Genomic DNA, 57,671 nt, shown 5'->3' with positions numbered 1-57,671 from the left:
TCACCAGCATACTGCTTTAAAGCACGCCCTGCTGATAAGGCGTAATTTCCACCTGATCCGATTGCTAGTATGCCATCATCGGGTTCAATCACTTCGCCCGTACCGGATACAAGCAACAGCTTGCTTTCGTCCATCACGATAAGCATCGCCTCTAACCTTCTTAATACTTTGTCGCTACGCCATTGTTTTGCTAATTCCACGGCAGCACGAGATAAATTGCCGTTAAATTCTTCTAATTTCCCTTCAAACATTTCAAATAACGTAAACGCATCAGCAACCGAACCAGCGAATCCAGCTAACACTTTTCCATTAAATAATTTACGAACTTTTCTAGCTGTATGTTTCATCACAACAGCATTACCAAACGTCACTTGACCATCTCCAGCCATCGCACATTTTCCATTATGTTGAATCGCAAATATTGTTGTTGCGTGAAACCCTTCCAAATGAGACCCTCCTTCAATTGGTCTTATGCCCGTGGATGATGATTCATGTAAGCACGGCGTAAATGCTCTTTTGTGACATGTGTATACACTTGCGTGGATGATAAGTTCACATGTCCTAACAATTCTTGAACGGTTCGTAAGTCTGCTCCATTGTTTAACAAATGTGTAGCAAACGTATGTCGTAACATATGTGGATGTATTTTACTGTTCAGTGAAGCTTTCGTCATTAAGTCATTTAAAATATGACGAATCCCTCTTGGTGTTAAAGGATCTCCTCGAAAATTAACGAACAAAAACGAGTGTTCTTTTCCGTTTAAAAGAGCTTCTCTTGCATCTTGTATGTAACTTTGCAATGCTTCGTGAGCGAATGACCCGAACGGAACATACCGCTCTTTACTTCCTTTTCCTCGAACAAGTAACGTTGCTAAGTAAAAATCAATATCTCGAAGCTGGATTTGCGCACACTCACTTACACGAATACCGGTTGCGTATAATAATTCAAGGAGAGCCAAATTTCGCTTCCCAAGGGGAGTGGAAGTATCACATGAATCAAAAAGCTTTTCTAATTCTTCCTCATAAAAAAACTTCGGTAATCGCTTCTCCGCTCGAGGTTGTGAGACAAAGGCAAATGGATTTTCTGACACTTTTTTCTCTCTTACTAAAAAATGAAAAAAACTTCGTAAACTTGATATTTTACGCGATACAGAAGCTCGAGCATACTCCCGTTCATATAATTTCGTTAAATAAAGCCTTGCATTGAAATATTCGACTTGCTCAATGGTTAACGCTTCTTCAGCCATAAATTCAAAGAACGATTCAATATCCTTGCGATAATGCTCAATCGTATATTGTGAATAATTCTTTTCTATTTGTAAATATGTAATGAACGACTGTAACAAAACATTCAAATTTTCATTCACTGGGTTTCAACTCCTCGCAAGGGCTTTTAAATCTTATCATAAATTTTAAGCCCTTGCAATGGAATTTACAATATTTTCACAAAGTTCTGAATTGTTTCTAATGCGCGTTGAGCATATTTTTCGTTACGTTCTTTTTTCCCTTTTATTTTTTCAGGTAGTGGCGGGAATAAACCGAAGTTTGCATTCATTGGTTGAAAGTTTTCCGGATTGGCTTCTGTAATATATCGCGCCATACTACCCATAGCTGTTTCTTTCGGAAAGACAACGGGATCTAAGCCTTGAGCAAGGCGAGCAGCGTTAATACCTGCAATTAACCCACTTGCCGCTGATTCAACATAACCTTCTACTCCGGTCATTTGCCCAGCAAAGAACAATGTATCACGCTTATGAAATTGGTACGTTGGCTTTAATACTTTCGGTGAATTAATAAATGTGTTACGATGCATGACTCCATAACGAACAATTTCAGCATTTTCTAGACCTGGAATGAGGCGAATTACCTCTTTTTGAGGTCCCCATTTTAGATGAGTTTGGAAACCTACTATATTATACAGTGTACCAGCTGCATCATCTTGACGTAGTTGAACGACAGCATATGGTCTTTTCCCCGTTCGTGGGTCTTCTAATCCAACCGGTTTCATCGGTCCAAACAGCAATGTCTTTTTCCCACGTTGAGCCATTACTTCAATCGGCATACAACCTTCAAAATAAATTTCTTTTTCAAACTCTTTTAACGGAACGGTTTCCGCTGAAATTAATGCATCATAAAAGCGATTGAATTCTTCTTCGGTCATAGGGCAGTTTAAATATGCTGCTTCTCCTTTGTCATAACGAGATTTTAAATACACTTTCTCCATATCTATGCTATCTTTCTCAATAATAGGAGCAGCTGCGTCATAAAAGTATAAATAATCTTCTCCTGTTAAGTCACGAAGCTTTTTTGATAACACTTCACTTGTTAAAGGTCCTGTTGCTATTACCGTAATTCCTTCTGGGATATCCGTCACTTCTTCATGAAATACGGTTACATTCGGATGATTTTTCACCCGTTCGGTTACTTTACCGGCAAATTCGTGACGATCAACAGCTAACGCTCCACCGGCTGGAACGCTACAATCGTCAGCTGAAAGGATGATGACCGAGTCAAGGTGACGCATTTCTTCTTTCAAAACCCCTACAGCATTGGTTAATGAATTGGCACGCAATGAATTACTACAAACTAACTCGGCAAATTTATCTGTATGATGTGCTGGTGTTTGTTTCACTGGACGCATTTCATATAGATGAACACGAATTCCTCGCTTGGCAATTTGCCAAGCAGCTTCACTTCCTGCTAACCCAGCTCCAACAACGTTAACTACAACTTCCTTTGACATACAAAATCCTCCTCGTCTTTCCCTTGAAAGACTTCCATGTTATTATATTCGGCATCTATCTCTAATAGTTATAAGAGAAAGATCATTTATCTTAAAGGGATGGTCAATTTTCTGTAAAATTATAACCTTTTTATGCAACATTATTCAAACAGAAAGAGTGAGCACTGTGCTCACCCTCATTGCATTAGCTTTGGGGTTCTTCTTTGTAATCACATTGAATACACTGAACTTGGACCCCTTTTTTCAGCTTCTTCTCTACTAGCATTTGACCGCATTTTGGACAACTTCGTTCAAGTGGTTTGTCCCATGAAACGAAATCGCATTTTGGAAAACGGTCACAACCATAAAACGTTCTTCTTTTCTTACTTTTTCGTTCGATAATGTTTCCTTCTTTACATTTCGGACATTTAACCCCAATATCTTTTACAATCGGCTTTGTAAATCGGCAATCAGGAAAATTGCTACACGCCATGAATTTTCCATAGCGACCCATTTTATAAACAAGCGGGCTGCCACATACTTCACAATCTTCACCGACTTGTTCATCTTTTATTTCTACTTCTTTCATTTCTTCTTCAGCTTTTTTTAGATGAACTTGAAACTCTTTGTAGAAATCATCGATAATTTTAACCCATTGGACTTTTCCTTCTTCAATTTCATCCAAACTTCTTTCCATCTTTGCCGTAAATTCTACGTCAATGATTTCTGGGAAAAATTCTTTTATTAAATCAAGAACAATTTCTCCCAGTTCAGTTGGGACAAACCGTTTATTTTCTAATGTGACATAACCGCGCTTTTGAATCGTATCCAAAGTTGGAGCATAAGTGGAAGGTCGACCGATTCCAAGTTCTTCTAATGTTTTTACTAATCTCGCCTCAGTGTATCTAGGAGGCGGTTGTGTAAAATGTTGCTTCGGCTTTATCTCTTCCGATAGAACTTTATCACCTTTCGTTAAATCTGGCAACATTTTTTCATTCTCTTCTTTTTGATCATCGGTTCCTTCTACATATACTTTCATAAATCCTGGAAACTTTACTTTAGAACCGTTCGCTCGAAATACATGTCCGTTATTTTCTAAATCAACGCTCATCGTATCAAGTTCGGCTGGTGCCATTTGACTTGCTACGAAACGTTCCCAAATGAGCTTATACAAACGATATTGATCACGGCTTAGAAACTCCTTAATAGAATTAGGATCGCGAAGCGTACTTGTTGGACGAATCGCTTCGTGAGCATCTTGAGCATTAGCCGACTTTTTCTCTTTCGCTTGAGTTTGTTTTACATAAGTAGAACCAAACTGCTCGGCAATATATTCCGACGCTTCTTTTTGCGCTACTTCCGATACCCGTGTTGAATCTGTACGCATATACGTAATGAGACCGACTGTTCCTTCTTTACCGATGTCAATTCCTTCATATAGTTGCTGAGCTAACATCATCGTTTTTTTGGCACGAAAATTTAATTTTCGAGCTGCTTCTTGTTGCAAAGAGGAAGTCGTAAAAGGTGGCGCTGGGTTTCGTTTACGGGTTTTCTTCACCACGTTTGTAATTAGAAACTCATTTCCTTCAAGGGATGATAGTACACTTTTTACATCCGCTTCAGATTTTAAATCTATTTTTTCGCCGTTTTTTCCATAATAGTAACCTTGGAACACTTCTTTCTCTTTAGAAAAATGAGCTTCTATCGTCCAGTACTCTTCGGGTACAAAGTTTTTAATTTCGTTTTCTCGGTCAATGATTAAGCGAACGGCAACGGATTGTACACGGCCAGCGCTTAACCCTTTTTTTACCTTTTTCCAAAGGATAGGGCTAATTTTATAACCTACAAGCCGATCCAATACACGACGGGCTTGTTGAGCATCTACTAAGTCCATATTAATCGGACGTGGGTGTTTAAAAGATTCTTTTATAGCGTCTTTCGTAATTTCGTTAAATACAACTCGACAATTGGAAGTCGTATCTAATTCTAAACTGTGAGCTAAATGCCAAGCAATTGCTTCTCCTTCCCGGTCTGGGTCAGCTGCCAGAAACACTTTTTTCGCCTTTTTTGCTGCTGATTTTAATTCTTTTAATACAGGACCTTTGCCACGAATCGTAATATACTTAGGTTCGTATTGATTATTTATATCGACACCTATTTGACTTTTCGGTAAATCGCGAACATGTCCCATAGATGCCTTTACTTTATATTTTTTTCCAAGATATCGTTCAATAGTTTTCGCCTTAGCGGGCGATTCGACAATCACCAAGTAATCTGACATGAATAGTCCTCCTTAGAGGTGAAAATTTACAAGACAAATGTATATACTAATGAGAGTTTTTCTCTTTGTCAATGAAGAACACGCCTTTTTTTAAAGGTCAGACGTCCATCAAAAAGGTTTTTCTGTATTCGTTTTCAAATAACGTTCCTTCAGCTTTATTAAAACACCTGTTGCAAAATTTATAACAGATTTGAAAGAAATGCAACCACTTTCAACGTAAATAGTGTTTTTTTTCGCACTTTTTTTCCTATTTTCCTGCTTTAAAGAAAAATTTTCCCTTTTCCATAATGTATACCTCTTTTATTCACAAAATATTCAACTCCAAATTGAAAGTTCATATCTTTGTTTATAGGTTAATAGAACCATTCATCAAAAATATCCTGGGGCGAATGAACTAGCTTTGCTCCTTGTTGAATTAATAGATGGGTGCCTGCTGTAAGTGGAGAAGTGATTGGTCCGGGAATAGCAAATACATCTCGTCCTTGATCAAGCGCATAATCAGCTGTTATTAAAGAGCCGCTTCGTTCCCTTGCTTGAACGACTAAGACTCCTCTTGACAATCCTGAGATAATACGATTTCTTTTCGGAAAATGCCATTTTTTAGGAGAGACAATCGGGGGATATTCCGAAATGAGGAGATGCTCTTGTGCCATTTTGTCAGCTAATGCATAGTGTTCTTTCGGGTAAATATGATACAATCCACCTGCAATCACGCCAATCGTTTTTCCACCGTAATTGATAGTGATTTCATGGGCTAGTCGGTCAATTCCACGTGCTAGTCCACTCACGATGCAAACATTTTTTTCAACGAGTTCGGGTATTAATGTTTTTAATGCCTGAACTCCATAAGGATCGTGTACCCTTGCTCCAACAATCGCTAATTTGATAGGAGATTGTAAAAGTTGTAGATTTCCTTTAACATACAACATAGGTGGGGGTTCATAAATGTGCTTTAATGATGGTGGGTATAGAGGATGATTCATGGAGATGATGTGAATTCCACTTTGTTTATAACGTTCTATTAATTGCGTAGTTGAAAATTGAGACATTTGATCTCTAACTAGAGTGGCAGTGTCTTTATTTAAATGCAATTGCTTAATTAGCGTGTTGATTTCGGTTACATCTTCTATTGGTCCAATGGAACAAAGACGTTCTAAATGCCTCCACGTAATGCCTGAACAGTGATGCAATTGAACAAGTTGATAGGTTAGTTTGTCCATGTCATCACCTCTCAACGTTATTAAATGATCATAGAACGGAAGACAGTTCGTCATGTGAACTGTCTTCCTTCATTAAATTAGTGCGTTTTACACTTCTCATATAAGCCTTTTTCTTTTAATACGGAAATTAATGTTTCACCGATAACAGCTGGTGTTTCAGCTACTTTAATACCACAATCGTTCATGACGCGAATTTTTTCGTCAGCTGTTCCTTTACCACCAGAAATAATAGCTCCAGCATGTCCCATTCGTTTTCCTGGAGGAGCTGTACGACCGCCGATGAAACCAACTACTGGTTTTGTCATGTTTTCTTTCACCCAGCGAGCAGCTTCTTCCTCTGCTGTACCGCCAATTTCACCAATCATAATAACGGCGTATGTTTCAGGATCTTCATTAAATGCTTTTAAGACATCAATAAAGTTTGTTCCGTTTACTGGGTCGCCACCAATACCAACGGCTGTTGATTGTCCGATTCCGGCTTGTGATAATTGATGAACGGCTTCATATGTAAGTGTACCAGAACGAGAAACGACACCCACATGACCTTTTGTATGAATATAACCAGGCATGATACCAATTTTACATTCACCTGGAGTAATAACACCTGGGCAGTTTGGACCAATCAGACGTGTTTTCTTACCTTCCATAAAGCGCTTCACTTTTACCATGTCTAAGACTGGAATGTGTTCCGTAATACAGATAACTAGATCAAGTTCAGCATCGACTGCTTCCATAATTGCATCTGCCGCAAATGGAGCTGGTACGTAAATGACGGAAACATTTGCGCCTGTTGCTTTTTTTGCTTCTTCTACGGTATTGAATACAGGAACACCTTCTACTTCAATTCCACCTTTACCAGGTGTTACACCTGCAACAATTTTTGTCCCGTATTCGAGCATTTGCTTCGTATGGAACATCGCTGTAGAACCGGTAATTCCTTGAACAATTACTTTTGTGTCTTTATTAATAAATACGCTCATTTCGTCCCCCTGCCTTTCTTAACCTACTAGCTCCACGATTTTTTGTGCGCCGTCAGCCATTGATTCTGCTGCGATAATATTTAGTCCAGACTCTTCTAAAATTTTCTTGCCTAATTCGACGTTTGTACCTTCAAGACGTACAACGAGAGGTACTTTTAATTCAACTTGCTTCGCTGCTTCAACAACACCTGTAGCGATGACGTCACATTTCATAATACCGCCAAAGATGTTAACAAAGATTCCTTTTACATTCGGGTCAGACAGAATGATTTTGAATGCTTCTGTTACTTTTTCAGCCGTAGCACCGCCCCCAACATCTAGGAAGTTTGCAGGTTCACCGCCGTAATATTTAATAATATCCATCGTCGCCATCGCTAACCCGGCACCATTTACCATACATCCGATATTTCCATCTAAAGAAATGTAGCTTAAATCATGTTTAGAAGCTTCAATTTCTTTAGGATCTTCTTCGTCTAAATCACGGTATTCAAGAATGTCTTTATGACGATAAAGAGCGTTTGAGTCGAAGTTTAATTTTGCATCTAGAGCCATCACTTTGCCATCGCCTGTTACAACAAGCGGGTTAATTTCAGCAATAGAGCAGTCTTTTTCAATAAATACTTGGTACAAGCCCATCATAAATTTCACAGCTTGTCCCACTAATTCGTTTGGAATGTTAATGTTGAACGCAATACGACGCGCTTGGAATGGAGTAAGTCCTGTAACAGGATCAATATATTCTTTAAAGATTTTTTCAGGAGTTTTCGCTGCAACTTCCTCAATTTCAGTTCCGCCTTCTTCAGAGGCCATTAGCACGACACGGGAAGTTGCACGGTCTAAAACTAAACCAACATAATACTCTTTTTTAATGTCGCAGCCTTCTTCAATAAGTAAGCGCTTAACTTCTTTGCCTTCTGGACCTGTTTGGTGAGTCACAAGTGTTTTTCCTAAAAGTTCGCTTGCGTATGTACGGACTTCATCTAAGTTTTTGGCAACTTTAACACCGCCAGCTTTTCCACGACCACCGGCATGGATTTGGGCTTTAACAACTACTACATCTGTTCCTAATTCCTTGGCAGCTTCTACGGCTTCATCTACAGTAAAAGCCACTTTTCCGTTCGGTACTGTAACCCCATATTTTCTGAGGATTTCTTTACCTTGATATTCGTGGATATTCATGTCCCATCCTCCTATCAAACTCTTCAAAAAATAGACTGCGCTTTCATTGTATAAAATGACAGTATTATTGTCTACCTTTTGACCCGAAATATTATATTAGTTTAAATTTTCTGTATTCTCTATAAAAATTTCTATTTTTCCTAATCATTATTTTTATAAATCTTTTTTTCATTTGGTTTGTAAAGTATACGGAAGCCGATTTACTTTCGGCTTCCTACTTGTCGGTCTAAACGGTACACAAAAGCAAATACTTCAGCAACTGCTTCGAAGAGTTGCTCAGGAATCGTTTCGTTAATTTGAAGCTGACCCAATAAAGAAACCAGGGTACGGTCTTCTTGAATGGGTATATCATGTGCCTTCGCTTTTTCTAGAATTGCATCAGCGATTTTTCCTTTACCTTTCGCCACGACAATTGGTGCTTTGTCACGTTCGGGATGATAGGATAGAGCGACCGCTTCTTTACGTTTTTTTTTCATATCCGAATATCCACTCCCGTATACAACGTCGTCTCTTCAGTAGTATTCACGGAAGGTTGAAGATTTGACTTTTGTTGAAGGGGTTTAAATTGAACGGTCGATAAACGATATCCTTTCTCCAACAGACGTTCTTTTAAAGATGATAGATACGGCTGTGCAAGCTGTTCAATCGTTTCGTTTCTTTGAAAAATCGTGATGGAAACAATTTTATTTTGTACATGCATATCTACAATCGTTTCATGTAAATGAGCTAAATCCAAATAAAATAACACTCGACAAAAATGAGGATCTATTTCTCCGTTTTCTTTTTTTCGACCAGTCCACTGGAACGTAATATCGGTTTCATAATTGAACAAATTCAACGGAAGTTGAAAGACCACTTGAGTTAATGGACCCATTTGTTGCTGGGTCACGGCTGGAGCATTTAATTTCATTAACAGGTGTTCAGCTTGTTCTTTTAACTGTGTTGGTACTGGCTCTTGAAGCAATTGTACAAGCAATGGTTTGAGCTGTTCGGTCCATAAAGGTTGTTCCCCCTTTCCAATGGCTCCTTCATATCCAAGACCTAAATGTTTCATAATTTGCCCAAATAATTCTTTCCATACTCTTCCTTGCCAATGAACGGGATGTGAAGAAGACTCTATTATTTTTTGAATATATGTTTCCATTTCTTTTGGAATAATATTTTCTCCAAGTGAACCGTTTTGAATCATGGCTTGAATGTGTTGAATCAACTGTTCTATTTTCCCTGGAGAGATGTTGAACAGATGCTGAAACAATTGGCTCATTGGCTGTTTAGTAATCTCGAGTGGGGATTGTTGGATCACATTAACCATCGCGTTCACAAGAGTTTTCGCAAGTATGGACACATGAGCTGAAGACACGTCTCCTTTTTCTAATAAAATCAATTGTTTAAATAATTCATCCCCTATCGTTGGGTCGGTTGCTTTTGCTAAAGGGATGAACTTTTGAAGTAATTGCACGAAAGAAAGCTTTCCATCTTCTGTTTTCGTAACATTTATTCGAATATTTTTTTCGGCTAAGCCAAGCCATGTCTCGCCCTTCGGTACATCCCCCGATGTAAAGAACCATTCGGTTATTGAAGCATTTTTTCCATCCACTGCATCACGAAACATCAAAGCCCAAACTTGCTGAGCAAGTATTCGTGTCCATCCGTTTTGTATAAATTGGCCAGTCGTAAGAAGCGATTGCTTTAAGGTTGTATTTCCATTCCAATGGTGAAGTTCCTTTAAAAACTGATTTATTTCATGAGTAATTGAATCGCCTTTTGTTCCAGCTAAATAAGAAAAAAATACATCTTTTTCTAATGGAAGCCCACGCTGAAGCATTTGTTTCAACACGTTTAATGCTTGTGATTGATCTTCAACATCAGCCAACCATTGAGCAAGTTGCAGCAAATTCGCTTTTGATAATTGGATATGTTCTTTTTCCATCCAGGCTAGTAATGTTTCATATATTGGTAAATAAGGCAACGAGAGTGATGTTAATAGCTGGTGATGAGAAGTTATTGGTTGATTGGAGGACATTACTTTTAAAACGACTTGTCCGTCTTTCATTTGAACTTGAAACAAATATTTTCCTGCGACTTCTAATGGGGTTTCTAATTTTGCCACAAACCTTTCTTTTCCAACTACCACTTCGGCTGTTCCGTTAGAAAACAGTTTGTTCACCTTTCCAAAAAACATTTGTCCTTGTTGTAATGTGAAAGGTTGCCGGTCCAATCGATCAATAGGTTGATGGGAAAAAGGAGACGTTCGAATCATGACAATTTTCCTCCTAAATTAGCGAATATAATCCTTCACTGGAGAAAACGTTTTTCGATGAATTGAACATGGGCCAAGTTGTTTAAGAGCCTCGAGGTGTTCTTTCGTTCCGTACCCCATGTTCTTTTCAAAACCGTACGCCGGGTATTGTTTCCCCCATTCTCTCATTATGCGGTCACGGGTCACTTTTGCCACAACGGATGCAGCGGCAATCGAAAGGCTTTTTTCATCGCCTTTTATTAGCGATTGCTGTGGAATTGGTGCATCGACCTCCATGGCATCAATCAATAAAAATTCAGGAAACGGCGATAATTGTTGAACAGCATGAATCATCGCTTTTTTAGCCGCCTGGTAAATGTTAATTTGGTCAATTTCTTCAGCAGAAATGACGCCAATTCCAATAGATATTGCTTGCTGTTTGATCATTTCAAACAATTCGTTTCTCTTTTTTTCCGATAGTTTTTTGGAATCATTCAGTCCAGGTAAAAAACTACTTGGAGGTAATATGACAGCTGCAGCTACAACAGGTCCTGCTAACGGTCCTCTTCCTACTTCATCAACACCAGCAATTAACGTAAAACCTTCTTGACGTAATTGTCGTTCAAATTGTGTCATTTCCTCCAGTCGTTGCTTTTCTGCCTCTTGTTTTGCCCGTTCTTTCTTCCATTTGTCGATGAGTCGTTGAACCCCTTTACGTTCATCGTTTTGAAGTGAAATGAATCTTGGGTCATCTTCATGATCAATTTGAAGCAATAATTGTTCCACATCTTTGATCGTTAATGTTTTCGTCATATGTATCTCCTCATTTACTGTTTTTATCGGAATGACCAATCAAATATGTATAGGCCGAACGTAAGAAAACGAAACCGGGTACGTACCCGATTTCGTTTATGATTCCTCTTCATTGTATTCTTCAAGTATATCAAACGTTAAGCGGCCAAGACGTTCCATCCGTACATCTCTAATGATAATTTCTGACGTTTTATCATAATCGATTTCTCCGCCACTCATTAAACATCCGCGTTTTCGCCCAATTTCATCAAATGCTTCCACAATTGGTTCGTCGATCGTTTCTAACCCGTATCGTTCCTTTAATCGCTCTGGATAATAAGTGTTTAAAAACCTTAGGGCAAAGACAGCGATATCTTGTAAATTAAGAATCGAATCTTTAATCGCACCTGTTAATGCTAATTTGTACCCAATTTGTTCGTCTTCAAACTTCGGCCATAAAATTCCCGGAGTATCTAAAAGTTCTAATTCTTTTCCTACTTTAATCCATTGTTGCGCTTTTGTCACACCAGGCGTATTGCCAGTCTTCGCGATGTTTTTTTTCGCCAAGCGATTAATGAGCGTCGATTTTCCTACGTTTGGGATACCGACGATCATGGCTCGTATGGCACGTGGCTTAATTCCTTTTGCTTTCATTCGATCAAATTTTTCTTGTAATATTTCTTTGGCTGCCGTTACAATTTGTTTCATTCCCTCGCCAGCTTGGGAATTTACCGCCACCGCACGTATGCCGCGTTCATTAAAGTAGTTAATCCATTCACTTGTACGGGAAGGATCGGCCATATCTGCTTTATTTAAAATCATTAATCGCGGTTTTTGTTGAATAATTTGGTCGATCATCGGATTTCGTGATGAAAGTGGTAACCGTGCATCAACAAGTTCGAAAATAATATCAACAAGTTTTAGCTTTTCTGTTACTTCTCGACGTGCTTTCGCCATATGGCCTGGAAACCATTGGATCGTCATGATGTAATTCCCTCCTAGCTTAATTTACAACCCGAATTTCGCTAATTGGCCAATAAACGATACTAGCTTCGCCGATGATTTCTTCTATACGTACTGGTCCGATATGTCGGCTATCTTTACTAAAGCGACGGTTGTCACCCATTACAAATACGTGTCCTTCAGGTACCGTTTCTTGACCGATAATATCTTTTAACGTAAAATCCTCCGTTAATAAACCGCCTTGTAGTTGCTCTTTATATTCCTTTAAATAAGGTTCTTCATACGCTTTTCCATTTATGTATAACGTATCGTTTTTGTATTCAATACGATCTCCAGGTAAGCCAATAACTCTTTTGATATAGTCTTTATTTTCGGGTGCGTGGAACACAACAATATCAAATCGTTCCGGTTCTCCCAATTTGTAGCCTATTTTATTCACAAGCATTCTGTCCCCATTTTGTAGTGTTGGCATCATCGATAACCCATCCACAATAATGGGAGTAAATAAAAAATAACGAATGACAAAAGCAAGCCCAACCGCAATAAGGAGCGCTTTCGTCCATTCCCACCACTCATTTTTTTGTTTGGACATTTTCCTTACACCTACCGTTTTTTCCATTTATTTTTTCTATACATGTTATTTATTTTACATAAAAATCGGAAGGCAAAACACTTTTTCTGTGTTCTCAACTAAAATTTTTTCAATCGTCCGTAAAAGAAAACTCGGCAAATGCCGAGAATATGTAAATAGCGGAAAAGGAGCTTGATAGTTCAAGCTCCTTTTTGAGAAGATGACGTTGATCATTATAAAATTTCTTTAATACGAGCAGCTTTACCGCGCAATTTACGTAAGTAGTAAAGTTTTGCACGGCGAACTTTACCGCGACGCACAACTTCGATCTTCGCAATTTTTGGTGTATGTAGCGGGAATGTACGCTCAACACCAACACCATAAGAAACTTTGCGAACTGTGAAAGTTTCGCTAATTCCGCCACCGCGGCGTTTAATTACGACACCTTCAAATACCTGGATACGCTCGCGAGAACCTTCGATAACTTTTACGTGTACGCGAACAGTGTCACCAGGACGGAATGAAGGTAAATCAGTGCGAAGTTGTTCTTTTGTTACCTCTTGAATTAATTTGTGCATCGTACTCAACTCCTTCCAACAGATGCTCTTACAAACTCAAATTCGTTGCAGCGGAACATCGTTTTCACGGACCAAGCTATGCTTAGCTCAAGTCACAACAGTTATCATAACATAGTCTAATAGTGAAAGCAAGGCTTATTTTTCATTTTCCCACTGTTGAATCCATTGTTTTTGCTTTTCGGTTAATGGATATTCATGTAATAAATCCGGACGGCGCTCCCATGTCCGTTTTAGCGCCTCTTTTTCTCGCCATTCTTCAATTAATCGGTGATTTCCGGACAATAGTACGTCAGGTACTTTCATCCCTCGAAAATCAGCCGGACGCGTATAGTGTGGATGTTCCAATAGTCCGGTTGAAAACGAATCTTTTATGTGGGACGTTTCATTGCCTAACACACCTGGAAGCAATCGGACGACACTATCTACAACGACCATTGCTCCTAGTTCCCCACCTGTTAACACGTAATCCCCAATGGATATTTCATCTGTAACTAGGTGCTCACGGATTCGTTCGTCGAATCCTTCATAATGTCCACAAATTAAAATGAGATGGTCTTCCTTCGCTAATTCTTCCGCCTTTTTTTGGGTATAACGTTCCCCTTGCGGACACATTAAAATAATTCGCGGATTCGTCGTACTTTTACTCTTCAAATCTTCAACAGCATCAAAAATCGGCTGAGGCTTTAAGACCATTCCAGCGCCTCCACCGTATGGATAATCATCAACCGTTTGATGCTTATTGTCTGCATAATCACGAAAATTGACGAGGTTATACGTTACAGCTTTCTTTTCCTCCGCTTTTTTTAAAATGGATTGACCGAAGACACCACGAAACATGTCCGGAAATAATGTTAATATGTCAATTTTCATCATGATAGTAACCCTTCTATCGGTTCAATCGTAATTTTTTTCTCGTCAATGTCGACTTCTTTTACGACATCATCAATATATGGGATATAAAACTCTTTTCGGTTAGGTCCTTTTACGACCCACACATCGTTGGCACCTGGTGTTAAAATTTCCGCTACCTGGCCGATAACTTCACCATCAGTAGTAATCACATCACAACCGATAATTTCGTGAAAATAAAACTCTCCTTCTTCCAGTTCACCTAATTGTTCTTCTGAAATTTTTAATAAGCTACCTTTGAATTTTTCTACTTCGTTAATATTGTTATAGCCTTCAAACGTTAAGAGGTCAAACGATTTATGAGTCCGATGACTCTTTACAATCACCGGTATTGGTTCCGATTGATTCGGCATAAATATGTACAACGTATTTCCTTTTTTATAACGTTCCTCTGGAAAATCGGTACGAGAAATTACGCGAACTTCGCCACGAATTCCATGGGTGTTCACGATTTTTCCAACATTAAACCATTTTGCCATGATTCTTCACCTCTATCGAATGTCCTCAACAATTCCATCTTTAATGACGATTTCTTTTGGAACCACCTCGTCCCACCGATCACCAATTTGGATATCGATGAGCGCTTGGACTTCTCCATCTTTTATTTCGCTTCCTATAGGTAATATGTTCAATTGTTCGATTTGGAAATCTACCATCTTTATTTTTTCTTTACGCATTTGAATTTCATTACTAAAATTGGCTTTTAACACTGGGGATGCAATTTTTTTCCCTTTTTCAAGTTTTTTCATTTCAAACTTCAATTGATTTATTTCTTTTTCCCATCTCGATTTTCGGGCTTGAAACATTTGTAGTAGTTCTTCTTTTGCACTTTCAGTCAATACCCGCTTTACTGTGACTGGTTGAATGATTTTCATCAAACCACCTCAATAATAGAAATAAGAGGTCAAAAGGCAATGTGAGGTACCTTTTCACATCTTATTACTAAGGTACATATGGAAAAAGGGAGGATGTCCCTCCCTATTCCACGATTTCAAAGCGTACTTTCTTTTGTTGTTTCGATCCTGTTGCTGTGTAGACCACAGTTCGAATCGCTTTGGCTACCAACCCTTGTTTCCCAATAACCTTTCCAACATCTTCTGGGTGAACAGAGAGGCGATACGTAATAGTTGCATCGTCCTCAATGGCTTCTACCCGTACCTCATCAGGAAAAGAAACAAGGGGCTTAACAATCGTTTCAATTAATTCAATCATACGCAAAATTATTTGCTGTATTTAAGATTGTGGAATTTCTCTAAAATACCTTGTTTAGAGAATAGGTTTCGAACTGTGTCAGAAGGTTTTGCACCGTTTTGTAACCATTTAAGTGCAAGTTCTTCATCAATTTTAACCTCAGCTGGCTGAGCAACTGGGTTGTACGTACCAATCGTTTCAATGAAACGACCGTCACGTGGAGAACGAGAATCTGCTACTACAATACGATAGAAAGGAGATTTTTTAGCTCCCATACGTTTTAAACGAATTTTTACTGCCATTTTTATAAGCACCTCCGAATAGTTTCACACAAGATAGTATAATAACAAATAGTAAATTTGTTTGTAAAGGTTTTTTTCTTAACATCATAAAAATTTCATTGAATGTATTAGAAAAACGGGAATTTCATCCCTTTTTTCTTCCCTTTTTGTTGCATATTAGACATTTGTTTCATCATTTTCTTCATTTCTTCGAATTGCTTCAGAAGTCGGTTGACTTCTTGAACCGATGTCCCGCTTCCTTTCGCAATTCGTTTTCTTCGACTTGCGTTAATAATTTCAGGATGTAACTTTTCTTCTTTCGTCATGGACCTAATGATTGCTTCGACATGACTGATTTGCTTTTCGTCAATCTGTAAATTATTTAAGCCTTTAATTCGATTAGCTCCTGGAAGCATTTTAATCAGTTCATCTAAAGGACCCATTTGCCTTACTTGTCCTAGCTGTTCTAAAAAGTCATCCAGCGTAAAGCTCATTGTTCGCATTTTTTGCTCAAGCTCTTTCGCCTTTTCTTGATCAACGGTTGCTTGAGCTTTTTCAATGAGCGTTAACACATCGCCCATTCCGAGGATCCGAGACGCCATCCGCTCTGGATGAAACGGCTCTAATGCATCCATTTTTTCACCCATACCGACAAATTTAATCGGAGTTTGAGTGACGGATCGAATGGATAACGCGGCTCCTCCTCGAGTATCGCCATCAAGCTTCGTTAAAATAACTCCTGTTAAGCCTAACTGGTCGTTAAAGCTTTGGGCTACGTTGACAGCATCTTGTCCTGTCATCGCATCGACAACTAGGAAAATTTCATCCGGCTGTGTTAGCTCTTTAATGTCTTTAAGCTCATTCATGAGCTCTTCATCCACGTGCAGTCGTCCAGCTGTATCGATGATCACGTAGTCATGATGGTCTTCTTTCGCTTTTTCGATTGCCTTCTTTGCAATTTCTACCGGACTTACTTTGTCCCCTAGAGAAAAAACAGGCATGTTCAGTTGCTTCCCTAGCGTTTCTAACTGTTTAATTGCTGCTGGACGGTAAATATCAGCCGCTACAAGGAGCGGATTACGATTATATTTTTTTCGCAACAAGTTGGCCAGCTTACCTGTTGTTGTCGTTTTACCTGCACCTTGTAAACCAACCATCATGATCACGGTTGGCGGTCTTTTGCTTACCGCAATTTGGCTTTGTTCCCCACCCATTAATTCGGTGAGCTCTTCTTTAACGACTTTAATAACTTGCTGTCCAGGGGTTAGGCTTTTCATGACTTCTTGCCCGACAGCGCGTTCGCTCACCTTTTTTACAAACTGCTTTACAACTTTGAAGTTGACGTCCGCTTCTAATAGAGCTAAACGTACTTCTCGCATCATTTCTTTGACATCCGCTTCTGTTACTTTCCCTTTGCCGCGGATCTTTTGAATCGTACTTTGCAGTCGGTCGGCTAACCCTTCAAACGCCATATTGCCGCCTCCTAATCTAACTTCTCGAGCGCTTCAATGAGTGCCAGCAAGTTCGTTTTTGAAACTTCCTCTTGCTCAAGCTCGATTTTCATTTGATGCAAAAGTTTGGAGCGCTCTTGAAATTTTTGAAATAACAATAATTTCTTTTCGTATTCTTCCAGCATGGCTTCCGTTCGCTTAATGTTATCATACACAGCTTGACGACTCACTTCATATTCTTCAGCAATTTCACCTAAAGAATAGTCGTCTAAATAGTAGAGGGACATATAACTACGTTGCTTCGGAGTCAACAACGATTGATAAAAATCATATAAGTAATTCATTCTCGTTGTTTTCTCCAGCATCGTTATCCCTCCCTGTTAAGTGAAAAGACTTTACATATGAAAGAATACACATTTTTAACCCTATTGTCAAGAAAAAATCTTTACATTTGAAGAAGTGTTTATGGACAATCATGTTATTAATTTTTCTGTTAGAAATACTCAAAACACCGTTTAATTATAACAATACGCAAGACGCTTCCCTCGCTACGCTCAAGTAAGGGTCTTGCGGCTTCTTGTTCCCGCTTGAAGTCGCCGCCTTTCGCTTCATGTGAATCACTTGCTAAAAATCAACATTGACATATAACATAGCCTAAAATTTATTGTCTTGTATTTTCTTTGCATAAACTACATAACAATAAAGTCATCTAAAACTTAACTCAAATCTGTTCCCCAGAAATTATTTAACAATAACATATAAAACGTAAACGTTATAGGGAAGATTAAAAAGATTATCGGGATGAATTTGAATTTGTTACTTTTCTAAAGGCTATAATAAAAACCACAACAGCAAGGAATGTAACAATATAAAATAAAGAGAATATACGGTACTCGGTAAAAGGTCCTAAGAACAAACTTAAGACTGAAAACTGAACAAGAAAGGCTAGAATAGAGATAGGAATCCATTTTAAACTACTCTTTATTTTAACAATGCTTATGATTGAAAAAAATAATTGAAACTAAAATTAGTAGCGTAAAAGCCATTCAAATAAGAAAAACAAAGATTCGTTAAAAACAGCAAATAAATACCCAACAATGGAAAGAGGTATAATCGCAAGAAGTAAAAGGGCGTTTATTTTTATATAATTACTTGACCACTAGCTGTGTATATAATGTTGGAACTTCTATTTTTACTGAAGAGTAATTACTACTCGATAAAAAAAGCTGGCCTTAAAAAGACCAGCTTGACAATTATGCTTCACTTTTCTCGATAATCTCACTGAACAATCCGTATACGTATTTTTCTGCATCAAATGGTTGTAGGTCGTCCATTTTTTCACCAAGACCAACAAACTTTACCGGAATGTTTAATTCGTTCCGAATGGCTAATACAATTCCACCTTTTGCAGTTCCATCAAGTTTCGTTAAGACGATACCCGTTACATTCGTTACCTCTTTAAATTGCTTCGCTTGAATAAGCGCATTTTGCCCTGTAGTGGCATCGAGCACAAGAAGTACTTCATGAGGCGCACCAGGAATTTCGCGTTCAATGACCCGCTTCACTTTCTCTAACTCTTTCATCAAGTTCACTTTATTTTGTAAGCGCCCTGCTGTATCGCAAAGAAGAACATCCACGTTACGTGCTCGGGCCGCTTGAATTGCATCGAACATGACCGCAGCCGGGTCAGAACCTTCCCCTTGTTTAATGACATCAACACCAACTCGTTCTCCCCACACTTCTAACTGCTCGATGGCTCCCGCACGGAATGTATCTCCTGCGGCCAACAACACTTTCTTGCCTTCGGATTTAAATTTGTGTGCTAGTTTTCCGATGGTTGTTGTTTTACCAACTCCGTTAACACCGACAAATAAAATGACGGTTAATCCATCTTGCATATTTAAATCTTGTGATCCTTCTTCACCACCTTCATAAATTTCAATAAGTTTTTCCGAAATGACGGACTGAAGTTCGGACGTATCTTGAATATTGCGACGTTTCGCTTCCATTTTTAATTCATCAACAAGTTCCATCACTGTATTAAATCCGACGTCCGCTTGAATCAAAATTTCTTCTAATTCTTCGAAAAATTCCTCATCAACTTTTCGATATCGAGCAACGAGATCATTAACTTTATTGGCAAAGTTATCTCGCGTTTTCGTTAATCCTTCTTTAAATTTTTCCGTTACCGTGTCAGTAGATTGGGTAATTTTTTCCTTCAACCGTTTAAAAAAGCTCATTTCCAACACCCTTTCACGATTTCACTAAATCATTGGTTTCTTCCAAACGGACCGATACCATTTTGGACACGCCGGATTCTTGCATCGTCACCCCATATAACACGTCCGCTTCCTCCATCGTTCCTTTTCGATGGGTAATCACAATAAATTGCGTTTCTTTACTAAACTGTTTTAAAAATTTACTAAACCGGTAGACGTTTGCTTCGTCCAGAGCAGCTTCTACTTCATCAAGCACACAAAACGGTACAGGACGAACTTTTAATATCGAAAATAAAAGAGCAATGGCGGTTAATGCTCGTTCCCCACCAGATAGTAATGCTAAATTTTGTAGCTTTTTCCCTGGCGGTTGAGCTACAATTTCCACTCCGGTATGAAGTAAATCACTTGGGTCTGTTAATTTTAATTCGGCACGTCCTCCCCCAAAAAGAGCACGAAATACGTCCTCAAATTGGTCACGAATAGCAGTGAATGTTTGTTCAAATCGCTTTTTCATTTCGGTATCCATTTCTTGAATGACTTGGAATAAGGTCTGCTTTGCATGCTCTAAATCATTTTTTTGTTCCATTAAAAATTGATATCGCTCAGATACCCGTTCATATTCATCAATTGCTCCGAGGTTAACTGTTCCTAACTCTTCTATGGACATTTTTATAAGTTTCACTTTTTTACGAGCTTCTTCGACGGAAACAGTTAGAGGGTAATCTTGCTTAGCTGCTTCAAACGACAGCATATATTCTTCACGAAGATGCGCAAGACGATTATCTAATTCCACATCCAAGCGATTGAGTTTTACCTCTTCATCTTTCATCGTTTCACTAATGCCTTTATACTGACGCTTTAGTTCTTTTACTTCAAGCTCAACGTCTTCCAACTGTTGTTGCATCGACAAACGTTCTTTACGACGCAATGAAATCAGACGAGACGTTTCCTTTTTATCATGCATTTTTTTCAGTGCAGCTTCTTCTAATTGTTGTTCACCTGAGTGGCTATCGGTCATTTCTTGTTCAAGAAGCATTAAATCTTCTTCATAATGTTGTCGTTTTTGCTGCATTTCCTTCAATTCGTTTTCCACACGTTCTAAAGACATTTTACAGTTCATATAATTCTCGTTTTTTGCAGCTAGGGTCGCTTTTAAATCACTTATTTCGTTCGTTAACGTCTCTTTTGACGTCTGTTCGGTTTGCTTTCGTTCATTCAGCTGAGACAGTTCATGATTAATTCGAGCTAATTCATCCTCCGTTTGACAGATGACTTGTTTCAGCTCGTCCATTCGTTGTTGAATGGATGTTTGCTCATTCACATAATTCATTTGTTCCCGGTCATATAGCGATAGTCGCTCATTGACATTTGCTTCGGCTAATTCAACTTCACGGTATTCTGCTTTGAGTGCTTGTTCCTGTAAGCGTAACTGTTCACCTTCACGGCGCAATTCTTCTAAACGCTTTTCCTCGTCAACAATTTGTGTTTTTAATGTTTTCAATTGCTTTTCTACGTTACTAATTTGGCGGTCCATTTCTGGTATTTTTTGAATAAGTTGCTCCAACTCCCCTTTTCGGCTAAGTAGAGAAGTCGTTTTTTGTTTGATGGCCCCCCCACTCATGGAGCCTCCTGGGTTAACGATATCCCCATCCAGAGTAACGATGCGATATCGATATTGCATTTGCTTCGCTATATCGTTAGCTCCTTTTAAATCCGAAGCAATGATGACATTTCCTAATAAATGATCGATCACATCTTGATACTGTGGTTCAAAATGAATAACATTAGCTGCTACACCTATAAAGGACGGATGAGATTGGATGGCTTCCTTATAGGATGAAGGAATACTTTTTCCTTTTATGACCTCTAGCGGCAAAAAGGTCGCCCGTCCGGATTGATGCTGCTTTAAATATTGAATAGCCATTCGGGCATGATGTTCCGTCTCAACGACAATATGTTGCATCGCTCCACCTAACGCGGTTTCAATGGCAACTTCATAGTTCTTAGGTACTTGAACGAGTTCAGCAATCGCCCCATGAATTCCTTGTAACTGTTGATCTCTTGCTTTTAAAACCGCTTTTACTCCTTGGAAAAAGCCGCTATATTCGGCTTCCATTTCTTCGAGCATTTCCTTTCTTGAGGTCGCTTTTTGTAATAGTTGATACGCTTCATAAAGAGCGGATTCTTTCTTTTGGAGCTGATTTTTCATACGCTCAATCGCGATTTGTGTTTCTCGATACGTCCGCAAAGTGGTATTCAATTGTTCATTCACTTCAGTTAACGCACTTTCTAAGCGAACTTTTTTATCTTCCATATCTTTTCGTTGTTCAAGAAACTTCTCGTTCTCTCCAAGCAGCTGTTTTTGTTTTCTCTCAATTTGTTCGAGTTGTTGGGTTAAATATTGTATTTCATTTTTAGCAGTTGCTTGTTTGTTAAGCCATTCTATGTAATCTCCTTTAAGTGATTCCATCAGCTCTTCTAAATTTTCCGAAAAGCTCTTTATTAAGAGCTGCTTTTCTTTTAATTCCTCTTTTAATTGTTCGGTCGTTTTCTTATACTCGTTGTATTCCTTCTCTAATTGTGCTTTTTGTTGTTCGAGCGCACTTATTTTTTCTGTTGCCTCTTCGATGTTTTTCTGAAGTTGAATTTTGTTTTGGGCCGCGTTTTTTTTCCGTTCTTTTAAAACTTCTTTTCGTCCTTCAATTTTTTCAAGTTCTTCACTTGTAATTAACAATACATTTTGTAAGTCACTAATGGACTCATCTAACGCCGTTATTTGATCGCGTAATTGTTCTAGTAGTGCTTCTTTCGCGTTTAATGAAGAAGAAAGCTCCATTTCTTGCTCTTGATGAAGTTCCAATTGTTTTGAAAGAGTTTCCCACTGATGATGAAGCTCTTCAATTTCATGAACGGTTAAAGCCACCTCGATTTGCTCCAACTCTTCTTTTTTAGCTAAATAATCTTTTGCTATGGAAGCTTGGATTTGGAGGGGCTCCACTTGGGATTCCAACTCATACAAAATGTCGTTAACGCGATGTAAATTCTCTTCTGTTTCTTTTAATTTTAGTTCTGCTTTCTTTTTTCTTGTTTTGTATTTCAACACACCAGCCGCTTCTTCAAAAATAGAGCGGCGGTCTTCTGCTTTACTATTTAATATCTCTTCCACCCGGCCTTGTCCGATAATGGAAAACGATTCCTTCCCAAGACCAGAATCCATGAATAAATCAATAATATCTTTTAATCGGCATGGTTGTTGGTTAATGTAAAACTCGCTTTCACCCGAACGGTAGACACGTCGGGTGATACAAACTTCGTTATAATCGATTGGTAAAAATTGATCTTCGTTTTCTAGTGTGAGTGAAACTTCGGCAAAATTGAGTGGTTTTCGTGTATCGCTTCCGGCAAAGATGATATCTTCCATTTTCGACCCACGAAGTGACTTGGCCGATTGTTCTCCGAGCACCCATCGAATGGCGTCTGTAATGTTACTTTTCCCACTTCCGTTCGGTCCCACAACCGCTGTTACACCCGGAACAAATTCAACAGAAACTCGATCGGCAAATGATTTAAATCCTACCACATCTAAACGTTTGAGGAACACTTGATATCCTCCTGTCTATTTCAATAGTTCAAAAAAAGCCGTTAGCACGAACAATTACCAACTAACGGCTTGCAAGAAGCCCCCTAACTACTGTTCTTCTTGCTGGGCTTTTAATTTTTCCAATGCTTCTTGCGCGGCATGTTGCTCCGCTTCTTTTTTCGACCGTCCCTTTCCTTGTCCTAAGACGGTTCCATTTAAAGAAACGGAAGCGACAAATTCCCGATTGTGCGCTGGTCCTTTTTCTTGTAAAATTTTGTATTCAATTGTACCAGCTGCACCCCGTTGAACAAACTCTTGCAGTTGGCTTTTATAATCCATCACATGAGAAAAAGCACCGGCAGAAATTTTTGGGAAGACAACTTTTTCTAAAAAGGAAATCACTTCATGTAACCCTTTGTCTAAATAAAGGGCTCCGATAAATGCTTCGAACACGTCAGCAAGTAACGCAGGACGAGTTCGACCACCAGTCAATTCTTCACCTTTCCCTAATAACACATACTCTCCAAATTTCCATTCATTCGCAAATGAAACGAGAGATGGCTCACAGACAATGGCTGCACGGAGTTTTGTTAACTCCCCTTCGCTCATGGTCGGATATTTCTCGTATAAATATTGAGAAATTGTCAGTTCTAAAACAGCATCTCCTAAAAATTCTAATCGTTCGTTGTCTTCGTATGGTTTTTTGCGATGCTCATTCACATACGATGAATGAGTAAAAGCTTGTTTTAATAATTTCTCATTTGTAAAATGAATCCCAATCATTTCTTGAAACGTTTTAAACTTTTCATCATGAATGGTATGTATACTCTTTTTTTCTCTATGATATTTGTGCATAGGTCCTCCACCTTGCTAAATAAATTCCATATCAAGTTTAATCGAAAATGACTGTTAACGCAAAAAATACTTTAATAACAGTTAAAAACTGTTGGGGCGATGAAGAAAAACCCCTTCACGAATGAAACTTTTACTATATACAGAAGAAAGCTCCGTTTTACAACGGAGCTATCGATTTCTAACGATTACATATTGCTTTTTATGTAGTTAACAGCATCGCCAACTGTTACGATTTTTTCAGCTTCATCGTCAGAAATTTCCATATCAAATTCATCTTCAAGTTCCATAACAAGTTCAACAACATCAAGTGAGTCTGCTCCAAGATCTTCTTTGAAAGAAGCTTCAAGTGTAACTTGAGACTCATCAACACCTAAACGGTCAACGATAATTTTCGTTACACGCTCTAAAACGTCTGCCATCCTCTTTCACCTCCCCTCAAGTAGTCATAATGTATTATGAACGGATAGAAAAATAGTTGTCAATGGAATTCTTCACGATTTTACATGACCATTCCGCCATCTACATGCAGCGTTTGCCCAGTCATATAATTTGCTGCATCAGATGCTAAGAACACAGCCACTTTAGCAATATCTGACGGTTCTCCAAAGCGACCAAGCGGAATTTGTTTTAACATTTCTTGGGATACTTCTTCAGATAATTGATTGGTCATATCTGTTGTAATAAATCCAGGGGCAATCGCGTTCACTGTAATCCCCCGTGGAGCTAACTCCTTAGCAGATGTTTTTGTAAGTCCAATGACACCCGCTTTCGCAGCCACGTAATTCGCTTGTCCAGCATTGCCGCTTACCCCAACAATAGAAGAAATGTTAATAATCCGTCCACTACGTTGTTTCATCATTTGACGAGTAACGGCTTTTGTACATAAGAAAACACCTTTTAAGTTAATGTTGAGAACATCGTCCCAATCTTCTTCTTTCATTCGCATTAGTAAATTATCTCTTGTAATCCCTGCGTTGTTTACTAAAATATCCAGTCGTCCAAAACGCTCAATCGTTTCTTTGACCATTTGTTGAACTTGTTCCGCATCTGCTACGTTACATCGAAAAGCGAACGCCTCGCGTCCAAGTTGTTTAATTTCTTCCACAACTTCTAACGCTTTTTGTTCACTTCCTGCATAGTTAACGACCACGTTTGCTCCTTGACGAGCAAATTCCAATGCAATTTCTCGACCAATGCCTCGGGAAGCACCAGTTACAAGTGCGATTTTACCTTCTAATACCATTATTGAACCTCCTTTAAGGCGTCAATGACTTGCTGACAGCTTTCTGGGTCAAATACATTAAAAACGGACACGCTGCGATCAATTTTTTTCACAAGTCCAGTAAGTACTTTTCCTGCACCTACTTCAATAAAAGTGTCGACACCTTGGTTAATCATATATCGAACGCTATCTTCCCATAAAACAGGTGAATAAAGCTGTTCAATTAGTTTGTTTTTAATTTCGGTTGCCTTGATCAATTCGTTCGCCGTTACGTTTGCTACGACCGGAATAGATGCATCTTTAATTGTAATTTCATCTAGTACCTTTCGAAATTTTTCAGCAGCTGGTTTCATTAAAGCAGAATGGAATGGGCCACTAACTTGAAGCGGAATTACCCGTTTGGCTCCTTTTTCTTTTGCACGCTCAGAAGCCAATTCTACTCCTAGTTTGGAACCAGAAATAACAATTTGTCCTGGGCAGTTTAAGTTGGCTAATTGAACAGGATGACCTTCAGAAGAAACGGTCTCACATACGTCTAGTAACAGGTCACGATCCATTCCTAATACGGCTGCCATCGTTCCTTCTCCATTAGGGACAGCTTCTTCCATAAATTCTCCACGCTTACGTACAGCGTACACCGCATCTTCAAAAGACATTGCACCTGCGGCTACAAGCGCACTATACTCACCTAAGCTATGTCCTGCTGTATAATCCGGTTGAATACCTGCTTCAATTAATAGCTGTAAAATGGCAATGCTTGCGGTTAATAACGCTGGCTGGGCATTTGTCGTTAATGTGAGCTTTTCTTGAGGCCCATTATACATGATATCCGATAACGGAAAAACTAAACGAGCATCCGCTTGTTCAATAATCGCTTTTGCTCGTTCATTTGCTTCTGCTGCCGCTTTTCCCATCCCGACGGATTGTGAACCTTGGCCTGGGAAGATAAAGGCGATTTTACCCATTTATGAACCCTCCTTCATTTCTTGCCCTCTAACCTCTTCCATGATGGTCTGTGAAACGTTTTGTTTCACCATTTCTCGAGCTTGGCGAACGGCATTAAATAATGCATTCGCATTTGAAGAGCCATGAGCTTTCACAACTGGGGCTTTTAAACCAAATAAGCCAGCGCCACCATATTCGGTATAATCCATTTTGTCGCGAAGCTTAACAAGGTCACCCTTTAATACGCTCGCTGCCAACTTGTTTTTTAAGCTGCTTGTTAACGTTTCTTTCATCATAGAAAAGACGGAAAGGGCGGTACCTTCAATCGCTTTGAGAACCATATTCCCAGTAAAACCATCTGTTACCACAACATCGGATACACCGTTTAGTAAGTCTCGAGATTCCACATTTCCAACAAAATTTAACTCTGTTTGTTGGAGCAGCTGATATGTTTGTTTTACTAATTCATTCCCTTTCTTTTCTTCGGTTCCGATGTTTAATAGACCGACTCGTGGGCGCTTAATACCTCTCACTTTTTCTGTATACACAGCTCCCATAATCGCATATTGAACTAAGTGCTCGGGCTTTGCATCAACATTGGCACCTAAGTCTAACATGAGAAACCCTCTACCATCCATAGTTGGAAGCGTCGGAGCTAAAGCTGGACGTTCAATTCCTTCAATTCGACCAACGACAAACAATCCCGCTGCCATTAAAGCTCCTGTATTTCCTGCGGAGACGCAAGCGTCAGCCCGACCTTCTGCTACTTCTTTGGCCATTAACACCATTGATGATTGCTTTTTGCGACGAACGGCACGGACTGGTTCATCTGTTCCTAAAATGACTTCATCGGTATGAATGATGGAAAGTCGCTCATGTGGTTGTGAAAATTGCTTAATTTGTTGTTCATTTCCGATAAGTGTAATGGATAAATCATCAAATGTATGTAAAGCTTTCATCGCACCTAAGACGATTTCTTTTGGTGCATGATCGCCACCCATTGCATCTATAGCAATTCTCATTGTGTTTCATCCTTTTCTGCTATTTTTGATCGGAACATTTCAAATTCCCCTTTAAAAACGAGTTCTTTACCTACATAACTATTTACTTCAACAATGGTTCGATCTTTTTTGTTTTGTACATCGAGAACTTTCGCTTTCGCAACTACTCGTTCCCCTTCTTTTACCGGGCGTGTAAAATGAATAGTTGCCTTTGCCGTTAATGCTAATTCATCATCGATAACAGCCACAGCTAGTGAATTCGCCTGGGCAAACAAATGATGTCCACGGGCAATCTGATTCCGTTTAAATACATGTTCTTTTTTTACATCAAAAATCGAAATGGCACTGTGATCGAGCTGAACGTCAATCATTTCACCAATTACTTCGTCTATTGGTAACGAGCGAACTTCATCAGCAAATCTTTTCTCAGCTACATGTTTAATTCGCTCGCGTAGTTCCGGTATGGATAATTCCAAACGATCTAACCGAATGGTTTGTACACTTACTTTAAATTGTTCAGATAATTCTTCATCTGTAACAAAAGGATTTTCTTTTATCGTTTTGAGTAACTGCTTTTGACGTTCTTTTTTAGATAATCGCATACGAATCAAGACACCTTCCGCGCTATTAGTACCTAGTACTAACAGTAGTATATAATTAAAAAAAACAGATTGCAAGATAAATCTAGCAATCTGTTTCCAAAGATTAGTCTAATTTTTCCCCTGATAAAACTCCAGTTGAGAGTAAATATTCTCTTAACAGACGATATTCATCATCTTCCCAAAAAGAGGTGGACTCGATTAATCGTTGCGCATCTTGACGAGCAACTTCTAAAGCACGGTAGTCATGAACCATATCGGCAATTTTAAATTCTGGCACACCACTTTGTTTTTTTCCAAAAAAATCACCTGGTCCACGAAGTTCTAGATCTCGCTCACTAAGTACGAAACCGTCGTTCGTTTCGGTCATAATTTTCATTCGTTCCTTCCCTACATCGGTTTTCGGGTCAGCTAACAAAATACAGAACGATTGATGGTCACCGCGCCCAACGCGTCCTCTTAGCTGATGGAGTTGAGCTAAACCGAACCGTTCTGCATCATAGATGAGCATGAAGGTAGCATTCGGAACATTGACGCCAACTTCCACAACAGTCGTTGAAACTAATACTTGCACTTTATTTTGACTAAATTGTTTCATCACTTCTTCTTTTTCTTCATTGGTGAGACGACCATGCATTAAGCCGATTTTATATCGTCCTTGAAAGAAGTGAGTTAATTGAGCATGTACGTCAATGGCGTTTTGTACATCTAATTTGTCCGATTCTTCGATTAGAGGACAAATAACATATGCTTGTCTTCCTTTTGCTAATTCTTTTTCCATAAAACGTAACACACGCTCTAACATATCGTGTTTGGCCCAATACGTCTCAATTGGCTTCCTGCCAGCTGGCATCTCATCAATAATGGACACATCCATTTCTCCAAACGCAGTAATCGCCAAGGTTCTCGGGATTGGTGTCGCGGTCATAAATAACACATCAGGATTTTCTCCCTTCTCCCGCAATACCCGACGTTGCTCAACTCCAAACCGATGTTGCTCATCGGTTATGACAAGACCTAACTGACGAAATTGAACATCTTCTTGAATTAAAGCATGCGTACCAACGACGACATCAATTTCCCCAGAAACTAACCGTTGTAAAATTTCTTTCCGGACCTTTCCTTTTACCGAGCTCGTTAACAAAGCCGTTTTAATTCCGACTGGAGCTAATAAGTTGTACAAAGATTCCGCATGTTGTTCCGCTAAAATTTCCGTCGGTACCATCAAAGCACCTTGAAACCCACTAGAAACCGATGCTAACAAGGCAATCGCCGCCACGACTGTTTTTCCTGATCCAACATCCCCCTGAAGGAGGCGATTCATCCGATAAGGAGATTGCATATCGGTTAAAATTTCTTTTACGACTCTCTTTTGAGCGTTCGTTAATGGAAAGGGCAGTGATTGAATAAACGATGATACTTGCTCATGGTTTATGTGGTGTTGAACACCTGTCGAGTTTTCCCGCTCGAATTTTCTGAGGCCTTGCATTTTTAACTGGAATAATAAAAATTCTTCATATACAAACCGGCGTCGCGCTTGTTTCATCTCACGTTCGTCGTTTGGAAAATGGATGGCCCGAATCGCCTCTTGGCGAGGCAATAATTTATATTGATGACGCAAAGACTCTGGCAACGGATCTACGATTTCGTTATGAAATCGCTGAAGTGCTTGTGAGATAAATTTTCGCAATGATTTGGTCGTAATGGACCCTTTTATGGAATATACAGGCTCAAATTCGGATTGTTGCTTAAATGGGCCAAGGCGATATTCGCTCGCGGTAATGGTTTGGCGATATTTATCCCACTTTCCGGTAACCGTGATGATGGCATTTAAAGATAAATTCTTTTTTAAGTAAGGTTGATTAAAGAAAACAACTTGAATTAAATAGCGACCAACTAATAAGCGCACAGTAAGACGGGATTTTTTTCGACCGTAATACGTAACGACTGGTTCGCTATGAACTTTTCCCTCGACCGTAACGCGTTCTTCGTGCTGACATGTTGCTAAATCTTTTAATCGGTTATCGTCATATCGATACGGGAAATATTCAATCAAGTGCTGAATCGTATAAATCCCCATTTGCGCTAAGCCATCTGCCGTTTCTTCGCCTACCCCTTTTAAAATGGTTACCGGTTCATGAAGTTTATTTGTCACTTTTTGTTAGCGGTATTCCAAAGATCTTCGCTTCAAGCTCACGACCTGTTGGAGTAGCCGCTAACCCTCCTTGTGCGGTTTCGCGAAGTGCAGATGGCATCGTCTGTCCAATTTTAAACATGGCATCAATCACTTCATCACACGGGATACGGCTTGTTACACCTGCTAAAGCCATATCAGCGGCCACCATGGCATTGGCAGCTCCCATTGCGTTTCGCTTAACACAAGGTACTTCGACCAGACCGGCAACAGGATCACAAACGAGTCCAAGCATATTTTTTAACGTAATAGCCATCGCTTCCGCGCATTGGGATGGTGTCCCCCCAGCCATTTCTACAATCGCTGCTGCCGCCATTCCCGCAGCTGAACCAACTTCCGCTTGACAGCCCCCTGCTGCACCAGAAATCGAGGCGTTATTCGCCACAACAAATCCGAAAGCACCGGCTGTAAACAAAAAGCGCACCATTTGTTCACGCGTCGGCTGCAATTTATTTTTTAACGCAAAAAGCGTCCCTGGAACGACTCCAGCGGAGCCGGCTGTCGGAGTTGCACAAATCGTTCCCATCGCTGCATTCACTTCATTCGTTGCAACCGCTTTACTAACCGCATCAAGAATGGTTTCCCCTGATAAAAATTGGCCCTTCTGAATATATTGTTGAATGAGTACTGCATCGCCACCAGTGAGTCCTGAGTGAGAAGTAACACCTTGAAGACCTCGTTCCACCGCTTTTTCCATGACGTCTAAATTTAATTCCATCGCCGCAAATATTTCTTCACGCGTCTTCCCGGAAACCATCATTTCTTGTTCAATCATAATTTCGGAAATTGGTTTCTTTTGACTTTCTGCAAGTTCCACTAGTTCTGCTACATTACGAAATAGCATACCTCTTCCTCCTTTTTCCATCGGCATACCTTAAGAGACAGCACATTACACGATGACTTTATTCAACGATTTTTGTTACTTGTAAAATGTTTGGTTGTGAGCGAATTTCATCTAATATCGATTCCTCAATCGTTTGGTCAACCTCAATCGTCATCAATGCAAGCTTTCCTTTTTCTTTCCGGGATACTTCCATATGACCAATGTTAATTTCGTATTTTGCTAACACATTGGATACCGAGGCGATAGCGCCATAGCGGTCATTATGAACAACTAAAATTGCTGGATGATGGCCTGAAAGTTTCAGCTGGAAGCCATTAAGTTCGGTTATTTCAATTTTTCCTCCACCGATGGATATACCGACTAATTCTAATTCGCCTTGATCGTCTCCAATTTTGATACGGGCTGTATTCGGATGGTCCGTAATCGCATCCTCTTCATAAAATCGAATTTTCATTCCTAGATCTTTAGCAATTTCTAATGAACGAATAATTCGATCGTCATACGTATCAAAGTCAAGTAATCCACCGACAATCGCTACATCAGTGCCATGCCCCTTATACGTTTTTGCAAACGAACCGTAAAAAGAAATTTCCGCCCATTTCGGTTGTCGCCCAAACAAACTTCTCGCAACACGTCCAATTCGAGCGGCTCCTGCTGTATGTGAACTAGAAGGACCTATCATGATAGGACCAATAATATCAAAGACACTTTTATACTTCATTGTGAGATCTCCCTTCCCCGATAAATCAGTTTTTATATGGAAATAGAAGGGGAGTCCCCTTCTATTTCTTGTTTTTATTCAACTGAAAAAATATAGGAATACAACGGTTGTTTACCTTCATGAACTTCCACTTCGACGTGATCAAATTGTTCCTCTACATACTCTACAATTTCATCAACTTCTTCTTGTGGAGCATCTTGTCCATAAAGAATCGTTACAATTTCATTCTCCTCATCGATCATTTCAGCTAAAAGCTGTTTCGCTGTTTCAAGGCGATCACGATTGGAAGTAATAATTTTTCCATCTAAAATACCCATATGGTCATCTTTATTAATATTCACGCCATCTATGACCGTATCACGCACAGCAAAAGTCACTTGACCCGTTTTCACATAGGAAAGCGCTTCATTCATTGCAGTTTCGTTCTCTTCTAGGCTTGCATTTGGATTAAACGCTAATAAAGCTGCCATACCTTGAGGAACTGTCTTTGATGGAACGACGACGACTTTTTGCTCTGCGACTTCTGCAGCTTGTTGGGCAGCTAGAATAATGTTTTTATTGTTCGGTAAAATAATCACTTTTTCAGCGTGAACATCATTAATCGCTTTTAAAATATCTTCCGTGCTCGGATTCATCGTCTGTCCACCTTCAATAACGGTGGTTGCACCGATGCTTTTAAATAGGTTACGGATTCCTTCCCCCATAGAAACGGTCACAATTCCATACTTTGCTTTTTCTTTCGATTTAGTCGAATATGGTTGTTCGTTTGCAACAATAGAAGAATGTTGCTCACGCATGTTTTCAATTTTAATGTTTATTAGGCTTCCGTAACGCTGCCCGTATGTTAACGCTTCACCTGGCTGTTCTGTATGAACATGGACTTTAACAATTTCCTCGTCCGAAATAACTAACAACGAATCTCCAATTTCACTTAATTGTTGACGGAAATCTTCTTCAGAAAACGGATGTTGTTTGAGCTTTTCACTTTCAAATTTCACCATAAATTCGGTACAATATCCGAAAGTAATATCTTCCGTATTCATAAACGATTGAACACTTTTATGGTGTTCAGCTTTCACGAGCTCTTCCATCGATGGGGTATCTAAAGGAATTTGAGGTAGCTCTTCGCCCTTCAATACAGATAAAAAGCCTTCGTATACAAGCACGAGGCCTTGTCCTCCACTATCCACTACCCCTACTTCTTTTAAAACGGGTAATAATTCCGGAGTGCGTTGTAATGAAGCCTTTGCTTCTTTGACAACTTCCTCCATGAGCTTTACAATATCAGTTTCCGTTTCACTGATTTGTAACGCTTTATTGGCTGCATCTTTAGCGACTGTTAAAATTGTCCCTTCAACAGGTTTCATTACTGCTTTGTAAGCCGTTTTGACTCCCGCATCGAACGCTTTTGCTAGCTCACGACTATTAATTGAAGCCTTTTGTTCGATGGCTTTAGAAAACCCACGAAAAAGCTGGGATAATATCACCCCAGAATTCCCGCGAGCACCCATTAGTAAACCTTTTGAAAGAGATGCAGCTACCTTTCCAATATGATCTTGAACATTCATTTTTACTTCTTTTGCACCGGATGTCATTGACAAATTCATATTTGTACCAGTATCCCCATCCGGTACAGGGAATACGTTTAACGCATCCACCATTTTTGCGTTTTGTGATAAATGGTTTGCTCCTTGAATGACCATCTCCGCAAAACGCTTTCCATCCAACGACGTTATCGACACTTATGTTTCCTCCTTACACTACGGGTTCGTTACTCGAACTCCTTGCACATATATATTAATAGAATCCACCGCTAATCCGACGGTTTTATCCAGCGTGTATTTTACCTTTGTCTGCACATTATGTGCAACCTCAGAAATTTTCGTTCCGTAACTAACGATGATATACATATCAATATGTACTTCATCGTTTTCATGACGTACAACTACACCACGAGTAAAATTTTCTTTTCTCAAGATTTCCGTCAAGCCATCTTTGATTTGTTTTTTTGAAGCCATACCGACAATGCCGTAGCAATCGACCGCTGCGCCTCCTGCAATAGTAGCAATTACTTCATCCGTAATATCGATATGACCGTATTTTGTTTTTAATTCAATGGACATTCGTCGTTCCCCCTTTTAAAAACTAGCTATGGCTATTGCCATTTTACTATATATACTTTCAATTTGAAAGAAAAACAGTAAACAACCGGACTCAAGCTAAGTGATCAACCATGATGAAATGTTATGTCCAACTGATGATTAATTGACAAAAACATCACCGTTCATAATTCCTCTGTTAAATGTTACTGTTGATATTTATACATTTACTACAGGCGGACGCTTTCCGCGGGCAAGGTGCAAGCCGCTTCCCTCGCTACGCTCAAGTATGGCTCTTGCGGCTTCTTGTTCCCGCTGGAGTCGCCGCCTTTCGCTTCATGTCAGATAGGGTTTTATCCCTTAACGATACATTCATTAAAAACAAGTATCAATGATCGGAATTCGTCTAGGAATGAATGTCCCTTTAATTATTGTTCACCTAACCAATTATTTACTATGCAGTGAAATAGTTTCATTTTTATAGATCTTATATACTTCCAGGATGTCAAGGAAATTTTCTTGAAAGTCTTTGCAAGAAGTATTGCAATCTCTTACTATGTGTGATAAATTATTAAGGTATCTTTTAAGATAATTTCAAGTGATGATTCATATGGAAATAGCTTCACTAGTGAGGAGGGAATAAAATGCCAAAAAAATGTGTAATCACTGGTCGTAAAACTCGTTCCGGTAACTCTCGCTCCCACGCAATGAACGCAACAAAGCGCACTTGGGGAGCTAACCTTCAAAAAGTTCGCATTCTTGTAGATGGTAAACCAAAACGTGTTTGGGTTTCTGCAAGAGCATTAAAATCAGGTAAAGTTGAGCGTGTGTAATCACGTTTTCACTAATTCAAACACAAAAAAGGTGTCCTTCCGTAATCGCGGTCGGACACTTTTTTTAGTCTTATCCTTTTTTAAAGGTTCCTAACATTGCTCGAACAATGCCTCCAAGAAATTTAGGTAATTTAATTGTATAAAATTTCATTATACTCCCTCCTCATCAAATCAAAAGCTTTCTAGATAAATTACATTCTAACCTATATTATTCAAATGAAGTCGATAAGTACGTAAGCTTCCCTAAATCGGGCGTCTATCAAAGGTCGTTACTTCTTATCATCATTAATATGCCCTCAGTAAACGAAAAAGTACCATAATCTTCTTTTAGTTCATTACTAATCGTTAATGTCGAACCCATGAAGATGTCTCTTTGATGAAGAGGATACTTAAAACCTTGTAAAGATAATTGCTTAACCGTTGGTGTAAGCGGGAGAAACGAAACATATTTTTTATCATGGATGATAGGTAATCGATATTCCCCTGGCGGATAAACAGCAATGATATTTTGGTCATCAATGAGTTCCACTTTTCCTTCCAAACGTAAAACGGAATCCAAGGTTAACAGTTGGACGTTCGCCATGAAATGGTCTAGCCGGCCACCTGTTGCCCCAAAAATACGAACTCGTTCCGGCTGCTGCCTGATAGCCCAATTTAATGCTAATTCCATATCTGTTTCATCTTTTTCAGGTACAAATTTTTTAATATGAGAAACAGCCTGATTAATTTCCTCCCATTCATTTTCCGTGACTGAATCAAAATCTCCAAAAGCAACATGCGGTGTGATTTTCTCATCTAATAACCGTTTAACACCACGATCTACTCCAACCCAAACAACGGAGGAACCATCATATGGCCCCAGCGGCGGATAAAAATGCTTCGGACCTCCACCAACAATATGGATAATCACATGTCCCTCTCCTTTCTAAAAGGCTCTACCCTAAAATAACTGACTGTTGATATTTATACATTTCACTTCAGGCGGACGCTTTCCGCGGGCAAGCCGCAAGCCCTTCCCTCACTACGCTCAAGTAGGGTCTTGCGGCTTCTAGTTCCCGCTGGAGTCGCCGCCGTGTGAATAACTGGCTAAAAAAACAATGACATATAACAAGCCTTCTAAAAAGAATACCAGCACAATGGCTGGTTTCTTTCGTACAAATTATTTATTTAATGCACTTAAAGCTGATTGTCGGATCGCATCAATTGCTTTTGCTCTATTTTCTTGATTATACACGGCAGAACCAGCAACTAACACGTTAGCTCCCGCTTCAACACACAATTTAGCCGTTTGCTCATTCACTCCACCATCGACTTCGATTTCAACATCTAGTCCATTTTGATCAACAAAATGTTTAACTTGACGGATTTTTGGTAACACCGTTTGGATAAATGATTGTCCGCCAAACCCAGGATTTACCGTCATTAATAGGACAAGATCGACATCGTGAATAATATGTTGAATCATTTCCACAGGGGTATGGGGATTTAACACCACCCCAGCTTTTACCCCTAATGATTTGATATGTTGAATGGTCCGGTGTAAATGTGAACAGGCTTCCACGTGTACTGATATGTAATCAGCACCTGCTTTTGCAAATGAATCTAAATAACGGTCAGGTTGTTCAATCATTAAATGGACATCAAGTGGTAACTTCGTAATAGGACGGATCGCCTCCACGATTTGAGGTCCTAACGTAATATTAGGAACAAAATGTCCGTCCATTACGTCTACGTGGATATAATCTGCTCCACCTCGTTCCACATCGACGATTTCTTCTCCAAGTTTCGCAAAATTAGCGGACAAAATAGACGGAGCGATTTTGATCATTATTAAAACCTCGGCTTTCTGTCTTTAATTTCTTCGTAAAATTGCAAGTAATGCTCATAACGGTAAACAGGAATATCTCCTGCTTGCACCGCTTCTTTTACCGCACATTTCGGCTCATTAATGTGCTGGCATCCCCGAAACTTACATCCTTCACTCCATTTCACCATTTCAGGGAAGTAAAGGTTCAAATCGGCGGCTTCAATATCGATAAATTCTAGAGAACTAAATCCAGGAGTATCAGCTACTAAGCCGTTTCCAATTTCAATTAGTTCGACATGTCGCGTCGTATGTTTTCCTCGACCTAAATGGTGAGAAATCGCCCCTGTTTTTAATTGTAACTCAGGACGTATCGCGTTTAATAAAGACGATTTCCCAACCCCTGATTGACCAGCAAATACAGACACTTTTCCGTCTAAAAGTGGGAGTAATTCTTTGATTCCATCTGACGTTTTAATCGAAGTTTTAATCACGTTGTACCCAATATGTCGATAATCTTGTACATATTGCTCAAGCTGTTCTTTAGTTGTCTCATCGAGTAAATCCATTTTTGTAATGACGATAATAGGCATGATATCTTTGGATTCAACAAGAACTAGAAACCGATCTAAAAGAATTGGACTAAAGTCCGGTTCGACAGCTGAAAACACTAAAATTCCTTGGTCTACGTTCGCAATAGGAGGGCGAACTAGCTCATTTTTTCGTTCTTTAATTTCTAAAAGGTAACCTTCTTGTTCATTTTCTGCTTGAAAAACAACATAATCTCCAACGAGAGGAGTGACGTTTTTCTTACGAAACACTCCTCTTCCGCGACATTGATAAACGGTTTGCCCCTCTTTTACATAATAAAACCCGCTAAGTGCTTTTACAATTTTTCCTTCGGCCATAGCATTCCTCCTTATTCTTCTTCGGGATACGGAATCACTTCATCCATGATTACATTGCGATCTTTAATCACTTTAAAGCCAGCTTTTTCACCGGGCGCAATAAAAAATTCCAATCGTTTTTTCACCGTTTCAGTAATATAAAACGTTTCATACGGTTCTGTCATACTATGATTGATGTCCTCAATAAAAATTTGGATTTCTTGTGGCGTTCCTAGTGGTTCAGCATCGTAAGGAATCGTAATTTCTCGAAAAACTTGTTTCGGTGGGATTTCTTCTTTTCCTTTAGATACGACGACTTTCACTTCATCCCCTTTGTCCAGCTCAGTTCCAGGTTCAGGTGATTGAGAAATAACAAAGCCTATTGGGACTTCATCGTCATACTTTTCTTCCACAATGTTTATAACTAGGCCAGTGGCTTCTGCATAGGCATTTAAATTTTGTAAATTAAAGTTTGTTAAGTCTTTTAAAACAATTTTTTCAGGTCCGATGCTCACAGTAAATTCAATATCGGTTTCTTCTGGTACGACTTCCGTATTCGGTTCTGGTGATTGCCCAACAATCGTTCCTTCTGGTTGATGATGATGAACTTCTTTTTTCGTAACAGACCGAAACCCTTGACTCTTTAAAAACGTTTCAACTTGCTCGTACGAACGGCCTGTAAAATCGACCAATCGTATCGTTTCTTTACCTGAACTTATAAATAAATCTACTACCGTTCCTTCCTTAACGACTTTACCAGCATTCGGCGCTGTCTTTATCACTTTTCCTTTTTCAATTTCATTGCTTGGAGTTTCCGTCGTATCTCCTACTTCAAAACCTAGTGAAATGAGGGTTGATATAGCATTATCTAATTCCTCTCCAGTTAAGTCAGGAACTTCGATTTCATCAGGTCCAAGCCAATCAGGAAGAACGGTCAGAGCCAATACCCCTAATAATGATAAGACAATTAGAAAGAAGAATAAAAACCATGGCCATTTTTTCCGTTTCTTTTTCTTAGCCTTTTCTTGCTTTCCTAACTTACCCTCTCCATTTTTATGATGGACAATAGTCTCATCCAATGAAGGGGTAGTCGTTTCACTCGAAATAATCGGTATTGCCTTTGTTGCTTCTTCATCTTCGGGAATGATAAATTTCGGTTCATTGAGACGTTCCGGTTCTAATGCCGTACGCAAATCCTCGGCCATTTCTTCTGCACTTTCATAGCGTTGAAATGGATCTTTTGCCGTCGCTCGTATGACGATATTTTCTACACTTTGTGGAATGCTTTCATTCCATCTTCGTGGTGAAGGAATGTTCGATTGCAAATGTTTTAACGCAATAGAAACGGCAGATTCCCCAGAAAACGGTAACCGACCGGTTAACAACTCGAACATGACAATTCCTAAAGAATAAATATCGGACTTTTTCGTTGCCATTCCCCCGCGGGCTTGTTCTGGTGATAAATAATGAACAGAACCTAAAACCGAATTGGTTTGGGTAATCGTCGTCGCACTTAACGCCATAGCAATTCCAAAGTCGGTAATTTTGACATTCCCATTTCTATCAATTAATATGTTTTGCGGTTTTATATCTCGATGAACAATATGATTTTGATGGGCATGGGCAACCGCAGATGTTAATTGCAGCATAATATCTAACACTTTTTCAACCGATATTGGGTGATGCTTTTGGATATATTGTTTTAACGTTAATCCATCAACGTATTCCATGACGATGTAGTAAATATCATTTTCCTCACCAACATCATAAATGTTAACGATGTTTGGATGAGCTAGACTGGTGGCTGATTGTGCTTCCCGTTGAAAACGCCGTATAAACTCTTCTTCGCTTGCAAAGTCTAATCGCAAAATTTTCACGGCAACATCCCGTTCTAAAATAACGTCCCTTGCTAAGTAGACGTTGGCCATTCCTCCGCCACCGATCATGTCTAAGATTTTATATCGTCCACTGAGTCGTTTACCAATTAACATGTGCATCACCCGCTCTCACTATCAGCTGCGAATTCAATAATGACAAGGGTAATATTATCTTCCCCACCGTTATCGTTTGCCATTTGGATTAACGTTTTGCCCTTTTCCTCAATGGATATCTTATCATCCAAAATATGACGTATTTCGTCTTCCGTCACTTTATTAGACAATCCATCCGAACAGAGAAGTAAAAAATCCCCTTCTTCAAATGCAATTGTTTTAAGTTCGACTTCGACTTTTTCCTCGGTACCTAAAGCTCTTAACAGGATATTTTTACGCGGGTGATGCTCGGCATCTTCTTTACTGATTTGACCAGTTCGGACGAGTTCGTTTACTAGAGAATGATCTTCCGTTAATTGACGAATCCCTTGTTCATTATATATGTACCCGCGACTATCCCCAATATGGGCAATTGTCACAAACTTTTCAGTACATATGGCGGCCACTAACGTTGTTCCCATTCCTTCGCATTCTTTATGGCTTGTTGAATATTCAAATACTTTATCATTCACATATTTGATTTGCTCATTTAACCATTGTTCAGCCATCTGTGGAGTTTCAAATGGTTCAGTCGTTGCCTCCCATTGTTGTTGCAAAAGGGAAATCGTCATTTCACTGGCGACTTCCCCTGCTTGGTGCCCTCCCATTCCATCAGCGACAATCGCTAACACGTCTCCATATGAATTTCGGAATATGCCTCCATTATCTTCATTTAATTGGCGCACTTTCCCACGGTCTGTATAATAAACTGCCCGCAAGCTCCTCACCTCGTTTCTTCTTTCCGCTCCTTTGCCCGAAGCTGACCGCATGCGGCATCAATATCGTGCCCATGTTCGCGACGAATCGTTACATTAATACCATGTTTTTTCAACGTGCGTTCAAATGTAAATATTTGATTTCGTGGCGTTCGGACATAATTTCGCTCCGGAACATAGTTTACAGGAATTAAGTTTACGTGACATTTTAAACCTTTAATTAACTGGGCTAATTTTTCAGCATGTTCGACTTGGTCGTTAACGCCACCAAATAGGCCATATTCGAAACTAACTCTACGACCAGTTTTTTCAATATAATATTTCACTGCATCTATTAAATCTGGGAGTTTATACGCTTTATTAATTGGCATTAATTTTGTACGTAATTCTGTATTTGGGGCATGCAGTGAAATCGCAAAATTAATTTGTAATTGTTCCTCCGCGAATTGATAAATCTTAGGAATGATTCCACTTGTTGAGACCGTGATGTGACGTGCACCAATGTGTAAACCTTTCTCATGGTTAATAATTTTTAAGAAGGCCATCATTTCATCATAATTATCAAAAGGTTCACCAATTCCCATAATTACGACATGGCTGACCCGTTCTCCTGCTTCATCTAGTGCTTTTTGAACGTTTACCACTTGGGCAACAATCTCCCCAGCTTCTAAGTTCCGTTTTAGACCACCTAATGTAGAAGCACAAAATGTACAACCGATGCGACATCCCACTTGTGTTGTCACACAAACGGAGTTACCGTAATTGTGACGCATTAACACCGTTTCAATCGAATATCCGTCATGCAATTCAAATAAAAATTTGATTGTCCCATCTTGAGAAGTTTGTTTAACGATCGTTTTTAACGTAGTGATAGAAAACTGTTCCGCTAACTTTTCCCGCAAGCTCTTTGATAAGTTCGTCATTTCATCAAACGAAGTGACCCGTTTTTTATACAACCATTCGTAAATTTGCTCGGCCCGAAAGGCCTTTTCTCCATTATCTTTTAACCACTCTTTTAGTTCTGTAAGCTGAAAAGAGTAAATGGATGGCTTTTCTGATTTTTGTAGGACTTTCCGTTGTTTTACCGTGGTTGATTCCATTTACTTCACCTTCTTTCGTAAGCATGCTATATAAAACCCATCGCTTCCAAAATCTTGAGGAAACACTTGCACTTGATGACCGTTAACCAACGGTTGAACGGGTTCTGGAAGTGAAAGTGGTTCAGGCATAAATTCAGGATGTTGTTGCAAAAACTGTTCAATGACTCGGTCGTTTTCATCTCGGTCGACCGTACATGTACTATAAACAAGAATTCCCCCTTGTTTTACTAGAGGAGCCACTGCATGTAAGATGCTTTGTTGTACAGATTTTAGAGCTTGCACATCTTCTTCGTTTTTCGAGTATTTAATATCTGGCTTACGGCGCAGTACTCCTAAACCAGAGCATGGGGCGTCCACTAACACTCGGTCAAAAGTCTCATTAGCAAAATAATCTCCGGCCTTACGACTATCTATACATTTCGTATGAATAATCGTTAACTTTAACCGGTTCCGCTGTTCTTCAATGAGCTTCACTTTATGCTCATGTAAATCAAGAGCCCAAACTTCTCCCTCGTTGTCCATCATTTCGGCAATGTGTGTGGTCTTTCCACCAGGTGCCGCACAACAATCTAATACTTTCATCCCCGGTGTTAGTTTCAATGCGTGTGCAACCAGCATCGAACTTTCATCTTGAACCGTCAACAGGCCTTCATTAAAGGCTTGTGAATGTGCTAAATTCCCACGTAACGAGCGAATCCCTTCAGGAACAATCGGACTTGGTTGAACGTTCCAGCCATCATTTGTAAGCTGATCGAGAAGTTGTTCACGTGAAAGTTGAACGGTGTTCGTACGAACGGTTTGAACAGGTGCAATTAAATTTTCTTCACACATTTGTTTTGTTCGCTCAAGTCCAAATTGTTCAACCCATCGCTTCACTAACCATATAGGATGACTTGTTTCAATCGAAATTCGCTCAATCGGATCGCTGATTTGATCTAAGGAAGGAACTCCTTCGCGTTGCACCGATCGAAGAACACCATTCACTAGCCCGGCAATTCCTCGATGCCCTTTTCTTTTCGCAATTTCGACCGCTTCATGGATCACCGCTCGATCAGGAATTTTATCTAAAAATACCATCTGGTAAAGGGATAATCGCAATAATTGGCGAACCCAGCTTTGAAGTTTTTTCGGTTTTTTTAAAAAGGGAGCCAAGAAATAATCTAAAGTATATTGACGTTGAATCGTTCCATATGTCAACTCGGTTAGTAGCGCAGTATCTTTTGGTGGCAATTGGTGCTCTTTAATCACATGATTGAGCAATATATTACTGTACGACTGATGTTTCTCAACCGCTAATAATACGTCTAAGGCAACTTCGCGAACGTTTTTCGTTTTAGACATTTTCTTCTCCTAACTTCATACCGATTGTAATATGACTTCCTGCCCCCCGTAAAAAGTCCTTGGCCTCCATTCGTTTTTTACCAGCTGGCTGGAGTTCGGTAATTTTAATACCAATTTCGTTACCCGTAGCCACCACAAAACCATCTTCTTCGACCTTTACGATTTCGCCAGGTGTACTCTTATGATTGAGCGGATATTTGACGCCCCACCAAATTTTTAATACGTTACCACCCAATGTCGTAAAGGCCACTGGCCACGGGTGAAGACCACGAATGTGGTTGTAAATGTCTTCTCCATTTTTCGACCAATCAATTTTTTCTTGCTCTCGTTTAATATTATAGGCAAACGTTGCTTCTTCATCATTTTGTGGAATTGGCTCAATTTCTCCACGAAGAAGCTTCGGAATTGTTTGTGATAATAGCTCGGCTCCTGCCTCACTTAATTTATCGTGCAGACTTCCAACGTGGTCGTCCTCTTCAATAGGGACTTCCACTTGCGTTAAAATATCGCCTGCGTCAAGTTTTTCTACCATATACATAATGGTTATTCCCGTTTTTTTCTTTCCTTGAAGAATTGCATAATGAATCGGGGCACCGCCTCGTAATTCTGGAAGCAAGGAAGCATGAACATTAATACATCCGTAACGAGGTGCATCTAGTATTTCTTTCGGTAATATTTGACCGAAAGCAGCGGTTACAATTAAGTCGGGTTGTAACGCTAAAATTTTTTCATATTCTTGAGGATCTTTAATTTTTTCCGGTTGATAAACAGGAATTCCATGCTTTTCGGCTTCTACTTTTACAGGCGGTGGCGTTAACACGCGTTTTCGCCCAACAGGACGATCCGGCTGGGTAACGACGGCCACGACGTCGTACCCATCTTCAATGATTTTTCGAAGTATGGGGACCGAAAAATCTGGTGTTCCCATAAAAACGATTTTTGTCATTCGCTCTCCTACCCTTCTAATTCTTCTTCTTTGACGTATTCAATAATTTTAGAAGTAAATAAGATTCCGTTCAAATGATCGATTTCATGTTGTATGGCACGCGCTAAAAAGCCGTTCGCTTTTAGAAGAAAATAGCGCCCTTTCCTGTCTTGGGCTTTTACTTTAACAGAATATGGTCGGCTTACTTTTCCGTACACTCCCGGAAAACTAAGGCAACCTTCCACATCCGTATCTTCTCCATGGCTTTCAATAATTTCGGGATTAATTAACTCAATCGTTCCATGTTCATCCCCAATATCTACAATCGCAATACGCTGATTGACCCCTACTTGCGGAGCGGCTAGTCCGACCCCATCAGCAGCCACCATTGTATCATACATATCTTGTAATAGTTTTCTTAACTTTTTATCAAAAACTGTGACCCGTTCACAGTTCGTTTCTAATATGTCTGCTGGATACGTAACGATTGGTAAAATAGCCAACGTATTTCCTCCTGTCTTTTTCACTTCCTACATCATCATGTATGGATGTAAATCAACGGATACATACACATTTTCCGAATTACGTTCTTTCATATAAAAATCTAAAATTTTCTTCAATGCAGGAATGAGCCTTGGTTCCCGCTTGTATTTTATCAAACATTGATATCGATATCTATCGTTGATCCGAGGTATTGGTGATACGGTAGGTCCTAAAATAATTGCTTCTTCTGAGAGTTGAGTTTTCATATAAGACGTAATTTTTTCACAGACGGATATCACCTTCATTAAATCTTCATGACTCACATGTATGAGAGCTAAATAATAAAAAGGGGGATAGCGTCCCATTTTACGCATGACCATTTCCTTCTGATAAAAGTCGTTATAATTTTGCTCCCCAGCTAATTCTATGCTGTAATGTTCGGGGGTGTAAGTTTGAATGACAACTTCTCCTTGTAACTCATGTCGCCCGGCACGGCCACTTACTTGTGTCAACAGCTGGAACGTTTTTTCAGAGGCGCGAAAATCAGGTAAATGCAACATGGTATCCGCACTTAAAACACCTACGAGCGTGATGTTTGGAAAATCTAATCCCTTAGCAATCATTTGCGTACCTAATAAAATATCCGCTTTTCCTTCTTGGAATTGGCTTAATAACCGTTCATGGGCGCCTTTTCGACTTGTTGTATCTACATCCATGCGAATGACTCGAGCATGAGGCAACAATTTCCCAAGTTCTTCTTCCACTTTTTGTGTACCTGTACCAAAATAACGAATATGTTCACTTCCACATTCCGGACAAACCCCTGGTACGGTCGTTTCAAACCCGCAATAATGACATTTTAATTGATTCGTCACTCGATGATACGTTAAGGAAATGTCACAATGCGGACATTGCATAACGCTTCCACAATCGCGACACATCACAAACGACGAATAGCCTCGTCTGTTTAAAAAAAGGACCGTTTGCTGCCCTTTTTCGAGTCGGTCTTGTAGCTTTTCGAATAATAGAGTTGAAAACATCGATCGATTTCCTTTACGAAGTTCTTCCCGCATATCAACAATCGAAACGTCTGGTAACGACCGGTCATTCATTCGTTTCGACAATGTCAATAAGTGATACACATTTTTTTGAGCTCGAGCAAACGATTCTAACGATGGTGTCGCGCTTCCTAAAACGACAGGACATCCATGGAATTTTCCGCGATAAATCGCCACATCCCGCGCATGATATCGCGGATTCTCCTCCTGTTTGTAGCTTGTTTCATGTTCTTCATCAATAATAATAATGCCGATATTTTCGAATGGAGCAAAGATCGCTGATCGAGCTCCTACAACGACCTTTACTTCTTTTCGTTGGACTTTGCGCCACTCATCGTACTTTTCACCGATGGATAGGCCGCTATGTAACACCGCCACATCATCACCAAACCGCCCTTTAAACCGGTGTACCATTTGAGGGGTTAACGAAATTTCCGGAACGAGCACAATTGCCTCTTTTCCTTGTTCCAATACTCGTTGAATGGCTTGTAAATATATTTCGGTTTTTCCACTTCCGGTTACTCCGTATAACAGATACGTGCGATGATCGCCGTTCTCAATGGACGAAAGGATTGGGGAAATCGCTTTTTGTTGTTGGTCGGTTAACGGAAGCGGATACGTTTTTTCAAACGAACGATGTTGATAAGGGTCGCGATACACTTCTACTTCCTTCTCTTGCAATATACCTTTTTTCACAAGCTCTTGAACAACCGATGTTGACGTTTGACAGGCGGTCGTTAGTTCTTTCATCGTCCAGCTCGTTTCAGGAGATTTCAATAAAAACTCTAGCACTTCTCGTTGTTTTTTCGCATGTTTAGAGAAAGTATCCATGATTCGTTTTAGCTCGTCTGTAGGATGGCTGAGTAAATAATGCTTTTCGATTTTTTTTCGTGCTTTATCTTTCACATCGTATACGACTTCAAACGTCCCTATCGATACTGCTGTTTGAAGCGTTGAAAGCCAATTTCGTTGATCTGCTTCTTTCCATGAGATTTCGGTACGATCGTTAAACCATTGTTGCAATTCCACTGGGAGCTGGTTGATTCCTTCACGGTTTACCAAAACGAGCTTCTTTTCATATTTGGCTTTCATTGCCGCTGGAAGCATCGCTTGGTAGGCAGAGATTTTAAAGCATAACGTATGTTCCGTCAGCCACTCACCGAGCTGTAACAATTCTTTGTTTAATACGGGTGATAAGTCCATCGGCTCACTTATTTTTTTTAAGTTTTTTACCGTTGAAGTCGGCTTTAAGCGAACGACTACCCCTTGGACTTTACGTGGACCAAACGGAACGATTACGCGCATACCTGGGACTATTTTTCCGACCCACTCATCCGGAATGAGATAATCAAACTCTTTGTCTGTTTGCATCGTCGGAACGTCAACAATTACGGCGGCTACTTGCATGGTTCATCCTCTTTCATATCGGAAATAATTTCTTCAAACAACTTCTCCGCCACTTCGTGCTTAGACATAAGCGGCAACGTCTTTGTGGAACCATCTTTCTTTACAAAAGTAACAATGTTTGTATCCGTTCCAAAACCAGCCCCTGCTGTTATCACATTATTCGCCACAATCATATCCGCATTTTTCTTTTCTAATTTTTGACGTGCATAATGTTCGACATCGTTCGTTTCTGCGGCAAACCCTACAACATATTGGGTCGTTTTTCTTTTCCCAATTTCTTTTAAAATATCTTTTGTTCTTTCCAGTTCAATCATTAAGTCTCCATCTTGTTTTTTCATTTTTTGTTGATACGTCTGTTTCGGCCGGTAGTCCGCTACGGCCGCGCTTTTAATAACGATATCGCTATCAGATAACCGTTCAATGACCGCTTGGTACATCTCTTCAGCAGATTCTACCGATACGAATTCGACGTTTGCTGGAGGCACTAATGAAGTCGGTCCTGAAACGAGCGTAACATCCGCACCAAACGAAGAAGCTACTTCTGCTAAAGCGTAGCCCATTTTCCCGGTAGAGCGGTTCGTGAAAAAGCGGACAGGGTCAAGTCTTTCACGTGTCGGTCCTGCTGTAATTAACACTTTTTTTCCTTTAAGTGGTTGGCTCTCTTTTTTGGCAAAAAACTCCTCCATTAAAGCGACGATTTTTTCCGGCTCTTCTAACCGACCTTTGCCAACATATCCACAAGCTAAATATCCTTCGGATGGTTCGACAAATCGATAACCATAGGAAGCAAGTGTCGCAATATTTTTTTTCACGGCCGGATGGTCATACATATGGACATTCATCGCTGGCGCAATCCAAACTGGTGCCGTCGTAGCGAGCAAAGTCGTGGAAATCATGTCGTCAGCAATTCCGTTGGCGAGTTTTCCAATCATATTAGCTGTTGCTGGAGCTACTAACACTAAGTCCGCCCAATCGGCTAAATCGATATGAGCAATAACTTTCGGATTTTTTTCATCAAACGTATCATCGTACACTTCATTCCGTGACAATGCTTGAAAGGTAAGCGGTGTCACAAATTGTTTCGCTGACTGACTCATCATCACTTTTACGTCAGCGCCTTGCTGGGTAAGTTTACTTGTTAGCGCACATGCTTTGTATACCGCAATTCCACCTGTAACACATAATAATATTCGTTTACCTTGTAACGTCATTCTCCCATCTCCTCATACAAAATCGGTTCTTCTTTCTTTAGTTTAACAAGCATTAGAAGGAGAGGCTTAAAATAAAACAAAATAACAACCTATAAAAATAGGTTGTTATTCCTTCGATTCCTTCACAGGAACCATTCGAAGACGTTCAGCATCAATTTCTTCTAACGCTTTACCAACAAATTTTTGTGATACGTACTTTTCTAAAATGCCTTCTTCTTTGCCTTGTAATTGACGGGCACGTTTAGCCGCAATTGTAACTAAAGAGTATTTAGAATCTATTTTGTTCATTAAAGAATCAATGGATGGATATAACATTACTTCTCACCCTCCAACATTTTTTTATACAATTTCGCCACACGTTCACGTCGACAATGCTCCGCTTTGACGATGGCTTTAATTCGCTCGCAAGCAAGTTCTACTTGATCGTTAACTACGACATAATCGTATAAGTCCATCATTTCAATTTCTTTTTTTGCTTCTTCTAAGCGATTTATAATTAATTCTTCGGTTTCAGTTCCGCGAGAAACGATGCGGTTTTTTAACTCTTCTAAGCTCGGTGGTGCAAGGAAAATAAACAGTCCGTCTGGGAATTTTTCCCGCACTTGCTTCGCCCCTTGGACTTCAATTTCTAAAAAAACGTCTTTTCCAGCATCCATCGTTTCTTTTACATAATCGACAGGTGTACCGTAATAGTTGCCGACATATTCAGCATACTCAAGTAGTTTTCCTTCTTTAATCAATCGTTCAAATTCTTCGCGGGTTTTAAAGAAATAATCTACTCCATCCACTTCACCTTCACGAGGTGGGCGGGTCGTCATTGAAATCGAATATTCAAATTGAGTATTTTCTTGTTCGAAAAGCGCTTTTCGTACGGTTCCTTTTCCGACACCTGATGGGCCAGATAGAACGATTAACAATCCTTTTTCCTTCATTCCTGTTCCCCCTATTATTCATCTAGCTCTTTATCCACTAGTCGATGGGCCACCGTTTCCGGCTGAACGGCTGATAAAATGACATGATCGCTATCCATAATAATGACAGCACGCGTTCGTCGACCATATGTGGCATCAATTAACGTTCCTTTTTCACGCGCTTCTTGAATTAATCGTTTGATAGGTGCTGATTCCGGGCTTACAATAGAAATAATACGGTGGGCGGATACAATATTGCCAAACCCAATATTTATTAATTTAATCGCCATGCTGCTCCCCCAATTCTCCCTGTTCTACTAAAATGGTCTATGATGGTACCATCACTCGATGTTTTGAACTTGTTCCCTCATTTTTTCTAAAAATGTTTTCATTTCAACAACTTTCGATGCAATGTGAGAATCATTTGCTTTCGAACCGATGGTATTGACTTCCCGGTTCATTTCTTGAATTAAAAAGTCCAGCTTTCGACCAACCGGCTCTTGTAATTGCAGGGTGTGTTGAAATTGTTGAATGTGGCTAAGTAAACGAGTAATTTCTTCATTAATATCGGCTTTGTCTGAGAAAACTGCCACCTCGGTTAACAATCGAGCTTCGTCAAACACCCCGGAAGCAAATTCCTTCATTTTCTTTTCAAGCCGTTCTTTATATGCTTTGACAACCGAAGGGGCTAATTCTTTTAACGATTCGACTGTTGTACAAAGCTTTTGTAGATGGAGCTCTAAATCTTTATGTAATTCTTCGCCTTCTTTTTGGCGCATGTCCAACAATTGCTTCCCCGCTTCTTCCGCTGCGGCTAAAACTAACTGTTCCACTTCTTCATTTGCTTCTTCTCTTTCTTCAATCGAAATTAATTCATCCCGCATGAGGAGATCTTGAAGCGTAACATCCTTAGGGAGATTGTATCTTTCTGTGATTCTGTTTACTAATTGATAATAATCATCTAATAGCTCCCAGTCAATATGTAACGAACGATGAATCAGTCCTTCTCCTTCTATGGTTACGAAGACCTCAACACGTCCTCGGTGAATAAAACGCGACAAGATTTTCTTCATTTTTTCTTCCAATTTTAAAAGTTGCCGTGGCATGCGAATTTGTATTTCACTAAATCGATGATTGACCGATTTCATTTCAACTGTAACATCTAATTGATTTGAGGACACTTGCGCTCTTCCGTAGCCCGTCATACTAAGAACCATGACAATCACTTCCAATCTAGTAGTAAACGATTTATACGTATTTTATACATGTTCATTTGAAGTAAATGTCGTATTTATAACAGTAAATGTTATTTTGTTTAAAAACAATAAAAAAGGTAATAGAGAAGACTCTACTACCTTTCTGATTATAGCATACTTTTTCGTCTTTTTCTTGCAAAAAATGTCCCTGCTAGTAAAAAGGTCGGGATGGCGCTTAAAGCAATAATTAATAACCAATCTCTTGGATCAATTGCGACTGTATGAAAAATTGGTTGTAACGGTGGGAAATAAATGACAACGATCATTAACACAATCGAAGATAACACGGCCCACACTAAATACATATTGCCAAATGGATTTCTCGAAAAAATAGAGGTTTCACTGCGACAGTCAAAGACGTGAATTAATTGCGCTAACACAAGGGTCGCAAAAGCGCATGTTTGCGCGTATGCTAAATCGTTCGGATGTTGATCATACGTTATTAAAAAGGCTAATAACGTCGCAAATCCGATTAAAAATCCTCGCGATATGACCTTCCAACCTAGTCCGCGTGCAAAGACGCCTTCATTCGGATGTCTAGGTTTTCGGTTCATCACATCATCTTCAGGTCGATCTAATCCTAAAGCCATGGCTGGTAACCCATCTGTCACTAAATTCACCCACAAAATTTGTATCGGAACGAGGGGAAGTGGTAAGGCGAGCAACATCGCAAATAACATGACTAATATTTCTCCCACATTGGAGGCGAGTAAATAGCGAATAAACTTACGAATATTTTCATATATATTGCGTCCCTCTTGAATCGCTTCTTTAATCGTAGCAAAATGGTCATCTAAAAGAACAAGGGATGAAGCTTCTTTTGTCACATCTGTTCCAGTAATCCCCATGGCAACCCCAATGTCCGCTACTTTAATCGCTGGGGCATCGTTTACTCCATCGCCAGTCATCGCTACAATATGCCCACGGTTTTGAAAGGCTTTAACAATTTTTAACTTATGTTCAGGGGACACGCGCGCAAAAACAGATGTCTGTTCGACTACTTGTTCTAACTCTTCGATCGTCATGTCATTTAATTGTTGTCCTGTAATGACGCGATCATTTGGCCGTAAAATGCTTAATTGTTTCGCAATTGCCTTTGCGGTGATCACATGATCCCCAGTAATCATGACGGTTTTTATGCCAGCTTGACGACATTGGGCCACAGCCTGTTTTACTTCTGGACGCGGTGGATCGATCATCCCTTGAAACCCGACAAGCGTTAAATCTCGTTCAATGGCTTCAGGTACCATTGGTATAGTAGAATTAGGTAACTTTTTATAAGCGACCGCAATGGTCCGTAGTGCTTGAGAAGCCAATTGTTCAATTGTGGCTATACATATGCGCTCTTTTTCTTTTGATAGAGGGACCGTTTGTCCGTTCCAAAGGATGGCATTACAATTGGAAAGCAGTACATCTGGTGCCCCTTTCGTGACCACAAACCGCGTACCTTGTCGATCTTTTACAATGACACTCATCATTTTTCGCTTGGAATCAAACGGAAGTTCATGTTCCAATAGAAATTCTGTTGCCAATTGTTCACGATTCAGTCCTGCCTTATAAGCGGCAACAACCATTGCCCCTTCCGTTGGATCGCCGTTAATGAAGTATCGATCTTCATTCACTTGTAATTGTGCGTTTGAACATAACAATCCGTACTGCATTAAAAGGTGCATACTTCGGTCGTTATGGGGATGAACTAATTGATTGGCTCGATAAAATTGACCGCTTGGTTCATACCCATTTCCAGTGACGGTCCATAAGTTTCCCCCACTCCATAAGTGAGTGACGGTCATTTTATTTTGGGTCATCGTACCGGTTTTATCGGAACAAATAACAGAAGCACACCCTAACGTTTCTACCGCTGGTAGTTTCCTAACAATGGCGTTCTTTTTTATCATGCGCTGAACACCAAGGGATAAAACGACCGTCACAATCGCTGGTAATCCTTCTGGGATAGCGGCTACTGCTAGCGATACCCCTGCTAAAAACATCGTATACACATCATGCCCTTGTAACACCCCAACAGCTACGACTAACAGGGTTAGTAAAAGAGCTGCAGTAATTAAAATTCTCCCTAATTGTTCAAGACGCCGTTGTAAAGGGGTCGTCATGCTTTCAGCATGTTGTAAAAGGTGAGCAATATTGCCCATGGCTGTTTTCATCCCGATCGCACTTACGATACCTATCCCGTTTCCTCTTGTGACCATCGTTCCCATAAAGGCCATATTCGCGACATCGCCTAAGCTAACACTTTCTTCATATATGGGATCCGCATGTTTACTGACAGGAACCGATTCTCCGGTTAAAGCGGATTCTTCAATTTCTAAATTGTTCGCCTTTATGATCCGAACATCCGCTCCAATTCGGTCACCAATTTCAAATTTTAAAATATCCCCAACGACAATTTGTTTCGTTGGAATGGTGATCCACTTCCCTTCTCGAAGAACGGTCGCTTGGGGAGATGACAATTCTTTTAGAGCTTCTAATGACTTTTCCGCCTTTCTTTCTTGAAAAAAACCTAACAAGCCATTGATGAATACGATAGCAATGATGGCAATAGCATCAATGTATTCTCCTAACAAGCCTGATATGAGAGTAGCTGCTAATAAAACAAGAACCATAAAATCTTTAAATTGACTAAAAAATAATAGTAATAAAGAGGGCTTCTCCCCTTCTTCGAGTTCGTTCCATCCAAACTGCTTTCTTCGTTTTTGAACTTCTTCTTCGTGAAGACCCGTTTTACTATTCGTTCGTAGCGCTTGTTCTATCTCTTTTATTGGCATTTGATGATACTTCATCTGAACGATTCACTCTCCCTCTTCCCGTCCTAAAATCCATACTCATAGGAAGCTTATTCAGACTCGTCCAAAAAAATGTTATAATTTATTCATTCTGTGAAAGGCACCTTCCTTTCTATTCATGGAAGTTGGAAAATATTTTTAAAGTAAAGGGTGTTTCATCATGTCTTTTGATGGACTGTTTACGCGAGCGATGTGTCACGAACTTGCCGAAACGCTTGTCGGCGGACGTATTAATAAAATTCATCAACCATATAAGCAAGAAATTGTGTTACTTGTTCGTTCCAAAGGGCAGAACTATCGTCTATTACTTTCTGCCCATCCATCTTATGCACGGGTGCAATTGACGAAGGAGACCTATGAAAATCCACCAGAACCTCCGATGTTCTGCATGCTTTTACGTAAACATTTAGAAGGAGGTATTATTGAAGAAATTTCACAACATGAATTAGACCGCATGATAATAATTCGTGTGAAAGGTCGAAATGAAATAGGTGATGTCACAAAGAAGCAACTTATTATTGAAGTGATGGGACGGCATAGCAACATAATTTTAGTCGATGAAGAAAAACAAATGATTTTAGATAGCATTAAACATATCTCCTATGCTGTCAATCGCTACCGTGCCGTATTACCAGGGCAAACATATATTTTTCCGCCAAGTCAAGATAAACGAAATCCATTAAATGCTCGGGAAGATGATGTATTACAAGCGCTTGACTTTAATAGCGGAAAAGTAGACAAACAAATCGTCCAAGCATTTGCAGGTGTTTCCCCGTTATTAGCAAAAGAAATTTTGTGGCAAGCGAAGTTACCAAACCGCTCAACCGTACCAAAAGCCTTTTTACCAATGATGGAGCGAATCCGTCATCACGAGTACGAACCGAGTATTATGTACGGTCAAAAAGAATCGTTCTATTTATTTCCGTTAGAACATATTCAAGGGGAAACTCGTTCGTTTTCCACATTGAGCGAAATGCTTGATGCGTTTTATTTTGGAAAAGCCGAACGGGACCGGGTAAAGCAACAGGCCCATGATTTGGAACGGTTTATTAAAAAAGAAAAAGAAAAAAATGAAGCTAAAATCGAAAAGTTGAAGCAAACGTTAGTAGATGCCCAACAAGCAAACAAATATCAGTTATACGGTGAATTGTTAACGGCTAATATTTACGCCATTCAAAAAGGAATGACCGAAATTGAAGTCGTGAATTATTATGATGAAAATGGCTCAACAGTCACGATTCCACTTGACCCGCAAAAAACACCGGCAGAAAATGCTCAACGGTATTTTTCCAAGTACCAAAAAGCACGTAACGCGATAAAAGTAGTAACCGAGCAAATTGAACGAGCCGAAAACGAAGTCGCTTATTTCGATCGCCTGTTACAACAAATTGAAACCGCATCACCAAAAGATATTGAAGAAATTCGCGAGGAGCTCGTAGAAGAAGGCTATTTACGCCCCAAACAAACAAAAACGGTGAAAAAGCAAAAACACCAACCTGTTTTAGAAGTGTACGAAGCGTCAGACGGAACGGAAATTTTAGTTGGAAAAAATAACAAACAAAATGATTACTTGACCAACAAAGTAGCTAAAAAAGATGAAATTTGGTTACATACAAAAGATATCCCAGGTTCACATGTTGTTATTCGCAGTACGGAACCATCGGAGGAGACGATTATTGAAGCAGCCATGATTGCGGCTTACTTTAGTAAAGGCCGCGAATCCAGCTCAGTTCCGGTTGATTTTACAAAAGTACGATATGTGAAAAAGCCAAGTGGCGCAAAACCTGGGTTTGTTATTTATGATCATCAGCAAACCGTGTATGTTACTCCTTCAAAAGAAAAAGTGCTACAATTGAAAAAGATAAAATAGGGCCAGCTTGATGCAGGCCCTTTTTTTGTCACACTTTTCAGTTGGAAGGTTCATACAACTGAATTTCGTAAAAATAAAGGCTCCACTTTGGTGAAATTATAGAGCCTTTTTTCTCATGAAATTATCGTCTAATAAACATTTGTGTCCAGTAATAACCGTATGCGCCACCTTTTGCATACCCAACTCCGATATGCGTATAGTTTTGACTTAAAATGTTTTGGCGATGGCCTTGGCTGTTCATCCACGATCGAACGACCTCTTGTGGTGTCCGTTGACCTGCGGCAATATTTTCTCCTGCGGCACTATAGGAAATACCGAAGTTTTTAATCATCGTAAACGGAGAACCGTATGTTGGTGAATTATGAGAAAAATACCCACGATCTCGCATATCCATGGATTTAAAGCGAGCGACCCTTGATAACTCCCAATACGGTTTTAATGGGGGTAACCCGTATTTGGCACGTTCTTGATTCGTTAACTGAATGACTTCGTGTTCGATTTTTTTAATCGCATCATAAGTCGGTATGTTTAATTTTTGCCCAGGATAAATTAAGTCAGGATTTTTAATTTGTGGGTTTGCCTCAATAATTTCTGTTAAACCCACTTGATATTTTACTGCTAATTTCCACATTGTATCGCCAGGAACAACAGTATGGGTAATCGTCCCTTGTCCAAATGCCGTTTGCGTTGGCAAAAGACAGATGAAAAGCCCAATGATAAATATTAATTTTTTCACCTTGCCTACACTCCTTCATTTTAATCTTATACGCCGATTATTTTCTCCCATTTCCTCCATAATAAAAGCATGAACTTTTTCCAATATGTGATGTCTGTTTTAATAACTAATCGTATTTTTTCTATCGACTCTTGTAAAAACTTATGTTCTCAACAAAAAAGAGCCGACCATTGTCAGCTCTTCATTCATTATTGATCCCAGTTTTGCGGGTCGTTTTGCCACTCTTGAATCGTATCAACATCTTGTTCGTGAATCACCCCTTTTTCTATTGCCGTTTCAAGTAAAGTTGAAAAGGTCACGAGACTATACACCGGGAATCCTGCTTCTTCCATTTGCTGTCGACCGATTTTTAACTCATATGTAAAAATCGATACAATTCCAGCTACTTGTGCGCCTGCTTGTTGTAATGCTTGAGCCGCTTTTAGTGCACTACCTCCAGTGGAAATTAAATCTTCAATAACTACTACTTTTTGACCTTTTTGCACCCGTCCTTCAATTTGATTTCCTTTTCCGTGGTCCTTTGGTTTGGACCTTACATAGACAAGTGGAAGCTCAAGGCGGTCACTCACTAACGTTGCGTGCGGAATACCGGCTGTGGCTGTTCCTGCAATAACCTCAACATCTGAAAATTTTTCTTTAATGAGACCGACTAACTCTTCGGCAATGGTTTTTCGTAGTACCGGGTATGATAACGTTAACCGATTATCACAATAAATTGGGGAACGAATACCAGATGACCATGTGAAAGGATTTTTTGGTTGTAAAAATACCGCTCCGATTTCTAATAATTGTTCGACAATCCACTTTTTCATAACTTCATCCCCTCCCATTCTCTTTTTACTTGATGATAAGCAGCTAACGGATCTTCCGCTTTTGTGATGGAACGTCCAACGACAATCATAGATGACCCTAATTGTCGTGCCTTCATCGGTGTAGCAATTCGATGTTGATCATGCGGGTTGTCTCCAGCTAAGCGAATACCAGGTGTAACGCGCAAAAACTCTTTTCCGCAATGCTGTTTAATATCTCCAGCTTCATGTGGGGAACAAACGACGCCATCGACACCAGCCTCTTTAGCGAGGGATGCTAAATGAAGGACATGGTTTTTCAGTGAAATGGAAACTTTCATCTCATCATGTACTTGCTTTTCTGAAGTAGAAGTCAATTGAGTAACCGCCAGTAATCGTGGACGGTCATCTCTACTACATCCCCCAGCCTCTAGCCCTTCTCGCGCTCGTTCCATCATTGCTTTGCCCCCTAACGCATGAACGTTAATCATGTCTACTCCAAGCTTCGATAAGCCTTTCATCGCTTGTTCCACCGTATTAGGTATATCGTGAAGCTTTAAGTCTAAAAAAATCCGATGGTTCCGTTCTTTTAAAGAGTAAATGATGGAAGGACCATTTTGTAAATACAGCTCCATCCCAACTTTGACGAATAACGGTTCTCCTTCAAACAGTCGTAAAAATTGCTCCGTTTCAGTCCACGTTGGAAAATCTAGCGCAATGATTGGTCGTTCGTACACCGCCATCTCCATCCCCTTTCTGATAATTCTGTAATGTGATCTACCTTTCGTTCCTCCAGCACTTGTTCTAATTCGTTGATGAGTTTCGGACAAATATAAGGATCGACAAAATTGGCGGTACCAATAGCTACAGCGCTTGCCCCGGCAAAAAAGAACTCCAACACATCCTCCACGGATTGAATGCCTCCCATACCGATGATCGGTAAGGTAACATGTTGGCTCACTTCATAAATCATGCGAATCGCAATCGGCTTAATCGCAGGGCCAGATAACCCACCGGTTTCATTTGCTAAAATCGGTCGACCTGTTCGAGTATCGATACGCATGCCGACAAGGGTGTTAATCATCGTTAACCCGTCAGCCCCACCGTCTTCCACCGCCTTCGCCATCGAGACGATATTAGAAACATTTGGTGAAAGTTTCACATACACAGGAACGGAAGAAACTTCTTTTACCCTCTTTGTCAGACGTTTCGCAATAAGCGGGTCGGTTCCGAATGAAATGCCTCCTTCTTTTACGTTTGGACAAGAAATGTTTAATTCGAGCGCTTTTACATTTGGTGCTGTTGAAATATGTTTAGCTACTTCAACGTAATCTTCTTCTTTTGATCCAGCGATATTCGCTATAATCGGCACATCAAATTGCTCCAACCAAGGGAGTTCTTCCGACATCACTTTGGTTAAGCCAGGGTTTTGCAGCCCAATGGCGTTTAACATTCCCGCCGGAGTTTCTGCTACCCGAGGTGTCGGATTACCAAAACGCGGTTCTACCGTCGTCGCCTTAATCATGATGGCGCCTAACTGACTCAAGTCGAAAAGCTTGGCAAATTCTCTCCCAAATCCAAAACAACCCGATGCCGGCATCACTGGATTTTTTAAATCAAGTCCTGGGAGTTGAATACGTAGTCGGCTCATAAGATCACCTCACCGAAAGGAAACACTGGTCCATCGCTGCATATTTTTCGATAATCATTCGAATAGTCTGAAGACGTCGGACATACACAGGCAAAGCAAGCCCCTATGCCACACCCCATTCGTTCCTCTAATGAAATATACCCTTTCCGATCACCGAAACGTTCCTCCAAAGCTTTTAACATTGGAATTGGTCCACACGCATATAGGCAATCAAACTCATATCCTTCT

General features: G+C 39.8%; 57 protein-coding genes (2 of these 57 running past the window's edge). 2 read left to right on the top strand and 55 right to left on the bottom strand.

What is annotated here, in order from left to right; translation table 11 throughout:
• From hslV to H0Z31_03420, 33 genes are all read right to left on the bottom strand, one after another.
• A protein-coding gene (gene hslV / locus H0Z31_03580) for an ATP-dependent protease subunit HslV (protein MBO8176520.1) crosses the window boundary here: on the bottom strand, window positions 1–446 show its 5' portion. The gene continues 97 nt to the left of window position 1, outside the view; the window shows 446 of its 543 coding nt (coding positions 1–446); it begins with the start codon at window positions 444–446; its stop codon lies off the left edge, out of view.
• A gap of 23 nt (window positions 447–469) precedes the next feature.
• Window positions 470–1,366, bottom strand: a complete 897-nt coding sequence (xerC, locus tag H0Z31_03575; GenBank protein ID MBO8176519.1) for a tyrosine recombinase XerC — start codon at window positions 1,364–1,366, stop codon at window positions 470–472.
• Between the two features lie 65 nt (window positions 1,367–1,431).
• Entirely contained in the window at window positions 1,432–2,742 is a 1,311-nt protein-coding gene (gene trmFO / locus H0Z31_03570; protein MBO8176518.1) for an FADH(2)-oxidizing methylenetetrahydrofolate--tRNA-(uracil(54)-C(5))-methyltransferase TrmFO, read from the bottom strand.
• Window positions 2,743–2,926: 184 nt separating this feature from the next.
• Window positions 2,927–5,002 (bottom strand): type I DNA topoisomerase, encoded by a 2,076-nt coding sequence (gene topA, locus H0Z31_03565; GenBank protein MBO8176517.1) that lies wholly within the window; start codon window positions 5,000–5,002, stop codon window positions 2,927–2,929.
• 353 nt (window positions 5,003–5,355) lie between these two features.
• Window positions 5,356–6,222 carry a DNA-protecting protein DprA gene (gene dprA / locus H0Z31_03560; GenBank protein ID MBO8176516.1) on the bottom strand — a complete coding sequence of 289 codons (867 nt, stop codon included), beginning with the start codon at window positions 6,220–6,222 and terminating at the stop codon, window positions 5,356–5,358.
• Between the two features lie 77 nt (window positions 6,223–6,299).
• Window positions 6,300–7,202: a succinate--CoA ligase subunit alpha gene (gene sucD / locus H0Z31_03555; GenBank protein MBO8176515.1), complete on the bottom strand. Its 903-nt coding sequence runs from the start codon at window positions 7,200–7,202 to the stop codon at window positions 6,300–6,302.
• A gap of 18 nt (window positions 7,203–7,220) precedes the next feature.
• Window positions 7,221–8,381 (bottom strand): ADP-forming succinate--CoA ligase subunit beta, encoded by a 1,161-nt coding sequence (sucC, locus tag H0Z31_03550; GenBank protein MBO8176514.1) that lies wholly within the window; start codon window positions 8,379–8,381, stop codon window positions 7,221–7,223.
• Between the two features lie 200 nt (window positions 8,382–8,581).
• Window positions 8,582–8,857, bottom strand: coding sequence for an EscU/YscU/HrcU family type III secretion system export apparatus switch protein (locus H0Z31_03545; protein MBO8176513.1), 276 nt, complete (start codon window positions 8,855–8,857; stop codon window positions 8,582–8,584).
• A complete protein-coding gene (locus H0Z31_03540) occupies window positions 8,854–10,641 on the bottom strand; it encodes a hypothetical protein (protein ID MBO8176512.1) in 1,788 nt (595 codons plus the stop codon). The genes H0Z31_03545 and H0Z31_03540 overlap by 4 nt, the downstream gene beginning before the upstream one ends.
• Before the next feature lie 18 nt (window positions 10,642–10,659).
• On the bottom strand, window positions 10,660–11,433 hold the full coding sequence (locus tag H0Z31_03535; protein MBO8176511.1) for a ribonuclease HII: 774 nt from the start codon (window positions 11,431–11,433) through the stop codon (window positions 10,660–10,662).
• 96 nt (window positions 11,434–11,529) lie between these two features.
• The gene (gene ylqF / locus H0Z31_03530) at window positions 11,530–12,396 is read right to left on the bottom strand and encodes a ribosome biogenesis GTPase YlqF (GenBank protein MBO8176510.1); all 867 of its coding nucleotides are present in this window, start codon (window positions 12,394–12,396) and stop codon (window positions 11,530–11,532) included.
• 19 nt (window positions 12,397–12,415) lie between these two features.
• Window positions 12,416–12,967, bottom strand: coding sequence for a signal peptidase I (lepB, locus tag H0Z31_03525; GenBank protein MBO8176509.1), 552 nt, complete (start codon window positions 12,965–12,967; stop codon window positions 12,416–12,418).
• 212 nt (window positions 12,968–13,179) lie between these two features.
• Window positions 13,180–13,524 carry a 50S ribosomal protein L19 gene (rplS, locus tag H0Z31_03520; protein ID MBO8176508.1) on the bottom strand — a complete coding sequence of 115 codons (345 nt, stop codon included), beginning with the start codon at window positions 13,522–13,524 and terminating at the stop codon, window positions 13,180–13,182.
• A 135-nt stretch (window positions 13,525–13,659) separates the two neighbouring features.
• Window positions 13,660–14,394: a tRNA (guanosine(37)-N1)-methyltransferase TrmD gene (gene trmD / locus H0Z31_03515; GenBank protein ID MBO8176507.1), complete on the bottom strand. Its 735-nt coding sequence runs from the start codon at window positions 14,392–14,394 to the stop codon at window positions 13,660–13,662.
• Entirely contained in the window at window positions 14,394–14,912 is a 519-nt protein-coding gene (rimM, locus tag H0Z31_03510) for a ribosome maturation factor RimM (protein MBO8176506.1), read from the bottom strand. Before rimM ends, trmD begins: the two co-directional genes overlap by 1 nt.
• A 12-nt stretch (window positions 14,913–14,924) precedes the next feature.
• Window positions 14,925–15,308 carry a YlqD family protein gene (locus H0Z31_03505; protein MBO8176505.1) on the bottom strand — a complete coding sequence of 128 codons (384 nt, stop codon included), beginning with the start codon at window positions 15,306–15,308 and terminating at the stop codon, window positions 14,925–14,927.
• 103 nt (window positions 15,309–15,411) lie between these two features.
• Window positions 15,412–15,645 (bottom strand): KH domain-containing protein, encoded by a 234-nt coding sequence (locus H0Z31_03500; protein ID MBO8176504.1) that lies wholly within the window; start codon window positions 15,643–15,645, stop codon window positions 15,412–15,414.
• A gap of 8 nt (window positions 15,646–15,653) precedes the next feature.
• Entirely contained in the window at window positions 15,654–15,926 is a 273-nt protein-coding gene (gene rpsP, locus H0Z31_03495; protein ID MBO8176503.1) for a 30S ribosomal protein S16, read from the bottom strand.
• Between the two features lie 107 nt (window positions 15,927–16,033).
• On the bottom strand, window positions 16,034–17,377 hold the full coding sequence (ffh, locus tag H0Z31_03490) for a signal recognition particle protein (protein ID MBO8176502.1): 1,344 nt from the start codon (window positions 17,375–17,377) through the stop codon (window positions 16,034–16,036).
• An 11-nt stretch (window positions 17,378–17,388) separates the two neighbouring features.
• Window positions 17,389–17,721, bottom strand: a complete 333-nt coding sequence (locus H0Z31_03485; protein ID MBO8176501.1) for a putative DNA-binding protein — start codon at window positions 17,719–17,721, stop codon at window positions 17,389–17,391.
• Between the two features lie 888 nt (window positions 17,722–18,609).
• Entirely contained in the window at window positions 18,610–19,596 is a 987-nt protein-coding gene (gene ftsY / locus H0Z31_03480; protein MBO8176500.1) for a signal recognition particle-docking protein FtsY, read from the bottom strand.
• A gap of 13 nt (window positions 19,597–19,609) precedes the next feature.
• On the bottom strand, window positions 19,610–23,176 hold the full coding sequence (gene smc, locus H0Z31_03475; protein ID MBO8176499.1) for a chromosome segregation protein SMC: 3,567 nt from the start codon (window positions 23,174–23,176) through the stop codon (window positions 19,610–19,612).
• Between the two features lie 87 nt (window positions 23,177–23,263).
• On the bottom strand, window positions 23,264–24,010 hold the full coding sequence (locus H0Z31_03470) for a ribonuclease III (GenBank protein ID MBO8176498.1): 747 nt from the start codon (window positions 24,008–24,010) through the stop codon (window positions 23,264–23,266).
• Between the two features lie 185 nt (window positions 24,011–24,195).
• Window positions 24,196–24,429, bottom strand: coding sequence for an acyl carrier protein (gene acpP, locus H0Z31_03465; protein ID MBO8176497.1), 234 nt, complete (start codon window positions 24,427–24,429; stop codon window positions 24,196–24,198).
• 80 nt (window positions 24,430–24,509) lie between these two features.
• Window positions 24,510–25,253 (bottom strand): 3-oxoacyl-[acyl-carrier-protein] reductase, encoded by a 744-nt coding sequence (gene fabG / locus H0Z31_03460; GenBank protein MBO8176496.1) that lies wholly within the window; start codon window positions 25,251–25,253, stop codon window positions 24,510–24,512.
• A complete protein-coding gene (fabD, locus tag H0Z31_03455; protein ID MBO8176495.1) occupies window positions 25,253–26,197 on the bottom strand; it encodes an ACP S-malonyltransferase in 945 nt (314 codons plus the stop codon). Before fabD ends, fabG begins: the two co-directional genes overlap by 1 nt.
• Window positions 26,198–27,199 carry a phosphate acyltransferase PlsX gene (plsX, locus tag H0Z31_03450; protein ID MBO8176494.1) on the bottom strand — a complete coding sequence of 334 codons (1,002 nt, stop codon included), beginning with the start codon at window positions 27,197–27,199 and terminating at the stop codon, window positions 26,198–26,200.
• Window positions 27,196–27,780, bottom strand: coding sequence for a transcription factor FapR (fapR, locus tag H0Z31_03445; protein ID MBO8176493.1), 585 nt, complete (start codon window positions 27,778–27,780; stop codon window positions 27,196–27,198). The genes plsX and fapR overlap by 4 nt, the downstream gene beginning before the upstream one ends.
• 103 nt (window positions 27,781–27,883) lie before the next feature.
• The gene (recG, locus tag H0Z31_03440; protein ID MBO8176492.1) at window positions 27,884–29,932 is read right to left on the bottom strand and encodes an ATP-dependent DNA helicase RecG; all 2,049 of its coding nucleotides are present in this window, start codon (window positions 29,930–29,932) and stop codon (window positions 27,884–27,886) included.
• Complete coding sequence (gene sdaAA, locus H0Z31_03435; GenBank protein MBO8176491.1) at window positions 29,922–30,815, bottom strand: L-serine ammonia-lyase, iron-sulfur-dependent, subunit alpha; 894 nt, start codon at window positions 30,813–30,815, stop codon at window positions 29,922–29,924. Before sdaAA ends, recG begins: the two co-directional genes overlap by 11 nt.
• Before the next feature lie 58 nt (window positions 30,816–30,873).
• Window positions 30,874–31,536: an L-serine ammonia-lyase, iron-sulfur-dependent, subunit beta gene (sdaAB, locus tag H0Z31_03430; GenBank protein MBO8176490.1), complete on the bottom strand. Its 663-nt coding sequence runs from the start codon at window positions 31,534–31,536 to the stop codon at window positions 30,874–30,876.
• Window positions 31,537–31,610: 74 nt separating this feature from the next.
• Complete coding sequence (locus tag H0Z31_03425) at window positions 31,611–33,278, bottom strand: DAK2 domain-containing protein (protein ID MBO8176489.1); 1,668 nt, start codon at window positions 33,276–33,278, stop codon at window positions 31,611–31,613.
• 18 nt (window positions 33,279–33,296) lie between these two features.
• Window positions 33,297–33,659, bottom strand: a complete 363-nt coding sequence (locus H0Z31_03420; protein ID MBO8176488.1) for an Asp23/Gls24 family envelope stress response protein — start codon at window positions 33,657–33,659, stop codon at window positions 33,297–33,299.
• Window positions 33,660–34,279: 620 nt separating this feature from the next.
• On the opposite strand from H0Z31_03420, the gene H0Z31_03415 reads away from it, so the two are divergent.
• The gene (locus H0Z31_03415) at window positions 34,280–34,468 is read left to right on the top strand and encodes a 50S ribosomal protein L28 (GenBank protein ID MBO8176487.1); all 189 of its coding nucleotides are present in this window, start codon (window positions 34,280–34,282) and stop codon (window positions 34,466–34,468) included.
• Window positions 34,469–34,538: 70 nt separating this feature from the next.
• Here the strand turns inward: H0Z31_03415 and spoVM are convergent, their stop codons facing one another.
• The 17 genes from spoVM to H0Z31_03330 all read right to left on the bottom strand — a co-directional run bounded on the left by spoVM (window position 34,539) and on the right by H0Z31_03330 (window position 52,395).
• Window positions 34,539–34,619, bottom strand: a complete 81-nt coding sequence (spoVM, locus tag H0Z31_03410) for a stage V sporulation protein SpoVM (GenBank protein MBO8176486.1) — start codon at window positions 34,617–34,619, stop codon at window positions 34,539–34,541.
• Window positions 34,620–34,727: 108 nt separating this feature from the next.
• Complete coding sequence (locus H0Z31_03405; GenBank protein ID MBO8176485.1) at window positions 34,728–35,378, bottom strand: thiamine diphosphokinase; 651 nt, start codon at window positions 35,376–35,378, stop codon at window positions 34,728–34,730.
• Window positions 35,379–35,627: 249 nt separating this feature from the next.
• The gene (locus tag H0Z31_03400; protein MBO8176484.1) at window positions 35,628–36,296 is read right to left on the bottom strand and encodes a ribulose-phosphate 3-epimerase; all 669 of its coding nucleotides are present in this window, start codon (window positions 36,294–36,296) and stop codon (window positions 35,628–35,630) included.
• A gap of 2 nt (window positions 36,297–36,298) precedes the next feature.
• The gene (gene rsgA / locus H0Z31_03395) at window positions 36,299–37,180 is read right to left on the bottom strand and encodes a ribosome small subunit-dependent GTPase A (GenBank protein MBO8176483.1); all 882 of its coding nucleotides are present in this window, start codon (window positions 37,178–37,180) and stop codon (window positions 36,299–36,301) included.
• A gap of 11 nt (window positions 37,181–37,191) precedes the next feature.
• Window positions 37,192–39,150 carry a Stk1 family PASTA domain-containing Ser/Thr kinase gene (pknB, locus tag H0Z31_03390; GenBank protein ID MBO8176482.1) on the bottom strand — a complete coding sequence of 653 codons (1,959 nt, stop codon included), beginning with the start codon at window positions 39,148–39,150 and terminating at the stop codon, window positions 37,192–37,194.
• 5 nt (window positions 39,151–39,155) lie between these two features.
• Window positions 39,156–39,959, bottom strand: a complete 804-nt coding sequence (locus H0Z31_03385; GenBank protein ID MBO8176481.1) for a Stp1/IreP family PP2C-type Ser/Thr phosphatase — start codon at window positions 39,957–39,959, stop codon at window positions 39,156–39,158.
• Entirely contained in the window at window positions 39,914–41,005 is a 1,092-nt protein-coding gene (rlmN, locus tag H0Z31_03380) for a 23S rRNA (adenine(2503)-C(2))-methyltransferase RlmN (GenBank protein ID MBO8176480.1), read from the bottom strand. The genes H0Z31_03385 and rlmN overlap by 46 nt, the downstream gene beginning before the upstream one ends.
• Window positions 41,006–42,346, bottom strand: a complete 1,341-nt coding sequence (rsmB, locus tag H0Z31_03375) for a 16S rRNA (cytosine(967)-C(5))-methyltransferase RsmB (protein ID MBO8176479.1) — start codon at window positions 42,344–42,346, stop codon at window positions 41,006–41,008.
• Window positions 42,339–43,292, bottom strand: a complete 954-nt coding sequence (locus H0Z31_03370) for a methionyl-tRNA formyltransferase (GenBank protein ID MBO8176478.1) — start codon at window positions 43,290–43,292, stop codon at window positions 42,339–42,341. Before H0Z31_03370 ends, rsmB begins: the two co-directional genes overlap by 8 nt.
• A gap of 8 nt (window positions 43,293–43,300) precedes the next feature.
• Complete coding sequence (locus tag H0Z31_03365) at window positions 43,301–43,774, bottom strand: peptide deformylase (protein ID MBO8176477.1); 474 nt, start codon at window positions 43,772–43,774, stop codon at window positions 43,301–43,303.
• A 27-nt stretch (window positions 43,775–43,801) separates the two neighbouring features.
• Window positions 43,802–46,219 carry a primosomal protein N' gene (gene priA / locus H0Z31_03360; protein ID MBO8176476.1) on the bottom strand — a complete coding sequence of 806 codons (2,418 nt, stop codon included), beginning with the start codon at window positions 46,217–46,219 and terminating at the stop codon, window positions 43,802–43,804.
• Window positions 46,210–47,430 carry a bifunctional phosphopantothenoylcysteine decarboxylase/phosphopantothenate--cysteine ligase CoaBC gene (coaBC, locus tag H0Z31_03355; GenBank protein MBO8176475.1) on the bottom strand — a complete coding sequence of 407 codons (1,221 nt, stop codon included), beginning with the start codon at window positions 47,428–47,430 and terminating at the stop codon, window positions 46,210–46,212. The genes priA and coaBC overlap by 10 nt, the downstream gene beginning before the upstream one ends.
• Window positions 47,431–47,535: 105 nt before the next feature.
• Window positions 47,536–47,745, bottom strand: coding sequence for a DNA-directed RNA polymerase subunit omega (locus tag H0Z31_03350; protein MBO8176474.1), 210 nt, complete (start codon window positions 47,743–47,745; stop codon window positions 47,536–47,538).
• The gene (gmk, locus tag H0Z31_03345; GenBank protein ID MBO8176473.1) at window positions 47,745–48,362 is read right to left on the bottom strand and encodes a guanylate kinase; all 618 of its coding nucleotides are present in this window, start codon (window positions 48,360–48,362) and stop codon (window positions 47,745–47,747) included. The genes H0Z31_03350 and gmk overlap by 1 nt, the downstream gene beginning before the upstream one ends.
• A 14-nt stretch (window positions 48,363–48,376) precedes the next feature.
• Complete coding sequence (locus H0Z31_03340) at window positions 48,377–48,631, bottom strand: DUF370 domain-containing protein (protein MBO8176472.1); 255 nt, start codon at window positions 48,629–48,631, stop codon at window positions 48,377–48,379.
• 51 nt (window positions 48,632–48,682) lie between these two features.
• Window positions 48,683–49,558: a YicC family protein gene (locus tag H0Z31_03335; GenBank protein ID MBO8176471.1), complete on the bottom strand. Its 876-nt coding sequence runs from the start codon at window positions 49,556–49,558 to the stop codon at window positions 48,683–48,685.
• Between the two features lie 146 nt (window positions 49,559–49,704).
• Complete coding sequence (locus tag H0Z31_03330; GenBank protein ID MBO8176470.1) at window positions 49,705–52,395, bottom strand: calcium-translocating P-type ATPase, SERCA-type; 2,691 nt, start codon at window positions 52,393–52,395, stop codon at window positions 49,705–49,707.
• 163 nt (window positions 52,396–52,558) lie between these two features.
• Between H0Z31_03330 and H0Z31_03325 the strand changes: the two genes are divergently transcribed.
• A complete protein-coding gene (locus H0Z31_03325) occupies window positions 52,559–54,268 on the top strand; it encodes an NFACT family protein (GenBank protein ID MBO8176469.1) in 1,710 nt (569 codons plus the stop codon).
• A 121-nt stretch (window positions 54,269–54,389) separates the two neighbouring features.
• Here the strand turns inward: H0Z31_03325 and safA are convergent, their stop codons facing one another.
• From safA to H0Z31_03300, 5 genes are all read right to left on the bottom strand, one after another.
• The gene (gene safA, locus H0Z31_03320) at window positions 54,390–55,004 is read right to left on the bottom strand and encodes a SafA/ExsA family spore coat assembly protein (protein ID MBO8176468.1); all 615 of its coding nucleotides are present in this window, start codon (window positions 55,002–55,004) and stop codon (window positions 54,390–54,392) included.
• A 188-nt stretch (window positions 55,005–55,192) separates the two neighbouring features.
• Window positions 55,193–55,816 (bottom strand): orotate phosphoribosyltransferase, encoded by a 624-nt coding sequence (locus H0Z31_03315; GenBank protein ID MBO8176467.1) that lies wholly within the window; start codon window positions 55,814–55,816, stop codon window positions 55,193–55,195.
• Window positions 55,813–56,529: an orotidine-5'-phosphate decarboxylase gene (gene pyrF / locus H0Z31_03310; protein MBO8176466.1), complete on the bottom strand. Its 717-nt coding sequence runs from the start codon at window positions 56,527–56,529 to the stop codon at window positions 55,813–55,815. The genes H0Z31_03315 and pyrF overlap by 4 nt, the downstream gene beginning before the upstream one ends.
• Window positions 56,502–57,443 carry a dihydroorotate dehydrogenase gene (locus H0Z31_03305; protein ID MBO8176465.1) on the bottom strand — a complete coding sequence of 314 codons (942 nt, stop codon included), beginning with the start codon at window positions 57,441–57,443 and terminating at the stop codon, window positions 56,502–56,504. The genes pyrF and H0Z31_03305 overlap by 28 nt, the downstream gene beginning before the upstream one ends.
• Window positions 57,440–57,671: the final stretch of a dihydroorotate dehydrogenase electron transfer subunit gene (locus H0Z31_03300; GenBank protein MBO8176464.1), read on the bottom strand. Its footprint extends 542 nt past the window's final position; only the last 232 of its 774 coding nucleotides appear in the window; its start codon lies beyond the right edge, outside the window — the gene reads right to left on this strand; it ends in the stop codon at window positions 57,440–57,442. Before H0Z31_03300 ends, H0Z31_03305 begins: the two co-directional genes overlap by 4 nt.

It is taken from the genome of Bacillus sp. (in: firmicutes), from assembly GCA_017656295.1.
In the GTDB taxonomy this organism is placed as follows: Bacteria; Bacillota; Bacilli; order Bacillales; family JACDOC01; genus JACDOC01.
This window is presented reverse-complemented; position numbering and strand designations above follow the sequence as displayed.

What these genes read in the sequence shown, in the direction of transcription:
- H0Z31_03470 (MBO8176498.1), bottom strand. Translation starts at nt 24,010, where the DNA reads ATGCACAAATATCATAGAGAAAAAAAGAGTATACATACCATTCATGAT.
- H0Z31_03335 (MBO8176471.1), bottom strand. Translation starts at nt 49,558, where the DNA reads ATGGTTCTTAGTATGACGGGCTACGGAAGAGCGCAAGTGTCCTCAAAT.
- priA (MBO8176476.1), bottom strand. Translation starts at nt 46,219, where the DNA reads ATGCAAGTAGCCGCCGTAATTGTTGACGTTCCGACGATGCAAACAGAC.
- H0Z31_03350 (MBO8176474.1), bottom strand. Translation starts at nt 47,745, where the DNA reads ATGTTATATCCATCCATTGATTCTTTAATGAACAAAATAGATTCTAAA.
- spoVM (MBO8176486.1), bottom strand. Translation starts at nt 34,619, where the DNA reads ATGAAATTTTATACAATTAAATTACCTAAATTTCTTGGAGGCATTGTT.
- sucC (MBO8176514.1), bottom strand. Translation starts at nt 8,381, where the DNA reads ATGAATATCCACGAATATCAAGGTAAAGAAATCCTCAGAAAATATGGG.
- H0Z31_03420 (MBO8176488.1), bottom strand. Translation starts at nt 33,659, where the DNA reads ATGTCCATTGAATTAAAAACAAAATACGGTCATATCGATATTACGGAT.
- plsX (MBO8176494.1), bottom strand. Translation starts at nt 27,199, where the DNA reads ATGAGAATTGCTATAGATGCAATGGGTGGCGATCATGCACCAAAAGAA.
- H0Z31_03305 (MBO8176465.1), bottom strand. Translation starts at nt 57,443, where the DNA reads ATGAGCCGACTACGTATTCAACTCCCAGGACTTGATTTAAAAAATCCA.
- dprA (MBO8176516.1), bottom strand. Translation starts at nt 6,222, where the DNA reads ATGGACAAACTAACCTATCAACTTGTTCAATTGCATCACTGTTCAGGC.
- H0Z31_03545 (MBO8176513.1), bottom strand. Translation starts at nt 8,857, where the DNA reads ATGAAAAAAAAACGTAAAGAAGCGGTCGCTCTATCCTATCATCCCGAA.
- lepB (MBO8176509.1), bottom strand. Translation starts at nt 12,967, where the DNA reads ATGTCCAAACAAAAAAATGAGTGGTGGGAATGGACGAAAGCGCTCCTT.
- trmFO (MBO8176518.1), bottom strand. Translation starts at nt 2,742, where the DNA reads ATGTCAAAGGAAGTTGTAGTTAACGTTGTTGGAGCTGGGTTAGCAGGA.
- ylqF (MBO8176510.1), bottom strand. Translation starts at nt 12,396, where the DNA reads ATGACGATCCAATGGTTTCCAGGCCATATGGCGAAAGCACGTCGAGAA.
- rpsP (MBO8176503.1), bottom strand. Translation starts at nt 15,926, where the DNA reads ATGGCAGTAAAAATTCGTTTAAAACGTATGGGAGCTAAAAAATCTCCT.
- H0Z31_03315 (MBO8176467.1), bottom strand. Translation starts at nt 55,816, where the DNA reads ATGAAAAAGTGGATTGTCGAACAATTATTAGAAATCGGAGCGGTATTT.
- rimM (MBO8176506.1), bottom strand. Translation starts at nt 14,912, where the DNA reads ATGGCAAAATGGTTTAATGTTGGAAAAATCGTGAACACCCATGGAATT.
- H0Z31_03340 (MBO8176472.1), bottom strand. Translation starts at nt 48,631, where the DNA reads ATGGCGATTAAATTAATAAATATTGGGTTTGGCAATATTGTATCCGCC.
- H0Z31_03325 (MBO8176469.1), top strand. Translation starts at nt 52,559, where the DNA reads ATGTCTTTTGATGGACTGTTTACGCGAGCGATGTGTCACGAACTTGCC.
- coaBC (MBO8176475.1), bottom strand. Translation starts at nt 47,430, where the DNA reads ATGACGTTACAAGGTAAACGAATATTATTATGTGTTACAGGTGGAATT.
- acpP (MBO8176497.1), bottom strand. Translation starts at nt 24,429, where the DNA reads ATGGCAGACGTTTTAGAGCGTGTAACGAAAATTATCGTTGACCGTTTA.
- sdaAA (MBO8176491.1), bottom strand. Translation starts at nt 30,815, where the DNA reads ATGCTATTTCGTAATGTAGCAGAACTAGTGGAACTTGCAGAAAGTCAA.
- pknB (MBO8176482.1), bottom strand. Translation starts at nt 39,150, where the DNA reads ATGTTAATTGGTAAACGACTCAGTGGACGATATAAAATCTTAGACATG.
- rsmB (MBO8176479.1), bottom strand. Translation starts at nt 42,346, where the DNA reads ATGTCTAAAACGAAAAACGTTCGCGAAGTTGCCTTAGACGTATTATTA.
- sdaAB (MBO8176490.1), bottom strand. Translation starts at nt 31,536, where the DNA reads ATGAAGTATAAAAGTGTCTTTGATATTATTGGTCCTATCATGATAGGT.
- H0Z31_03500 (MBO8176504.1), bottom strand. Translation starts at nt 15,645, where the DNA reads ATGATTGAATTAATTGAAACGATTGTTAAGCCCCTTGTTTCTTTTCCT.
- rplS (MBO8176508.1), bottom strand. Translation starts at nt 13,524, where the DNA reads ATGCACAAATTAATTCAAGAGGTAACAAAAGAACAACTTCGCACTGAT.
- ftsY (MBO8176500.1), bottom strand. Translation starts at nt 19,596, where the DNA reads ATGAGCTTTTTTAAACGGTTGAAGGAAAAAATTACCCAATCTACTGAC.
- fabD (MBO8176495.1), bottom strand. Translation starts at nt 26,197, where the DNA reads ATGGGTAAAATCGCCTTTATCTTCCCAGGCCAAGGTTCACAATCCGTC.
- H0Z31_03540 (MBO8176512.1), bottom strand. Translation starts at nt 10,641, where the DNA reads ATGATTCGAACGTCTCCTTTTTCCCATCAACCTATTGATCGATTGGAC.
- rsgA (MBO8176483.1), bottom strand. Translation starts at nt 37,180, where the DNA reads ATGGCCGAAGGAAAAATTGTAAAAGCACTTAGCGGGTTTTATTATGTA.
- H0Z31_03370 (MBO8176478.1), bottom strand. Translation starts at nt 43,292, where the DNA reads ATGACAAAAATCGTTTTTATGGGAACACCAGATTTTTCGGTCCCCATA.
- sucD (MBO8176515.1), bottom strand. Translation starts at nt 7,202, where the DNA reads ATGAGCGTATTTATTAATAAAGACACAAAAGTAATTGTTCAAGGAATT.
- H0Z31_03485 (MBO8176501.1), bottom strand. Translation starts at nt 17,721, where the DNA reads ATGCTGGAGAAAACAACGAGAATGAATTACTTATATGATTTTTATCAA.
- H0Z31_03415 (MBO8176487.1), top strand. Translation starts at nt 34,280, where the DNA reads ATGCCAAAAAAATGTGTAATCACTGGTCGTAAAACTCGTTCCGGTAAC.
- trmD (MBO8176507.1), bottom strand. Translation starts at nt 14,394, where the DNA reads ATGAAAATTGACATATTAACATTATTTCCGGACATGTTTCGTGGTGTC.
- rlmN (MBO8176480.1), bottom strand. Translation starts at nt 41,005, where the DNA reads ATGGAATCAACCACGGTAAAACAACGGAAAGTCCTACAAAAATCAGAA.
- gmk (MBO8176473.1), bottom strand. Translation starts at nt 48,362, where the DNA reads ATGAAGGAAAAAGGATTGTTAATCGTTCTATCTGGCCCATCAGGTGTC.
- ffh (MBO8176502.1), bottom strand. Translation starts at nt 17,377, where the DNA reads ATGGCGTTTGAAGGGTTAGCCGACCGACTGCAAAGTACGATTCAAAAG.
- fapR (MBO8176493.1), bottom strand. Translation starts at nt 27,780, where the DNA reads ATGCGATTATCTAAAAAAGAACGTCAAAAGCAGTTACTCAAAACGATA.
- H0Z31_03330 (MBO8176470.1), bottom strand. Translation starts at nt 52,395, where the DNA reads ATGAAGTATCATCAAATGCCAATAAAAGAGATAGAACAAGCGCTACGA.
- H0Z31_03535 (MBO8176511.1), bottom strand. Translation starts at nt 11,433, where the DNA reads ATGACGAAAACATTAACGATCAAAGATGTGGAACAATTATTGCTTCAA.
- topA (MBO8176517.1), bottom strand. Translation starts at nt 5,002, where the DNA reads ATGTCAGATTACTTGGTGATTGTCGAATCGCCCGCTAAGGCGAAAACT.
- H0Z31_03505 (MBO8176505.1), bottom strand. Translation starts at nt 15,308, where the DNA reads ATGAAAATCATTCAACCAGTCACAGTAAAGCGGGTATTGACTGAAAGT.
- H0Z31_03400 (MBO8176484.1), bottom strand. Translation starts at nt 36,296, where the DNA reads ATGATCAAAATCGCTCCGTCTATTTTGTCCGCTAATTTTGCGAAACTT.
- fabG (MBO8176496.1), bottom strand. Translation starts at nt 25,253, where the DNA reads ATGGTATTAGAAGGTAAAATCGCACTTGTAACTGGTGCTTCCCGAGGC.
- H0Z31_03385 (MBO8176481.1), bottom strand. Translation starts at nt 39,959, where the DNA reads ATGCGGTCAGCTTCGGGCAAAGGAGCGGAAAGAAGAAACGAGGTGAGG.